The 48,053-nt window shown below is 36.9% G+C and carries 46 protein-coding genes; 13 read left to right on the top strand and 33 right to left on the bottom strand.

The features are described from left to right. Positions 1-268 (top strand): hypothetical protein (locus AC1Q6O_RS18560; protein ID WP_492401944.1); only part of this gene is annotated, 268 nt, incomplete at its 5' end. A gap of 148 nt (positions 269-416) precedes the next feature. Here AC1Q6O_RS18560 and AC1Q6O_RS18555 read toward each other — a convergent pair. After that, positions 417-1,043: a hypothetical protein gene (locus AC1Q6O_RS18555; RefSeq protein WP_239355227.1), complete on the bottom strand. Its 627-nt coding sequence runs from the start codon at positions 1,041-1,043 to the stop codon at positions 417-419. Positions 1,044-1,275: 232 nt separating this feature from the next. Between AC1Q6O_RS18555 and AC1Q6O_RS18550 the strand changes: the two genes are divergently transcribed. After that, a complete protein-coding gene (locus tag AC1Q6O_RS18550) occupies positions 1,276-2,145 on the top strand; it encodes a LysM peptidoglycan-binding and 3D domain-containing protein (protein ID WP_346037479.1) in 870 nt (289 codons plus the stop codon). 359 nt (positions 2,146-2,504) lie between these two features. After that, positions 2,505-2,963 carry a staygreen family protein gene (locus tag AC1Q6O_RS18545; protein WP_090002669.1) on the top strand — a complete coding sequence of 153 codons (459 nt, stop codon included), beginning with the start codon at positions 2,505-2,507 and terminating at the stop codon, positions 2,961-2,963. Between the two features lie 193 nt (positions 2,964-3,156). On the opposite strand, the gene rlmH is transcribed toward AC1Q6O_RS18545, so the two are convergent. The 9 genes from rlmH to AC1Q6O_RS18500 all read right to left on the bottom strand — a co-directional run bounded on the left by rlmH (position 3,157) and on the right by AC1Q6O_RS18500 (position 12,778). Next, on the bottom strand, positions 3,157-3,636 hold the full coding sequence (gene rlmH / locus AC1Q6O_RS18540; protein ID WP_008177921.1) for a 23S rRNA (pseudouridine(1915)-N(3))-methyltransferase RlmH: 480 nt from the start codon (positions 3,634-3,636) through the stop codon (positions 3,157-3,159). Positions 3,637-3,726: 90 nt separating this feature from the next. Continuing rightward, a complete protein-coding gene (locus AC1Q6O_RS18535; protein WP_008177923.1) occupies positions 3,727-3,891 on the bottom strand; it encodes a CxxH/CxxC protein in 165 nt (54 codons plus the stop codon). A gap of 240 nt (positions 3,892-4,131) precedes the next feature. Then, positions 4,132-5,430 carry a S1C family serine protease gene (locus AC1Q6O_RS18530; RefSeq protein WP_008177925.1) on the bottom strand — a complete coding sequence of 433 codons (1,299 nt, stop codon included), beginning with the start codon at positions 5,428-5,430 and terminating at the stop codon, positions 4,132-4,134. Positions 5,431-5,595: 165 nt separating this feature from the next. Continuing rightward, positions 5,596-6,384, bottom strand: a complete 789-nt coding sequence (locus AC1Q6O_RS18525) for an MBL fold metallo-hydrolase (protein WP_008177927.1) — start codon at positions 6,382-6,384, stop codon at positions 5,596-5,598. Further along, positions 6,384-7,208 (bottom strand): two-component system regulatory protein YycI, encoded by an 825-nt coding sequence (locus AC1Q6O_RS18520; protein WP_008177929.1) that lies wholly within the window; start codon positions 7,206-7,208, stop codon positions 6,384-6,386. Before AC1Q6O_RS18520 ends, AC1Q6O_RS18525 begins: the two co-directional genes overlap by 1 nt. Next, positions 7,195-8,520, bottom strand: coding sequence for a YycH family regulatory protein (locus AC1Q6O_RS18515; protein WP_008177930.1), 1,326 nt, complete (start codon positions 8,518-8,520; stop codon positions 7,195-7,197). The genes AC1Q6O_RS18520 and AC1Q6O_RS18515 overlap by 14 nt, the downstream gene beginning before the upstream one ends. Next, complete coding sequence (gene walK, locus AC1Q6O_RS18510) at positions 8,517-10,382, bottom strand: cell wall metabolism sensor histidine kinase WalK (RefSeq protein ID WP_008177932.1); 1,866 nt, start codon at positions 10,380-10,382, stop codon at positions 8,517-8,519. Before walK ends, AC1Q6O_RS18515 begins: the two co-directional genes overlap by 4 nt. Before the next feature lie 5 nt (positions 10,383-10,387). Further along, positions 10,388-11,101: a response regulator YycF gene (gene yycF, locus AC1Q6O_RS18505; RefSeq protein ID WP_008177934.1), complete on the bottom strand. Its 714-nt coding sequence runs from the start codon at positions 11,099-11,101 to the stop codon at positions 10,388-10,390. Between the two features lie 213 nt (positions 11,102-11,314). Beyond that, a complete protein-coding gene (locus AC1Q6O_RS18500) occupies positions 11,315-12,778 on the bottom strand; it encodes a M23 family metallopeptidase (protein WP_090002671.1) in 1,464 nt (487 codons plus the stop codon). A 398-nt stretch (positions 12,779-13,176) separates the two neighbouring features. Between AC1Q6O_RS18500 and AC1Q6O_RS18495 the strand changes: the two genes are divergently transcribed. Beyond that, positions 13,177-14,040 (top strand): YitT family protein, encoded by an 864-nt coding sequence (locus AC1Q6O_RS18495; RefSeq protein ID WP_164908776.1) that lies wholly within the window; start codon positions 13,177-13,179, stop codon positions 14,038-14,040. A 49-nt stretch (positions 14,041-14,089) separates the two neighbouring features. Here AC1Q6O_RS18495 and AC1Q6O_RS18490 read toward each other — a convergent pair whose 3' ends face one another. From AC1Q6O_RS18490 to rpsF, 8 genes are all read right to left on the bottom strand, one after another. Continuing rightward, positions 14,090-15,379 carry an adenylosuccinate synthase gene (locus AC1Q6O_RS18490; protein WP_008177939.1) on the bottom strand — a complete coding sequence of 430 codons (1,290 nt, stop codon included), beginning with the start codon at positions 15,377-15,379 and terminating at the stop codon, positions 14,090-14,092. A 233-nt stretch (positions 15,380-15,612) separates the two neighbouring features. Continuing rightward, positions 15,613-16,974: a replicative DNA helicase gene (dnaB, locus tag AC1Q6O_RS18485; RefSeq protein ID WP_008177941.1), complete on the bottom strand. Its 1,362-nt coding sequence runs from the start codon at positions 16,972-16,974 to the stop codon at positions 15,613-15,615. Positions 16,975-16,987: 13 nt separating this feature from the next. Continuing rightward, positions 16,988-17,434, bottom strand: coding sequence for a 50S ribosomal protein L9 (gene rplI, locus AC1Q6O_RS18480; protein ID WP_008177943.1), 447 nt, complete (start codon positions 17,432-17,434; stop codon positions 16,988-16,990). Beyond that, a complete protein-coding gene (locus AC1Q6O_RS18475) occupies positions 17,434-19,404 on the bottom strand; it encodes a DHH family phosphoesterase (protein WP_008177945.1) in 1,971 nt (656 codons plus the stop codon). The genes rplI and AC1Q6O_RS18475 overlap by 1 nt, the downstream gene beginning before the upstream one ends. A 13-nt stretch (positions 19,405-19,417) precedes the next feature. Further along, entirely contained in the window at positions 19,418-20,359 is a 942-nt protein-coding gene (locus AC1Q6O_RS18470; protein ID WP_089986460.1) for a YybS family protein, read from the bottom strand. 222 nt (positions 20,360-20,581) lie between these two features. Continuing rightward, positions 20,582-20,818: a 30S ribosomal protein S18 gene (rpsR, locus tag AC1Q6O_RS18465; protein WP_004233359.1), complete on the bottom strand. Its 237-nt coding sequence runs from the start codon at positions 20,816-20,818 to the stop codon at positions 20,582-20,584. Positions 20,819-20,856: 38 nt separating this feature from the next. Then, complete coding sequence (gene ssb / locus AC1Q6O_RS18460; RefSeq protein WP_008177953.1) at positions 20,857-21,426, bottom strand: single-stranded DNA-binding protein; 570 nt, start codon at positions 21,424-21,426, stop codon at positions 20,857-20,859. 47 nt (positions 21,427-21,473) lie between these two features. Continuing rightward, positions 21,474-21,761 (bottom strand): 30S ribosomal protein S6, encoded by a 288-nt coding sequence (rpsF, locus tag AC1Q6O_RS18455; protein ID WP_008177955.1) that lies wholly within the window; start codon positions 21,759-21,761, stop codon positions 21,474-21,476. A 178-nt stretch (positions 21,762-21,939) separates the two neighbouring features. On the opposite strand from rpsF, the gene AC1Q6O_RS18450 reads away from it, so the two are divergent. After that, a complete protein-coding gene (locus tag AC1Q6O_RS18450) occupies positions 21,940-22,524 on the top strand; it encodes a DUF3267 domain-containing protein (RefSeq protein ID WP_008177957.1) in 585 nt (194 codons plus the stop codon). A gap of 41 nt (positions 22,525-22,565) precedes the next feature. On the opposite strand, the gene AC1Q6O_RS18445 is transcribed toward AC1Q6O_RS18450, so the two are convergent. From AC1Q6O_RS18445 to AC1Q6O_RS18430, 4 genes are all read right to left on the bottom strand, one after another. Further along, entirely contained in the window at positions 22,566-23,606 is a 1,041-nt protein-coding gene (locus AC1Q6O_RS18445) for an acyl-CoA dehydrogenase family protein (protein ID WP_090002673.1), read from the bottom strand. Between the two features lie 82 nt (positions 23,607-23,688). Continuing rightward, a complete protein-coding gene (gene ychF / locus AC1Q6O_RS18440) occupies positions 23,689-24,789 on the bottom strand; it encodes a redox-regulated ATPase YchF (RefSeq protein WP_008177960.1) in 1,101 nt (366 codons plus the stop codon). Between the two features lie 97 nt (positions 24,790-24,886). Beyond that, the gene (locus AC1Q6O_RS18435) at positions 24,887-25,087 is read right to left on the bottom strand and encodes a DUF951 domain-containing protein (protein ID WP_008177961.1); all 201 of its coding nucleotides are present in this window, start codon (positions 25,085-25,087) and stop codon (positions 24,887-24,889) included. Between the two features lies 1 nt (position 25,088). After that, positions 25,089-25,961 (bottom strand): mechanosensitive ion channel family protein, encoded by an 873-nt coding sequence (locus AC1Q6O_RS18430; RefSeq protein WP_090002674.1) that lies wholly within the window; start codon positions 25,959-25,961, stop codon positions 25,089-25,091. A gap of 91 nt (positions 25,962-26,052) precedes the next feature. Here AC1Q6O_RS18430 and yyaC point away from each other — a divergent pair, with 91 nt between their 5' ends. Next, positions 26,053-26,685, top strand: coding sequence for a spore protease YyaC (gene yyaC / locus AC1Q6O_RS18425; RefSeq protein WP_089986462.1), 633 nt, complete (start codon positions 26,053-26,055; stop codon positions 26,683-26,685). Here yyaC and AC1Q6O_RS18420 read toward each other — a convergent pair. From AC1Q6O_RS18420 to rpmH, 11 genes are all read right to left on the bottom strand, one after another. After that, entirely contained in the window at positions 26,602-27,318 is a 717-nt protein-coding gene (locus AC1Q6O_RS18420; RefSeq protein ID WP_090002675.1) for a DUF554 domain-containing protein, read from the bottom strand. The two genes, yyaC and AC1Q6O_RS18420, sit on opposite strands and share 84 nt — an antisense overlap. A gap of 77 nt (positions 27,319-27,395) precedes the next feature. After that, positions 27,396-28,244, bottom strand: a complete 849-nt coding sequence (locus AC1Q6O_RS18415; protein WP_008177969.1) for a ParB/RepB/Spo0J family partition protein — start codon at positions 28,242-28,244, stop codon at positions 27,396-27,398. Further along, positions 28,237-28,998, bottom strand: a complete 762-nt coding sequence (locus AC1Q6O_RS18410; RefSeq protein ID WP_008177971.1) for a ParA family protein — start codon at positions 28,996-28,998, stop codon at positions 28,237-28,239. The genes AC1Q6O_RS18415 and AC1Q6O_RS18410 overlap by 8 nt, the downstream gene beginning before the upstream one ends. 225 nt (positions 28,999-29,223) lie before the next feature. Continuing rightward, positions 29,224-30,123, bottom strand: coding sequence for a nucleoid occlusion protein (gene noc / locus AC1Q6O_RS18405; protein ID WP_008177973.1), 900 nt, complete (start codon positions 30,121-30,123; stop codon positions 29,224-29,226). Positions 30,124-30,303: 180 nt separating this feature from the next. Then, entirely contained in the window at positions 30,304-31,020 is a 717-nt protein-coding gene (gene rsmG, locus AC1Q6O_RS18400; RefSeq protein ID WP_492401938.1) for a 16S rRNA (guanine(527)-N(7))-methyltransferase RsmG, read from the bottom strand. Between the two features lie 115 nt (positions 31,021-31,135). Then, positions 31,136-33,028 carry a tRNA uridine-5-carboxymethylaminomethyl(34) synthesis enzyme MnmG gene (gene mnmG / locus AC1Q6O_RS18395; protein WP_008177977.1) on the bottom strand — a complete coding sequence of 631 codons (1,893 nt, stop codon included), beginning with the start codon at positions 33,026-33,028 and terminating at the stop codon, positions 31,136-31,138. Between the two features lie 27 nt (positions 33,029-33,055). Then, the gene (gene mnmE / locus AC1Q6O_RS18390; RefSeq protein ID WP_008177979.1) at positions 33,056-34,441 is read right to left on the bottom strand and encodes a tRNA uridine-5-carboxymethylaminomethyl(34) synthesis GTPase MnmE; all 1,386 of its coding nucleotides are present in this window, start codon (positions 34,439-34,441) and stop codon (positions 33,056-33,058) included. A gap of 251 nt (positions 34,442-34,692) precedes the next feature. After that, positions 34,693-35,496 (bottom strand): RNA-binding cell elongation regulator Jag/EloR, encoded by an 804-nt coding sequence (gene jag, locus AC1Q6O_RS18385; RefSeq protein ID WP_008177981.1) that lies wholly within the window; start codon positions 35,494-35,496, stop codon positions 34,693-34,695. Further along, positions 35,493-36,263 carry a membrane protein insertase YidC gene (yidC, locus tag AC1Q6O_RS18380; RefSeq protein ID WP_008177983.1) on the bottom strand — a complete coding sequence of 257 codons (771 nt, stop codon included), beginning with the start codon at positions 36,261-36,263 and terminating at the stop codon, positions 35,493-35,495. The genes jag and yidC overlap by 4 nt, the downstream gene beginning before the upstream one ends. Positions 36,264-36,617: 354 nt before the next feature. Next, a complete protein-coding gene (gene rnpA, locus AC1Q6O_RS18375) occupies positions 36,618-36,962 on the bottom strand; it encodes a ribonuclease P protein component (RefSeq protein WP_043990425.1) in 345 nt (114 codons plus the stop codon). A 100-nt stretch (positions 36,963-37,062) separates the two neighbouring features. Beyond that, positions 37,063-37,197: a 50S ribosomal protein L34 gene (rpmH, locus tag AC1Q6O_RS18370; protein ID WP_004233310.1), complete on the bottom strand. Its 135-nt coding sequence runs from the start codon at positions 37,195-37,197 to the stop codon at positions 37,063-37,065. 607 nt (positions 37,198-37,804) lie between these two features. Between rpmH and dnaA the strand changes: the two genes are divergently transcribed. The 7 genes from dnaA to AC1Q6O_RS18335 all read left to right on the top strand — a co-directional run bounded on the left by dnaA (position 37,805) and on the right by AC1Q6O_RS18335 (position 47,658). Continuing rightward, a complete protein-coding gene (gene dnaA / locus AC1Q6O_RS18365) occupies positions 37,805-39,154 on the top strand; it encodes a chromosomal replication initiator protein DnaA (RefSeq protein WP_008177987.1) in 1,350 nt (449 codons plus the stop codon). Between the two features lie 170 nt (positions 39,155-39,324). Then, on the top strand, positions 39,325-40,461 hold the full coding sequence (dnaN, locus tag AC1Q6O_RS18360) for a DNA polymerase III subunit beta (protein ID WP_089986464.1): 1,137 nt from the start codon (positions 39,325-39,327) through the stop codon (positions 40,459-40,461). A 111-nt stretch (positions 40,462-40,572) separates the two neighbouring features. Next, on the top strand, positions 40,573-40,797 hold the full coding sequence (yaaA, locus tag AC1Q6O_RS18355; protein WP_008177990.1) for a S4 domain-containing protein YaaA: 225 nt from the start codon (positions 40,573-40,575) through the stop codon (positions 40,795-40,797). A gap of 3 nt (positions 40,798-40,800) precedes the next feature. Further along, complete coding sequence (recF, locus tag AC1Q6O_RS18350; protein ID WP_008177992.1) at positions 40,801-41,916, top strand: DNA replication/repair protein RecF; 1,116 nt, start codon at positions 40,801-40,803, stop codon at positions 41,914-41,916. Positions 41,917-42,008: 92 nt separating this feature from the next. Continuing rightward, positions 42,009-43,943 carry a DNA topoisomerase (ATP-hydrolyzing) subunit B gene (gene gyrB, locus AC1Q6O_RS18345; RefSeq protein WP_089986465.1) on the top strand — a complete coding sequence of 645 codons (1,935 nt, stop codon included), beginning with the start codon at positions 42,009-42,011 and terminating at the stop codon, positions 43,941-43,943. A gap of 25 nt (positions 43,944-43,968) precedes the next feature. Further along, positions 43,969-46,434, top strand: a complete 2,466-nt coding sequence (gyrA, locus tag AC1Q6O_RS18340; RefSeq protein ID WP_008177996.1) for a DNA gyrase subunit A — start codon at positions 43,969-43,971, stop codon at positions 46,432-46,434. A 141-nt stretch (positions 46,435-46,575) separates the two neighbouring features. Beyond that, positions 46,576-47,658, top strand: coding sequence for an HD-GYP domain-containing protein (locus AC1Q6O_RS18335; RefSeq protein WP_008177998.1), 1,083 nt, complete (start codon positions 46,576-46,578; stop codon positions 47,656-47,658). Positions 47,659-48,053: the final 395 nt, after the last annotated feature.

The raw sequence follows: 48,053 nt of genomic DNA, 5'->3' as shown, positions 1-48,053 counted from the left end.
GATAACGGCAATGGCAATGGCAATGGCAATGGCAATGGCAATGGCAATGGCAATGGCAATGGCAATGGCAATGGTAATGGTAATGGTAACGGCAATGGTAATGGTAATAAAAATAATACTGAAGTTATCATGCTTAAGGCATAATTTACCTCAATTCAAGCAAAAAGAGAAATTGCTCTGTGCAATTTCTCTTTTTGGCTGTTGTTATAAGGTCATTGATATTCTCGCCATTTTTGATAAAAAATCTGTACCTCTTTATCTATCATAAATAACATCATTTACATATGATGAGGATCTTCGTAACGCTGCCAAGTGTGGCTTTTATTTATGAACATTACTCAATAATACCTAATAACATCACTGATGCTAAAATTTATATTAAAGGTACGGCACATAAAGAAAAATTTTTACTTTTATTAAGCCTCTAATGATTTATAAATCTTTTTGACTCTTTTTAATTGTGGTGCTGTTAGGTATCTTTCTCTTTTTCGTAACACTTTCAATAATTCATTTTTATTTTCATCTGTTACGGCTAACAGCGTACTTTTCGAGTGCTGAGGAATTTCCTTTGGTCTGCAATTCTCAAGGTGATGAAGTAATATTGGAAAAATCACATCATTGTTTTCTTTACTGACAGCTGCTAGCTTCGCAAGAGTGAGGACACCTTTATCAATTGTAATAACTGAACCCACTTTCATCGCACTTTTTAATATAGCTAGATGAGCCATAATGGTTTCTGATGCTACCTCGGCAATCGTTGCCAATGCCATCATCCCGCCCCAGACCAAACGATTATTAGGGCTTTTTAGCAACTCTATAAAAGTCAGGACATACTTACTGATTAGTTCTGGTTTAACTTGCCCAATTTCGTACGCTACTTTCATACAATCGTATTGAATTTTTTTATCTTGGCACGTTAAATTTTCAATTATTTCTTCTATACCCGCATCATTTTCTTCATGAATCAATTTATGTGCCAGCTCTATATTTGGCTCTTCATCGTTTCGACCTAGTTGAGAAGCTAACAGATCCACAACTGACATGATTATCCCCCACTTACGAAATTTATTTAATGTAGAAACATTATCACATTTAGCTCTTAACAAATCAGCTATCTTCATTACGGAAATCGTCTCATTTAATAGTAGAAATATTATTGCAATATAAATGCCATGGACGAAATCAAATTAACATCTCCTTGTTCTTTTTCTCAAAAAAATCTATGTTACGATGATTCTACATTAACAACTAAGAACGCACACGGAGGATTAATACATGCTTAAAAAAATAATTTCAATTGTACCAGTTGCAATGCTTTCGGCAACTTTAGGTGCTAATGCTCAAGCTGCAACAATTAACGTACAAAAAGGTGATACTCTTTGGGATTTATCTCGTACACACCATACTTCTGTAGAAAATATTAAAACATTGAATCATATGACTACTAACCTTATTCACCCTGGTGATGTCCTTACCATTGCACAACAATATACCGTTAAGCAAGGAGATACACTATGGGACATAGCCCTAGATCATCAAGTCTCTGTTTCACAAATTAAAGAATGGAACCAATTACAGACGGACCTTATTCATCCCGGTTTACATCTATCCATTATCGATGGTACGAAAACGAGTAAGGCTGTAACTGACAAACCAATAAAGCCTGCAGCTCATGCAGCAAAGGAAACAACAACTTCAATAACAAATAATACAACTGCAGTAGAAAGTAAACCTGAAGAAACTGTTTCATCAACAAGTAATACAGCTCCAAAGGATAGTGCACCTGAAGCGACCGCTCCATCAACAAGTACTACCGCTTCAAAGGAGAATGCACCTGAAGCCAATAAAACTGCCTCAAAGGAAATTATAGTGGAAGCTTCAGCCTATACGGCTTCATGTGAGGGATGTTCCGGTATTACCGCTACTGGAATGAACCTTAAAGCCAACCCAAATGCGAAGGTCATCTCAGTTGACCCAGCTGTAATTCCATTGGGTAGTAAAGTTTATGTGGAAGGCTATGGTGAAGCAATTGCAGGGGATACTGGTGGTGCCATTAAAGGAAAACGAATTGATGTTTTTTTCCCTTCTCAACAAGATGCCATTAATTTTGGAGTAAAACAATTAAAGGTCACAATATTAGACTAACTTAACCATCCTAATAAACGACGGTGTAATTAATATGGCTACCGAGTCACAAGTCACAGTGAATGTTAAATTGTCAGAAGATGAGAAAGATGGGTATAAGTTATCCATTAACTTACAGATTAATCGTAAAAATATGGAATTAACTAATTGAAACATTAAACCACTAGAGAAATGGACCCTGAAGTATTGTTCTACAGGGTCTATATTTCGTTCATTTTATACATTACATCAAATAAAAAATGTTTAATACATTTCCCTTAAAACATAAGCCTCTCTATAAAAACTTAATACATATGACTTTTAACTATTTAATAGGTTTATATCTGCATATTGTTAAAAAAACGAATGGAGTTGATAGCTTGGGAAAGTTCTACCCAGAAAAACTATTCGTTCAATTCAGGAATGGTATGACTACAATGAAACCTGTCATTCCAAGACGTTACACACTTACTCACTCAGATGATACTGGCGATCTATTTTTAACGATAGGAAATGAGTTCGCTTGGGATAAAGTGAATACTAAGATGAGAGATGAGGTCTTAGGTGAATGGATTACTAATGGGGAATGCTTTTATTTCTATTTATATTTATATATAGAACAAGGAGAATACAATCAAAATGCATCTGCAAAACGCAATGAAATATTTAGGCGTGAGTTACCACTTGCACTAACAGCCATTCGATATGGCGATAGATCATTATTTGATCAATACCCTAAACTTGATCGGGCTAATATTATCGTTAACTTTCTATCTACTTATCCTCAATTTGCTAGGCAAGAGAATTGGGGTTCATTCAGTAGTTATAGCAATCATTGAAGAAAATTTGCTATATTGATTTCAACATGTCAGGTGGAAAAGTATCTAAACCTCGTATTATGAAACTGATAAGGAGATCCACTTCCACCAACACAAGAAAAAGGACATAAATGCAAAAAACAATGATAAATAAAATTAAACCACCTAAAATGCTGACATCCCAACTCTCTAGGTGGTCTTTTCGAAACCGCACTTACTTATGATACGGTTCACCCTTCATAATTCTAAAGCTTCGATAAACCTGCTCTACGAGTACGAGCTTCATGAGCTGGTGCGGTAAGGTCATTTTGCCGAAGGATTGTTGCTCGTCGGCTCTTTTTAGGACGTCTTCGTGTAGGCCTAGGGAGCCGCCGATGACGAAGGCAATTTTGCTTTTGCCGTAGGTCATGAGAGATTCAAGATCAGCAGCCATTTGTTCAGAGGTTTTCATTTTTCCATTGATAGCGAGGGCAATTACATACGTGTCTGCACTAATTTTGGCTAGTATCCGTTCTCCCTCTTTTTTCTTCACAATATCCATTTCAGCATCACTAAGTTGTTCGGGTGCTTTTTCGTCAGGTACCTCAATCAAATCCATTTTTGCATAGCCGCCTAGTCGTTTTACGTACTCATCAATCCCCATTTTTAAGTACTTTTCTTTTAACTTGCCGACTGATACAATCGTTATATTCACACGTTATCCACCTTTACAATTCATTTACAAACAAGTTATCCACAAAAGTTATCAACATATCCACATGTCATTGCTATATATTGTGTAAAGTTATTTACTTGATACAATATATTCTGCTGGCTGTTCACAGTAGCTACACTTTGTGGATAACTTTTTTTCCTCTTCGATTTTATCCATAATTGGGAACACTTTTTGCTCAGCTACAAACATGTCTAAAGCGTGTTCTATATGGCTTTCACAGCTGTATTTTTCCATTTTTTGATGTCTCCTTATTTTCCGAAATTTCCACAAACTTATTCACATTTCGGTGTATGTTATCCACAACCTATTGTATCAAAGGAATAGCATGTATGGAAGAAGTACCTTTCCTCACTGTTTATTGTATAAAGTCAGTATTCATAATTTTCTAGTTATCCACAATATTTTATTAAAGGACTCTCCATCTCCACAAAAAAGCAGCGGAGATTTTACAATCCCCACTGCTATTCACTCTTTTTACAATGAATTACCGTTTGTTAATGTAAGTGTAAGTTCTACCAATTTACCTTGGCGATAAACTTTTAATGTTAATTGATCACCGATTTTTTTCTCATTATATAGATGTTTACGTAAATCAATGGCTGTTTCTATTTTTTGACCATCCATTTCCACAATAACATCATATTGTTGGACTCCTGCTTTTGATGCTGGTGAGTTATTCATTACATCTGTAATCACAACTCCTGTTGTCACCTCAGCTGGTAATTTTAATGTTTGTTGTTGGTAGAAGGCTGGAACATCTGTTAAGTCAGCTAATGAAATTCCCATTGTTGGACGTTTCATTTCACCATTTTTCTCTAGCTCCTCAATAATTGGAATGGCTGAATTAATTGGAATAGAGAATCCTAAACCTTCCACTGAGGATTCTGCAATTTTCATGGAGTTAATCCCTATTAACTCTCCAGCTAAATTGACAAGTGCCCCTCCGCTATTCCCTGGATTAATGGCTGCATCCGTTTGTAATACTTCTTGCTGCCAGTCTTCTGTTCCATCACCGTTTAAGTCTACGGGTACAGAACGATCCTTACCTGAAACAACCCCTGTTGTCACAGAGCCATAGAAATCTAAGCCAAGTGGATTACCTATTGCTATAACTGTTTCACCTTGTTTTAACACATCGGAGTTACCAAATGTCGCTACTGTTTTGACATTTTTTGAGCTAATTGAAATAACGGCAAGATCTGTCCAAACATCATGGCCCACTAGTTCGGCTTGCTCTTTTGTTCCATCAGGCATTGTGACCTCTAATTGTTTAGCCCCTTCAATAACGTGATTATTTGTTACGATAAAGGCTTTGTCACCTTCAATTTTATATACAACACCTGAACCGCTTCCCGCTTCTTTTGTTGTTGTTGATTGCTGACTCCAAAATCCTCCGCTTGTTACTTCCTGAATGTTAGTAATACCTACAACGGCTGGAGAAGCTTTATCAACTGCTTTTGTAACATCCGTCGTTACCTCCGTGGCAACTTGATCAATGGTCGTATCATTTTTCCCTGTATTACTTGATGTTGTACCAGGCATTTGATTAACCAGACCAGGCAACATCAGCCAAACAAGTAAGGCACCAATAATGACGCCGACCAAGCCACTAAAGAAATAGCCACCTTTTCCTCCGCCTCCACCTTTCTTTTTATGACGCTTGGCCTGCATTTCTTGCTCCTCGCGCTCTAGTCTTTCTTGAAGAGGTGATTTCGGTATTTCATCATTTTTTAGGAAATCACTGTTTTTATCATCATCTTGAAAGTAACTCATGTTCCTCATCCTTTCCTTTACTGCTTTTGTTAATTGTTACCCTAATCTTACGATTCAAACATTAAAATCAGATGAAAAACAAATAAAATGGACATAAAAATAGCTGCCCAACGCATTTATTAAAATGCGTCGAACAGCTTTAAGTTTTACCTAAATAACGAGTGGTTAAACCGTTACTAATTTTGTTGGCTCCTCTGCATCGGTATCAAAAAGATGAACATGCTCACCAACCATAATGCCACAGGACTGTAAGGTTTGTGACACGCTCATGCGCGCCAGCTCTTTCATATTATTATCCTTACTTAAATGCGAAAGATAGATATTGGTCGTCTTATCAAATACAACCTCACTCATTGCAATCGCTGCATCCTCATTGGACACATGTCCTACATCGCTTAAAATACGGCGTTTAATGGACCAGGGATAACGTCCCATTTGAAGCATATTAACATCATGATTACTTTCAAAAACGAAGGAATCTGCTCCACGTATAATACCCTTCATACGATCACTGACATACCCTGTATCTGTAATAATAACAAGCTTGCGACTACCCTCATGGAATGTATAGAACATTGGATCTGCTGCATCATGTGAAACAGCAAAAGATTCAACGGCTAAAGAACCAAAATGCTTCACTGTATCCATGTCAAATTCAAAACGTTGCTCCACAGGAATATCACCAACTAGCCCGTCCATTGCCTGCCATGTTTTGGCGTTTGCATAAATCGGTACATTATATTTTCGTGCCAGTACACCTATCCCTTTAATATGATCACTATGCTCGTGTGTGACGAAAATTCCACTAAGCTTCTTCATATTACGATCGATTTTTGTAAATAGCTGCTCCATCTTTTTCCCACTAAGACCAGCATCAACGATAAAGGCATAATCGTCATTCTCTACATAAATCGAATTCCCTGTACTGCCACTTGCTAAAACACTAAATCGCATTATTCAACTCCCCAGTCTTCTTCTTCGCCCTCTTGCTTGTCCTCCTGGATTTCAATGACTTTGCCTTCTACTGCATTGACAAAATACTCTTCTGTTTCTCCATCCGATAATTTCACTCGTACTTCCCATGTTGGCACTAATACCTGAGTACGAGTCAATTTAACAAGTGTTGAGTAACCTAACTTCATTTGCGTAATACGTGAGTCTGGCTTGAGCGGTCCTTTTGCATATAAAGTTTGAATAATTTGAAGGGGAGGAATGACAGTTTCCTGTTGTTCCATTTCTTCAATATTATCAATCATTGTTTGCTCATACATAGTTACTTCATTATTGGTATTCCATTTAATTTTTAATGAACCATTGTAATAGAACATCCGGTTATTAGTCTTCTGGAAAAAAATTGCGATTCGTTCTTCGCGATCTACTTTCCATAAGGCATACGATGCTCCTTCATTTACGTTTGCAACAGCAAAATCCGTAAAGCTTGCATCATCACTCACATTCCGTAATTTAACAGGCTTTAAGAAAATAGCACGAACTTTAGTATTCGTATTATCCCTAAATGTAATTTGTTGGTTACTATTACTAAATTCATCTGTGGTGAATTTATGCACTTGAGCTGTCATATACGAAGCAAACTCAATATTATTTGGTAAGGAGCCATACGTTATATTATCATCTTTTAAACGAGCTTCAATTGTTTTTTCACCCGGAACCTCAATATCTTTCGCCTCATTATAGCGATTTACATAAAGGGAATATAAGAAGATGTTTAGAATTAAAAAAACGAATATAAAAATAGATTTCGTTCTATTCCAATCCATTTTTAACACCTCCTAAAACTTCAGGAGTTAGTTTAATCCAAGATCCATTACGGATGACAAACCAACAAGGTTCAAATGTAAATATATTTAGTTCTTGATTTTGTGTTAAATAATAACCTAAAACAATTTCATCGATATCTGCTAGGGCAATATTATTCCCAACTTTTAATCTCTCAGCAATATCTGCTCCCGATGATAATTCTTTGATTTCCTTTTCTGCTTCAATATCCATATCTAATGAGAAGTATGGACGCTTATAATGGAAAATCCGGCTATCTCCCCAAATTGTCGTCATTCGGGTAATGACATGATTGCTATAGACAGGTAAACCTTGCAAATATAATTGATAATCCATTTGATTTTTATTTGTATTCGTTGAAGCATAACGGAAATCGGCAGTATATCCACCATGCTCGTTGATAAATTCAAAGCTATCTTTTAGCAATTTTGAAGGCTCAATTCTAATACTGCTTTCTGCAGCTGGATAAACATAGTTTAATGATTTTAGATTTGTATCTAATGTCATTAATGACATACCATCTGTATATTTTTCAGAAGATGCACTTTCAACATTGCGTCGCACTATATTTGGATCTGTAAATAACACATTTTTAAATAATTCTGGTGTGATTTCTTCAATATAGTACGTAAATTTTACAGATTCCATTTTATTGTTATCTACATAAAGCGATGTCTGATTTTCTCGCTCAATTTCTTTAAACGTGCCATATTTTTTTGCAGGCTCTATGACTTCCTGTATAAATTGGTTCATGTTTGGCACGCTTACATGTGAGCGGAATAATGATTGATTATTACTACTAATGTAATAAACCATTAACTCTTTGGTGCTTGAATTACTCCAGTCAATAATCATACGATTGAAGGTTGTTTCTGGTAACTCTTTATCAGCAAATTGAAAAATGGTGTTAAAGGATGAAAATGGAACCTCACCAGTGAAAAAAATCGTCATTCGATGGTCTGCGCCAATAATTTGATTTACATAGTTTGGCGAAAGATTGTTGTTAACAGGCTCTAAATCTAGAACGTTCCAGCCTTTAAATGTTTTCATCAAACTCTTCATGGCATTATTAGATACTGTGCCTGTAAAACCCTCATCAAAACGGAAAATAGCCTTGTATGGACGAATAATATCCTCCATTTCCTTTTGCGGCTTAATTAAAATTTCCTTCCGCTCCGTATTTTCAATATATTTATAATCTGGTGTGTAAGTCCAAATCAAAAAAGTTAGAATCACACTTAGCATGACAAGTAGAAATAAAACAACAGATTTAACTGGCTCTATATATTTCATTCCCACTCACCTGCCTCACCAAATTCATCTGCATCATATGGTAATGTGAAGAAAATTGTCGTGCCTTGCCCTTCCTCACTCTCTGCCCAAATCTTTCCGCCATGCGCTTCAATCATTTCCCGCGCAATAGCAAGCCCCAAGCCTGTTCCTCCCATGGAACGAGCACGGGCCCGATCGACACGATAGAAGCGATCAAAAATGCGGCCTACATTTTCTTTAGGAATCCCCATGCCATCATCTGAAATCATGACTTTTAGCATGTCACCTTGCCCTGTGAAGCCAAAGCGAATATTTCCGCCATCTGGAGAATATTTGATGGCATTCGAAATGATATTATCAATGACCTGTGTCACCTTATCCGTATCAATTTCTACATAAAAGGAGGTTTCAGGGAATAATCGTGCAAACTGTACTTTATCAGACTTAGACATTTCAAATCGATCGATAATTCGGTTAAAGAATGAATTAAATAAGACAATATCTTTGTTTAACTCATAGTCTGAACTATCCATTCGTGATAATTGCAATAAATCATTGACTAGTCGAATCATACGTTCTGTTTCAGTTTGCGTTACGTTTAAAAATGTAGGAGCAATATTTTCATCCTTCCATGCCCCATCCGCTAGTGCCTCTAAATAACTACGCATAGTTGTTAATGGCGTTCTTAATTCATGGGATACATTCGATACAAACTCGCGACGATCCATTTCTATCTTTTCCTGCTCTGTTATATCGTGTAATACAGTAATAAGACCATTAATAAAGCCTGTCTCTTTTTGAATAACCGAGAAATTGGCACGTAATATATAAGGTGCATCTGATGTACTGAAATTTAAATTAATAGCATCACTCATATGAATTAAATCTTCAAAGCTATATTCCTGATCAATCCCCAATACCGAGGCAATGGGACGACCTAGTGTAATATCCCTTGAAATATGCAGTAACTCCAACGCAGGGTCATTAATTAATATAATACGTCCCTTACGATCTGTCGCAATAACGCCATCTGTCATATTACTAAGGACTGAATCTAGCTTTCGCCGCTCCGCATCAGTAGTGGATTGTGCCTCTTGCAAACGATTGGTTAAATGATTAAAGGTAACGGCAAGCTGACCTATTTCATCTGTACCGTATACCCTTACTTTGCGAGAATAGTTGCCCTTTGCCATCGCTTGAGCTTGCTTTCGCATATCAGCAATTGGTTGTGTAATTGTTCGAGCAACGAGAATACCTAAAAAGATAGTAAAGACTAACGACATAGCTGTGCCGCCAAGGAAAATACGGTTAATTTCGTTCATTTGTTCAAAAACGGACTCAATATTCGCTTCAATATATAGAACGCCTATAATTTCATCATCCGGCCCTGCACCAGCTCGAATCGGGTTCGCTAATACCCATACTCGATTCCTCGTTTTGTTATCGAGTTTTATAATATCAAAGAGCGTTTCAGCAGATATCGCACGACGCACAAGGTCTGTGTTAGAGCGTTGTCCTATTAAATTTTGATTCTCGAGCTCAGATGTCGCAAGTATTCTTTGTCTATCATCAATGACACGAATTTCTAAAATATCACCATTGGAAACGTCTCTTAAACCAGTTGAAAACTCCGTAACGATTGACTTCAAGCTTTCCTCTAGTTTAGGCATGCTTTCGTCACGTTCCTTTAAAATTTCCTCACGAAGACTATATTGCATCAGGTCAACTCGCTGAAAAATAGAATCTTGGAAGTTGCTCTTCAAATTTTGTTCTAACTGGCGGGCAAAATAAATACCGATAATTTGTAAAGCAAGCAATATTAATAAAATATAAATCAGCACTAGTTTGACATGAATGGATTTAAAGAAGCTCACTTTCTGCATTCCTATTACTCCTGTTCAGGATTTCGTAAATAATAACCTACACCACGTCTTGTGACAATCCAAGCAGGGTGACTAGGATTATCCTCGATTTTTTCACGTAAACGACGAATTGTTACGTCAACAGTACGAACATCTCCAAAGTAGTCATAGCCCCATACCGTTTGTAAAAGATGTTCACGTGTCATTACTTGTCCAATATGTTTACCTAAATAATGTAGTAGCTCAAATTCTCGATGAGTAAGCTCAATAGCCTCATCACGCTTCATTACTAAATAAGCATCTGGCTGGATAACAAGGGAACCTACAACAATTTCGTTTGATTCCTCTTCTGCTTCTTCTGCTGCAGGTGCAGCAACCTGTAAACGTCGCATATTTGCCTTTACACGAGCAATAAGCTCTCGTGTACTGAATGGCTTAGTGACATAATCATCTGCGCCCATTTCTAAGCCTAATACTTTATCAATCTCAGAGCCTTTAGCCGTCAGCATTATAATAGGGAAATCATATTTTTTCCGTATCTCTCTACATACTTCCATACCATCGCGCTTTGGTAGCATGATATCTAGTAGCATTAAATCTGGTTGCTCTTCCTCAACCTTCTTTAGTGCCTCATCACCATCATACGCACATATCACTTTATATCCTTCTTTTATTAAATTAAATTGCAGAATATCTGCGATTGGTTTTTCATCATCAACAACTAAAATTGTTTTGTTCATTCATTCTCTCCCTTTCGTTTTTTATCTATTCTTAAACATGTTGTATTTGTAAGTTCACTACTCTTAACTCTATCATGCTTTCAGTTTCCTTGCATTAATCGTTCATCAATCACTTTAAATACTTTGACAAAATGGGCTATATTTCAACAAGTATTTCTCGGGAAATAATAGAAAAGACAGCCCACTATTTGGACTGTCTACTATTCAAAATGATTATCGGCCTACATATGATAACGGATTAACTAATGAACCGTTCTTTTCAACTTCAAAGTGTAAATGTGTGCCTGTCGAATTTCCAGTAGAACCCATAATACCGATAACAGAGCCCTTTTCCACTACTTGTCCTACTTCAACATTAATAGAAGATAGATGTCCATAAAGCGTTGTATAACCATTATTGTGATTAATTACAATGCGATTACCATAAGTACCAGACGTACCAGCTGCACTAACTACACCATTATCGGCCGCCAAAATATTATAATTACTTGGACGAGCAATGTCGATTCCACGGTGGAAGGCGCCCCAACGTTCGCCCATACCGCTTGAGATATAGCCTCCTACAGCTGGCCATGAAAATTCACCTGTGCCACGTGAAGAGATTACCTTTGTCCCAACTACTTCAATTTGTTCCACTGGTTCTTGGGTAACTTTTTCTTCTAATGCAACTTTTGCTGTTTGTTTACCATTTACAGACGTTAGGGCGTATGTTGTTTCTTTTTTACCATTAGCGCCTTCTTGCTTGATGACCTTTTCACCTTTATACATAGTAGGATCTTCTTCCACTACTTTTTTGAATGGAATCACATCTGCTACTTTCTTTTTCTTTTTAACCTCAAGATTTACAAATGGCTTTGCAACCGTTACATTCAATTCCTGTCCAACTTGTAAAACAGTATCAACTGTTACATCAGGGTTTAAATCTAGCAGCTCACTCGTTGTTAAATTATGTTTTTTTGCGACAGAACCTAATACATCACCTGATTGAATTTTATAGCTATCTTGTTCAAGGTAGCCTGTCATTAAATAGTTTACGGCTTGCTCAGGTGTTAAGATTTGAGTTGGTGTAACTTTTTGAGATATTCCTGAAACATCCTGTTTAAATGAAATATCTAAAAGTCGTGATTCGCCTGCTTGTAATTCTGGTAAATTAATTGTAGATTGTTGGTTTTTCGCTAATTTATCTAATTCTGGCTGAGAAATATATTGTAGCTTCAACAGTTGAACCGTTTTTTCATAGGCTTCCGTATTTTTTAATGATACGACTGGCTTATGATTTACTAGTAATGTAAAAGCATCCGATTTCGCTACTAAAGATTGCTTAAGTTTGGATAATGTTTCTGCATCTTTTGTTTCATTCGTAAAAACTTGTTCTGGGATTATTTTAACAGATGAGCTAGCATCCATAGATAACTCTTTGAATTGCTGACTTGCTTCTTTTTCTTTTGATGTAATAACTTCTTGAATAGCTTTCTCGTCAGATACTGCACCAATATAATCATTTCCCACATAGACATGGTATATTTTATTTAAATTTTCTTTCGTATGTTCTTTAGCAAAACCCATATTTATCGTTAGGCTCGTCATTAAAACTGCCATGATCGAAACCTTTTTAAAAGAAGAAAAATTGTAGGTGAATCTATTGTTTTCTTCTTTTTTATTCCAAAACGAATTCATCAATAAAGCCCCTTCCAACTTTCCCTTGTAATAGGATGATTTACCCACAAGGAATTTTTGCACCCTTATAATGTATCATAAAGAAAATAGCGTTTGAATGATTTCACTCTTTTGTAATGTAAATGTATTATTTATCTACTAATTGTTACATAGAATATATTTTATATAGTTGATAAATACTGTATTTTTATTCATAAAATGGGTATGGAACAACGTTATTTACCGTATTAAAAACCATATACTTAGCCATTGGTATAGTATTCTATTATTTTTTTCAAGTGAATTTAGGCATAATACTTTTTACTTTTTTAATATTCCGATAAAATATAAAGGAAGGCACATTATGGATTGGAGCGATTAAATTGAGTGATTCACAGACCTCTGATATGGCAGCAAAAATGTTGCGGCATCAGAAAAGTAACATGCGTAAAACATTTCTAAGGATTATTATGGTGCCGTTAGGTGCAATCATTATGGCTTTGGGCTTAGAGTTATTTTTAGTACCCAACCACATTATGGATGGAGGCATCGTAGGTGTTTCCATTATTACATCTCATTTATTAAATTTACCCCTTGGTATCTTCATCTTCATTTTAAACTTACCTTTTATTTTTTTAGGCTACAAACAAATTGGTAAAACCTTCGCGCTGTCCACAGGGCTAGGTATTACTGTACTCTCTACTGCAACTCTTGCTTTACATAACCTACATCCATTTACGGAAGATACATTATTGGCCACAGTTTTTGGTGGGATGATTTTAGGAGTTGGTGTCGGTATTGTCATTCGTTATGGCGGTTCTTTAGACGGAACTGAAATATTGGCAATTTTATTTAATAGTAAAACTCCTTTTTCAGTTGGAGAAATCATTATGTTCTTCAACATTATTATTTTTGCAGTAGCAGGATTTGTATTTAACTGGGAACAAGCTATGTACTCCATCATTGCATATTATATTGCTTATAAAATGATTGATATTGTAATTCAAGGGTTGGAAGAATCAAAATCAGTTTATATCATAAGTGATGCTATTGATGAAATTGGACAAACCATTATGGATCGACTTGGTCGTGGTGTCACTTTCCTTCATGGTGAAGGGGCTTATACAGGAAATGATAAAAAGGTCATCTTTACTGTTATTACTCGCTTGGAAGAATCGAAGCTGAAAACCATTGTTGCGGATATCGATGACAATGCATTTTTAGCCATTGGTAATATAGCCGAGGTAAAAGGTGGTCGTTTCAAGAAGAAGGATATTCACTAAGAAAAGGGCGTACCATCTATGGCACGCCCTTTTTATTGTATTTATTTTATTAGGCTTCCCAAACATCTACTAATACGTTTGTTTGCTCACGAGCAGGACCAACTGAGAAAGTAGCAATTTGAATACCTGTTAATTCACTAACACGCTCTACATAGCGTCGTGCATTTTCAGGTAGCTCTTCTAAAGTACGGCATGCTGTAACGTCCTCAGACCAGCCTGGAAGCTCTTCATAGATTGGTTCACATTGTTCAATAATATGAAGATTTGCTGGGTATTCTGTAATTGTTTCACCTTTATAGTTATAGGCTGTACAGATTTTTACTGTCTCTAAACCAGATAAAACATCAATTGAGTTAAGTGCTAGATGCGTAATACCACTTACGCGACGTGAGTGACGAACAACTACCGTATCGAACCAACCTACACGACGTGGACGGCCTGTTGTTGTACCATATTCACGACCAACTTCACGAATTTGCTGACCTACTTCATCAAATAATTCTGTAGGGAATGGACCATCACCTACACGAGATGTATAAGCTTTAGATACTCCAATAACGCTTGTTACAAGTGAAGGACCAACACCAGCACCAATTGCTACACCGCCTGCAACAGGATTTGAAGATGTAACATATGGATACGTACCTTGATCGACATCAAGCAAAATACCTTGAGCGCCTTCAAATAATACTTTACCGCCTTCATCAAGTACATCATTCAAAATTTTAGATGTATCTGTCACATATTTTGCGATTTCTTGGCCATAACCATAGTATTCCTCAAAAATCTCTTCGAAAGTAACACCTTCGACTTCATAGAATTTCTCGAATAATTTATTTTTAATGGCTAAATTATGACGTAGTTTTTCTTCAAAAATATCCTTATCAAGTAAATCAGCCATACGGATACCAATACGAGCTACTTTATCTTGATAGCATGGTCCAATCCCTTTACAAGTTGTCCCAATTTTATTATCTCCGCGGCTTTCTTCATCCGCAATATCTTGCTTTATATGATACGGCAGAATAACATGTGCACGATTAGAAATACGTAAATTATCTGTATTAATGCCACGCTCTTGTAAGCCTTTTAGTTCTGTTACTATTGATTTTGGATTGACAACTAATCCATTGCCAATAACTGAAGTTTTTTCTTTATAGAAGATACCTGATGGAATTAAATGTAGTTTATATGTTTCACCATCTATTTTAATGGTATGTCCTGCATTATCTCCACCTGCAAAACGAGCGATTGCATCGGCTTTTTGCGAAAGGAAATCCGTAATTTTACCTTTTCCTTCGTCTCCCCACTGTGTTCCTACAACTACTACTGATGTCATAATCAGCACCTCCGTTAGATACCTGTGTATCTCAATTTTTTAGCCTCAATCATTGTAACAATGATAGAAACACCTCGTCAATAAAAAAAGTGTAAAAAACACGAACATAAAATCAAAAAATCTGATTCAACGTTCGTGTTTAATAACAGAATGGTATGAATATTATCGAACATTCAGATTAATTCAGTCTAAGGTTAATTTGTAGAGGCAATTTATCTGAATGACGCACATGATTAATCACGTGACGGTGGCGGTGGCATTTGTGACCAATCCACATTAATGAATTTATTGAACTCTTTTTTAAAGGCAAGTGTAACTGTCCCCGTCGGACCATTACGTTGCTTTGCAATAATAATTTCGATCATATTTTTACTTTCAGACTCTTTATCGTAATAGTCATCACGGTATAAAAAGGCTACAATATCAGCATCTTGCTCAATACTTCCCGATTCACGTAAGTCACTCATCATCGGACGTTTATCTTGTCTTTGCTCCACTCCACGAGATAGCTGCGATAAGGCAATAACAGGCACCTTTAATTCACGTGCTAGTCCTTTTAGCGATCGTGAAATCTCCGATACCTCTTGTTGACGGTTCTCGCCTGGCTTCCCACTACCTTGAATAAGCTGTAAATAATCAATCAGGATCATTCCAAGCCCATTTTCTTGAGCTAAACGTCGACATTTTGCACGAATCTCATTAATACGTACACCCGGTGTATCATCAATAAAGATCCCTGAATTCGATAAACTCCCCATTGCCATAGTTAGTTTACCCCAATCTTCCGTAGTTAAAGCACCTGTACGTAAAACTTGTGCATCAATATTTCCTTCTGCACATAGCATACGCATGACAAGTTGCTCTGCACCCATCTCTAAAGAGAAGATTGCAACATTCTCTCGTGCCTGTACGGCAACACTTTGCGCAACATTCAAGGCAAAGGCAGTTTTCCCTACGGATGGACGGGCAGCTACAATAATTAAATCATTGCGTTGGAAGCCAGCAGTAATGTTATCCAAATCACGGAAGCCTGTCGGTATCCCCGTTACATCTCCCTTTTGTGATTGAAGCTGCTCAATGTTATCGAAGGTTTCCACTAGCACGTCTTTCACATGCTTAAAGTCCCCCGCATTCTTCCTATTGGCAACCTCCATCATTTTTTTCTCTGCTTCGCCTAGTAATGCCTCTACTTCGTCTTCTCGTGTGTAGCCATCCTCAACAATTTTAGTAGCAACACGAATTAAGCGACGTAATAGTGCCTTTTCCTCAACGATCTTAGCATAGTGAGCGACGTTGGCAGCTGTAGGGACAGCATTGGCGAGCTCTAGTAAATAGGATAGCCCGCCAACGTCTTCAATCTCTTTTTTAGCTGATAATTCTTCTGTAACTGTAACAACATCTATCGCTTTTCCTTGATCGCTTAACCGCAGCATTGTTTCAAAAATCTTCTTGTGGGCGTTTAAATAAAAATCATCTGCCAATAAAATTTCCGATGCTGTGATTAAAGATTGTGGCTCAAGGAAAATTGCACCGATAACCGATTGCTCCGCCTCCCGGTTATGCGGTGGAACGCGGTCCATCATCGGTTCGTTCATGGATCGTCGCTCCTTATTCTTCCGTTACATGTACTTTTAATGTAGCTGTTACTTCATGATGTAGTTTTACAGGAACATTTGTAAAGCCTAGTGCACGAATTCCATCATTTAAAGTCATTTTACGTTTATCAATTTTAATGCCATGCACTTTTTGTAGGGCATCAGCAATTTGCTTGGTAGACACTGAACCAAATAGACGACCGCCTTCACCAGACTTTGCTTTTAGCTCAACTGTTAATGTTTCTACTTTTTCCTTTAACGCTTGTGCTTCTGCTAGTTCAGCTGCAGCATTTTTTGCTTCTAATTTTTTCTGACCATCTAATTGACTTAGTGCTTGAGCGTTTGCTTCTGCTGCATAGCCATTTTTAATTAAGAAATTTTGTGCGTAACCATCTGCTACGTTTTTAATTTCACCTTTTTTTCCTTTTCCTTTAACGTCTTTTAAAAATACTACTTTCATTAGTCAGAACTCCCTTCAAAGACCTCTTCTATGGCCTCTTCTAATTGTGTTTTCACGTTATCAATGGTTTTGGCTTCTACTTGGCAGGCGGCGTTCGTTAAATGACCACCACCGCCAAGTCTTTCCATAATAAGCTGGACATTGACTTCGCCTAGTGATCGGGCACTAATTCCTATTTTTCCATCTGCCCGATGTGCAATAACAAAGGATGCACCAACATCCTTCATAGTTAGTAAAATATCTGCTGTTTGTGCAATTAAGACAGAGTCATACACTTTCGATTCCTCACCTACAGCTACAGCAATTCCTGGCTTTACGAATTTAACCGTTTGCACTATTTTTGATCGTTCAATATAGGTGTCTACATCTTCTTTTAAAAGACGTTGCACTAATACTGTATCGGCACCATTCGTCCGTAGATACGAGGCAGCTTCAAACGTACGTGCTCCCGTTCGAAGTGTAAAGCTCTTCGTATCGACAATAATACCCGCTAGTAGTGCAGTAGCCTCTAGCATATTAATCTTTGCTCGCTTCGGCTGATATTCTAATAACTCAGTTACCAGCTCAGCAGTTGATGAGGCATACGGTTCCATATAAACAAGTGTTGGATTTTCAATAAAATCCTCACTTCGTCGATGATGGTCGATTACAACAACCTTTTCAGCTAGCTTTAATAGGTGTGCATCAATAACTAAATTGGGTTTATGTGTATCCACAATAACAAGCAAGGATTTTTCAGTCATTTTCCCTGCTGCTTCCTCTGGTGTTAGGAAGTTTTCATAGAAATCTGATTTACTCTCTATTTCATTCATTAAACGTGTAACGCTACCATTTAACTCATCAAAATTTATGATGACATAGCCCTTCACATCATTCATTTGTGCCATTTTCCGAACACCGACAGATGCACCAATCGAGTCCATATCAGGGCTTTTATGTCCCATAACAAATACTTGATCACTATCTTGAATTAAATCACGTAATGCATGTGAGATGACACGAGCTCTAACACGTGTGCGTTTTTCAACTGGATTAGTTTTCCCGCCATAGAATTTTAGCTTTCCTGTAGGTTGCTTAATGGCAACTTGGTCACCACCACGTCCTAATACGAGATCCAGACTTGATTGTGCCAATTCACCAAGCTCCACTAGGGAGGATGAACCCGCTCCTACACCAATACTTAATGTTAAAGATAAATTCTTTTGCGCTGTTTTTTCTCGGATAACATCTAAAATAGCAAATTTTTTCTTTTCAAGCTCTGTTAAAATTGATTCATTTAATACTGCTAAAAAACGATCTGATGATATTCTTTTTACAAATACACCATGCTCAGCAGCCCATTCATTGACGATTGAAGTAACCATTGTATTTGTTAAACTACGTGGTTGGTCATCCATGGCCTGTGTGATTTCATCGTAATTATCAACAAATAAAATAGCGATAACTGTACGATCTGCAAAGTATTGCTTCTCAATAGCAATCTGCTCAGTAATATCAAAGAAGTATAGTAATCGTTCCTCTTTTTTATAATAAACACGATATTTACGATCACGTAATGTAATTGTAGCCTCATTTGTTTCTTCAGTCTTCATTAGTACGTAGATGTCATCAGAAATATTAACAATTCCTTCTCCGACTAATGATTCCATATTTAAGATTCCTTGCATATATGGATTCGACCATTCTATTTCATATTGCTCGTTCACCAACAGTATCCCAATTGGCATTTCAAGCAATGCTTCTTCCCCTACTTTTTTCATACGGAATGAAATGGATTCTATATGCTTTTCAGTTTCTTCAAAAGCAATCTTTTCCACCTTCCATGTGTAGACCATCAGTAAAGCAAAACCTATTCCATAACCGATACCTATCCCGATATTCCAAATACATAGAAGTACGAACGTCACAATTCCAAAAATGGAAAGAACAAAAAGCGGATAGCGAATTGGTCGTTTTCTAAAAGTCCCCATTACAATCAGCCCCTTATTCTTTAGTCTTCCCCTTTACAAGTGAACGTACGTCAAAACCCAAATCAACGATACCTAGTAAGATCATGAAGGATGATAATGGAATAGCTAACACGGTAGCAACCCATTTAACCCCATTTGGCATCCCTTTTCTAGAAATGAAATAATGGATAAATGATATCCCTTGTAGAATGAGTAGCACCCATAAAATATAAGAAACATTCAATACGATTATATCTAGTGTAGAACCAGCCTCTGGACGCATAAATAAATTAATGCATAAAACGATCATGTAGTACCATAAAATAGATCGTGGTAAGCGCATATTTTGGAATGGTGCAAACTTTGGAACATCCACGCCAAGTCGTTTTAAAGCTGGCAAATTTAGCGCTATGATAATAAATGCAGCAAAAAATGCTGATATTGTTATTGTGGCAGGCATTGTCAGCTCGATCGTGTTAAACATAGCCTCTAGCTGTTCCGGCTTTATCGCCACTTGCCCTGTAACGTTTTTCGCAAATTCATTTGATTGCTCATAATTTTTGCGAGCCAACTCTAAGCTCATGCTGATGAAGTCAATTCCTGCAAATCTTACATAGGCGACATAAACAAGCGCCATCGAGATTAGATTGGCAATCCCCGTTGACATAAATAAATAAAGCTTACTCTTCTTCTGATAAATAGCGTTACCCATTACGACACCCAGTAACCCCAAAACAAAGGCAAATGGTAGCATCGATAGTCCACTCGCTATACTAGTTAAAATACAGCCTACTATTGCTACGAGTATTGATGAGGAACGTTTGTAATTTGCACTATACCAAGCAATCGGTAGTGGAGCGAATATTAAAGCTACTATAAAAACAAATGGTACATATGCGGAAATCAGCATTAATACTGTAAAAATTGCAACCACCATTGAGCCTTGGACAAGCGCTTTTGTTTGATTATTCGGCATTGAAAACCTTCCTTTTTTTCAGTCAAACTTACTACCCTTTATTGTACCATTTTTTCATAGTATTGAACAAAAATCGCTTAGATCACTATATGCTTTATTATGAATTTTATCTAAAAAACGTCTACTTCAATTTTCGATAAAAAAAACCAGCATACCCGATACGAATATCGTAATATGCTGGTATTCAAAATTGATGTAAGGTCAATTCCTTAACGATCAATCTTATTTGTCTTCTGCTACGAATGGAAGTAATCCCATGATACGAGATACTTTAATAGCTGAAGTTAATTTACGTTGGTACTTTGCACTTGTGCCAGTTACGCGACGTGGTAAAATTTTACCGCGCTCAGAGATGAATTTTTTTAATAAATCTACATCTTTGTAGTCGATGTGCGTAATATTGTTTGAAGTGAAGTAGCAAACTTTACGGCGTTTGCGGCCTCCGCGACGTGGTGCCATAGTGTGTCTCCTCCTTATCTTTTTTTATTGTAGAAGCATTAGAATGGAAGATCATCCTCAGATACTTCTATCGGTCCTTTGCTATTAGCAAATGGATCCTCATCTACACGTGTATAGTTTGGCTGATTCATAGGTGGTTGATTTTGCTGATAAGCATCGCCGCCATAGGAACCCTGTCCTGGCATAGCGCCACCAAACTGCTGTTGTGGTTGACCGCCGCCATATGACGGTTGGTTATTACCGTAAGTTTGTCCACCACCGTATTGAGGAGCAGGAGCACCGCTACCATTACGTGGTTCTAAAAACTGTACGCTATCCGCCACAACGTCTGTTGTATATACTCGCTTACCGTCTTGTCCTTCATAACTGCCTGTTTGGATACGACCTTCTACCCCAATTAAACTTCCTTTTCGCATGAAGTTCGCTAGGTTTTCAGCCTGTTTTCGCCATGCAACACAGTTAATGAAATCAGCTTCACGTTCACCTTGTTGATTTGAGAATGCACGATTCACAGCAACTGTAAATCTTGTAGACGCAATTCCATTTGGTGTATAACGTAGCTCAGGATCTTTTGTTAGTCTTCCAACTAATACGACACGGTTTATCATCAGAATGCAACCTCCTTTTCAGCGTTTTGTTAAAAAATTATTCAATATTAAGCTTCTTGGCGAACTGCAATGTGACGAATAATGTCTTCGCTGATGTTAGCTAGACGTGTATACTCGTTGATTGCATCTGAAGTAGCGTTTACTTTTACGATTTGGTAGTAACCTTCGCGGAAGTCTTGAATTTCATAAGCTAAGCGGCGTTTGCCCCACTCTTTTGATTCGATGACTTCTGCACCGTTAGAAGTTAAAGCTTCGTTGAAACGTTCAACTAGAGCTTTCTTCGCTTCGTCTTCAATGTTCGGACGTACGATGTACATTAATTCGTATTTTCTCATCTGTTTACACCTCCTTATGGACTAGGCTCTCCTATATTAAGGGAGCAAGGAGCAAGTAATAAATTATTACTCACATCAATGAATTGTAACATATAGGTACTTTTCTTTCAAGTCGCAAACTTACAATTCATTTTATATAATGAACGTAACCTGTTTAATTCTTGAAAGGAGAACTTTTGTGCTACCGAATAAAGAACCTATTGTTATTGAATTAAATATAAAAAAATTAATGATCGACAATATTGTGATCACAGTTGGTCTTGTCATATTATTTATAGCCATTCAATATATTTGCTTTAAAGATTTTCACTTTTCTTTTTGGGCTATCATTGGTGGTACAGTACTGTTTGTAATTCTGTATGTAATTTTTATTATTTTGCATGAAGCTTTTCATTTACTTGGCTTTATGCTCTTTGGCAAAGTACCTTTGAAGTCTTTACAATATGGCATAAACTTAGAGCTAGGTGTTGCCTATGCAACTACTACAAAGCCTCTATATAATCACGCCATGAAACGGGCATTATTGCTGCCATTTTGGACGACTGGCGTTCTTCCTACTATTGCAGGGTTTTATTTTAATAATACCATTTTAATACTGGTAGGAGCCTTTTTAATAGCAGGTGCAGTAGGTGACTTTGCTATGTATAAGGAATTACGAAAATATCCTAATAACGCCTTAGTGCAAGATGACCCTAAATTACCGAAGCTTTATGTTTATATAGAAAATGACCGTTCACCAAGGCAAGATACATACGAAAATTAGACTCTGTCGTTCGTAAAAATGACAGAGCCTAGTCATAACTCTTAAGGAGTTAAAAAGCCATGCTGTGCAGCTGTATATAAATTTCTCCAAATGCGGTTTATTGGGGCAGTCTCTGTAATAGCATCCATGCCAAGATTACGTATTAATTTATTGGCAATCTCTATACAAGCAGCAGCAATCTCTTTACTCATTTGTGTAAATTGTGTTAGTTCTTCCTCTGTCAATGATTCATCTCGCTGATGCTTTTGCCAATATACCGACAAGGTTGTATAGAACTGCTTTTCAAATTGATTAAAATGCTTTTGTTGCTGCATGAGTAAAAATTGTAATGCTCCCATACGCTCAGCTCGATGGGCATCATGATTGCGTTGCTTGATTAAAATAAATGTTTCTTCTAAAAAATTTTCAGTTATCCCTAGACAAACGCTTAAAAAGGAAGCCTCTGCAAAGGTTGTAAATGGAAAGGTATGTACAGCATTCCCATAGCTATTTCTGATCTTACCTATTTGGAAAGTAGCCTCCTGAGGTACCCATACGTTGTTTACGCGAATAGTATGGCTTGCCGTCGCCTTCAAGCCCATTGCGCGCCAATCATTTAAAACTTCAACATCTTGACGGTCTAAGCAACAACTAATGATTTTTTCTGTTTTCACGCCATCTTGCTCTATCAAACAATTCATTGTAAAGGTTGTAGCATAGTCCGATCCACTACAATATTTCCATTGCCCTGTTACTACATAACCATCTTCTACTTTTACAGCTACACCCGTTGGATAACCACTACCTGCGATAACTGCATTTTTAGGGGTAAAGATTTTTTCGCACATTTCTTGGCTAAATGCTGGAATAAATGCATTACCTCCAGTCCCGATTGTCACAAGCCAACCAACATTCCCATCGAGGGCAGCTATTTGTTGAAACACTTTTATTCCCTCTACTAAATCTAGATTCTGACCTCCTAGTTCATTTGCAGTGAACAATTTGAACAATTTCTGTTCATACATAAACTCTAGGACATCCTGGGGTAATCTTTCTAGCTGCTCAAACTCTAGACCACGTTCTTTTAGTTCCATTACGTTCATTTGATGTCACTCCCATACACTAAAAATTCAGATAAAATAATAATTGAAAAAAGGCAATCACTAAGATTGCCCTCTGTTTGTCTTATACATTAAAGCGGAATAACATAATATCGCCATCTTGAACTTCATACTCTTTACCTTCAAGACGTACCTTACCAGCTTCCTTAGCCGCTGCTTGAGAACCTGCCTCTAAAAGATCATCATAAGCAACTGTTTCAGCACGAATGAAGCCTCGTTCAAAGTCTGTATGGATGATTCCTGCACATTGCGGTGCCTTCATCCCTTTACGGAACGTCCATGCACGAACTTCTTGTACACCAGCAGTGAAATACGTAGCTAAGCCTAATAAGTCATAAGAAGTACGGATGAGCTGATCTAAACCAGACTCTTTAATTCCTAATTCTTCTAAGAACATAGCCTTTTCCTCATCGTCTAGCTCTGAGATTTCTTCCTCGATTTTTGCACAAATTGTAATGACTTGAGCACCTTCAGCTGATGCATATTCACGGACCTTTTTGACATATTCATTATTGTCAGCATCCGCCACTTCATCTTCTGAAACGTTGGCAACATACAGCATTGGTTTAATTGTTAGCAAATGAAGACCTTTAATTACCTTTAGTTCATCATCTGAAAGCTCTGCAGCACGCGCTGGTTTACCGTTCTCTAACTGCTCTTTAATTTTTAAAAGTACTGGCTCTTCAATCATAGCCTCTTTGTCTTTTTGCTTGGCCATTTTGCTAACACGTTGGATACGTTTATCTACTGATTCTAAATCGGCTAGTGCTAGCTCTAGGTTAATAACCTCGATATCATCAATTGGATCCACCGCACCCGATACGTGTGTAATATTTTCGTCTACAAAACAACGTACAACTTGGCAAATGGCATCTACTTCACGGATATGCGCTAAAAATTTATTTCCTAGACCTTCACCTTTGGAAGCACCTTTTACAATCCCAGCGATATCTGTAAATTCAAATGCAGTTGGGACTGTTTTTTTAGGTACAACTAATTCTGTTAATTTATCTAAACGTGCGTCTGGTACTTCAACGATACCGACATTCGGATCAATCGTCGCGAATGGATAGTTTGCAGCCAATGCGCCCGCTTTTGTAATTGCGTTAAATAATGTTGATTTTCCAACGTTAGGTAAACCAACGATTCCAGCTGTTAATGCCATGAATGGACACAACCTTTCTATAATCAGTTCAAATTTTCTCTCATATAACCTTTTCTATTATATTGATTCACTTACAAAAAGTCTAATATGCCTGAAGTTAAGCCTCACTAGCAGAAAGTAAAACCTTTTTCATTTTTTTCTCAAATTCTCGACGTGGAATCATTACGCTATGTTGGCAACCTTCACATTTAATTCGAACATCGGCACCCATACGAATAATCTTCCATTTATTCGTACCACAAGGATGTTGCTTTTTCATTTCAACAATATCATTTAAACCATATTTCTTCTCTTCCACCCTACTCACTTCTCCCCTCACCTTTGTCATAGAACATCATTTTTGGATGAGCCATTGGTATACGATGTTCCTCAAAAAGCTTTGTCACATCTCGGCGAATACTACGAGCCACTCCATATTGTTGCTGCGGTAATGTTTCAGCAGTAATGCGGATCGTTACCTCTGTACCTTTGACATTTTGTACACCTAAAAACACTGGTGCCGCTATTAATTCTTTATGTTTTTCTGGTAAAGATTCTAAATACTGATTAATAACCGTTTCTGCTTTTTCAAAGTCCGCATCCGTGGTCATTTGTAAATCTATAAAAATTTTGGAGTTGTTTACAGAGTAATTGACGACCTCACCAATTGCACCATTAGGAATGATAAATTGCTCTCCAGTCCCCCCATTAATTTTCGTAGTACGTAAACCAATTTCTACAACTGTACCTTCTGCTCCATTAATTTTTATATAATCCCCTACACCAAACTGATCTTCAAAAATAATAAAGAAGCCCGTGATAACATCCTTCACTAAACTTTGGGCACCAAAACCGACAGCTAATCCTACAATCCCTGCCCCTGCTAAAAGACCCGCTACCTTTATATTTAAAGAAGATAGAATGCCAATAATTGCAGAGAAATAAACAACATAGGAAATCACACTTTGTAATAATCTCGAAATCGTACGTTGACGTCGCTCTGAATGATTTAATGGGGATCGCATACGGATTAAAAATAATTTTTTAATCAATTTTTTACCCATTCTTACAGCTATCCAGGATACTAGTAAAATTAGCATAATCTCAATAGAAGAATCTATGACACCTTCCCAAAGTTTGTCAGATGTGAGCTTTTCCCAGTATCTCTCCATTAATTTCTTATTCCATTCCATCGTTTCCACCTCTTGAATAACTTGCTAAAAATTTGCGTATACTGCATAAAAATTGAGCACTTCTAAAAATAAAAAGAAAGTGAGTTTTTTTATGAATACTATACCAAATTTGTTACTACCTTATTCCCTTCATCACGAAAGTAAAAATGCTGTTTGGCAATTAAGTACATTATTTTTAGAATATATACCGTTTCATCATGAACGACTAATTTTTTGCTGCATTGGCAGCGACCGTTGTACAGGTGATACGCTTGGACCGTTAACGGGTAGCTTTTTAAATAAGTCAGTTAGCTTCCCCTATGAAATTGTCGGTTCTTTAGAAGATCCGCTACATGCTCTAAATCTAGATTCTACTATTCAACAGCTACACAATCATACTACAAAACCATTCATTATTGCGATTGATGCCTGTCTTGGTAGTGAACAAAATGTCGGTCATATTTCCGTTCAAAGCGGTCCTATTTTTCCTGGGAAGGCTGTAAAAAAAGAATTACCCCCAATCGGTGACATTTCCATTAAAGGAATCGTCAATATTGGAGGTTTTATGGAAATGCTTGTTTTACAAAATACAAGGCTTCATATTTCTTATGCTATGGCTGAAAAGCTTTCAAGAGCATTATTACTGGCTGCCCACCGTTATTCATTGAAAAATGTAGAAGAAAGCAACCATAATACCAACAATGACGATACCTGGAAGCAAGTTAGCAGCCTTGATCTTAGTTAAACCAGCTATATTTAACCCTATTGCCATAATCATAACGCCGCCAACGGCTGTCATTTCGGTAATATACATTTGTAGCGCAGCATCAGGTATAAAAGAACTAATGACCCCTGCAAAAACTGCAATTAATCCTTGATAAATAAAAACAGGTATCGCCGAAAGCAATACACCTATACCTAATGTGGATGCTAGAATAATGGATGTAAAACCATCAATTATTCCTTTAGTAATCAATACATTATGATCATTACGAAGACCGCTATCAAGTGCACCAATAACAGCCATGGAGCCAACAACAAAGATTAATGAAGCTGTGACAAACCCTTCTGCAATGCTAATTTGATTTTGATCATTTCGTTTTGTACGAAATAATGACTCTACCCATTTGCCAAGGCGATTCATTTGCTTATCTAAATCTAACCACTCACCTACTACAGTACCCACCACTAAACTTACGATTAAGATAATAAAATTATCACTTTCAAATCCCATTTTTATCCCTAATAGTGCGACTGCTAAACCAATTATGGATAGGACAGTAGACTTCATAGATTCAGGAATATTTTTGAAAATCCGCCCCACTAATGCACCTGCTATAATTAGCACAGCATTAATCAATGCCCCTAGTATTACCACCCTTTTGCCTTCCTTCTCTCTAAAAAATAGAGAGCGCCTGTTTGCTTGGCGCTCTGATTAAATTATATAAATATCATTTATTCTTCTTGTACATTTAGGATTTCTAAGATGCGCTCTAAATCATCTTCAGAGTAAAATTCTATTTCAATTTTCCCTTTATTATTATTCTTTCTAATTTGAACATTTGTTCCAAAATAATCTCTTAATTGAGATTCTTTCGCCGCCACAAATATATCTTTTTTCTTGGGCGGAATTGTTTCACGTGAAACTTCCTCATTTAAGGATTGTACTAACATTTCAACTTGGCGAACATTTAAACCTTGCTTCATTACCTTCATAGCTACTTCAGAGATTCGTCTTTTATTTTTTAAGCCGAGTAATGCCCTGCCTTGTCCCATAGATAGTGTCCCATCATTCATAAAATTTCGGACATCTTCTGGTAAAGCAAGGAGACGAACATGGTTAGCTATATGTGGTCTACTTTTTCCTAAACGCTTTGATAGCTCTTCCTGTGTTAAATGTAAGTTTTCCATTAAGCTTTGGTAGGCCTCTGCTTCTTCAATGACTGTTAGATCCTCACGCTGAAGGTTCTCTAGAATAGCTAGTTCCATCATTTGTGCGTCTGATAATTCTTTAATGATTACAGGAATAACATCTAAACCTGCTAGTAAACACGCTCGATAACGACGTTCCCCTGCAACGATTTCAAATTTACGCCCCTTTTTCCGTACAGCAATTGGTTGCAAAATGCCATGCTCATTAATCGAATCTGCTAATTCTTGTAAAGCTTCTTCATCAAAAATTTTACGAGGCTGAAATGGGTTCGCAACAATTAAATCTAATTGAATTTCTTCCACTAGCCCACTTTGTTCTAATGACTCTCCTGGAAATAGTGCACCAATGCCCTTTCCTAAACCTTTAGCCATTTTTAATCACTTCCCTCGCCATCTCCAAATAAACTTCTGCACCTCTAGATCTTGCGTCATAAGTGATGATTGGTTGCCCATGACTAGGTGCTTCACTTAAACGCACGTTACGAGGAATTATTGTTTTATATACTTTATCTTGGAAATATTTTTTCACTTCATCTATAACTTGTAAGCCAAGGTTTGTTCTTGCATCTAGCATTGTTAGTAAAACACCATCAATATATAACTGTTGGTTCAAATGCTTTTGTACAAGACGAACAGTAGATAGCAATTGGCTTAGACCTTCCAATGCGTAATATTCGCATTGTACTGGAATAATCAATGCATCTGAAGCTGTTAAAGCATTAATTGTTAAAAGTCCTAAAGATGGTGGACAGTCAATAATTATATAATCGAAATCTTCTTTTACATTTTGTAATGCATGTTTCAAACGTACTTCCCTTGAAATAGTCGACACCAATTCAATTTCAGCGCCTGCAAGCGAAATTGTGGCTGGTACAATTGATAAATTATCTACATTTGTTTTTTGAATGACATTTTCAACATCTTCATCATCAATGAGCACATCATAAATACAACTTTGAATGTCTCCTTTATTAATACCAAGGCCACTTGTTGTATTCCCTTGCGGATCAGTATCAATAAGTAGCACTTTCTTACCTAAATAGGCTAGGCAAGCGCTCAAATTGACTGAAGTTGTTGTTTTTCCTACGCCACCCTTTTGATTGGCGATTGCTATAATTCTACCCATTTAAAAGCACCTGCTTTCATTTATCAACGTTTACTTTGACAAATCATTTGTAAAATCAATGTATTTAACCCGCTATCTAACTTTCATTCTATCAAAAAAACAGTTAGAAGTTGTATAAAATATTAAGAATATATACAAAAAAGGAGACACCTCATTCAACTTTCTGAGATATCTCCTTTTTACAGTGAGAGAAAAGTTACTAATAAATTATTCCGAGATAATTTATTACACCTTTTTCTTTTTAGGTATCTTCACCGTAATTTGATAATATTCTTCTGTATCTTCTTCTTCCGTATTTACCGTAATACCACTTTTCGTTACCATCGTTAATGATTGCTTAATAGTATTTAAGGCTATACGGACATCTTTACTAATGGCTTTGCGCTTCGGCCTTGCTTTCTTTGGTACCGACTCCTCCTGCTCGTCTGTTACCGGATGCAAGATGACCTGAATCTGTTCCTCTAACTGGCGAACATTCCAATCATTATCAACTGTTTGTTGTAAAATTTCTAGTTGTAATGGTTGATCTTTAATAGCAATTAATGCACGTGCATGTCGCTCAGAGATCTTGCGCTGTAATATGGCTTGTTGCACTTCATCTGGAAGCCTTAATAAACGTAATTTATTGGCTACAGTGGATTGTCCTTTTCCAAGTCTTTGGGCAAGAGCTTCTTGTGTGAGCTCATGTAGCTCCAACAATTTTTGATAGGCTACCGCTTCTTCAATTGCAGTTAATTCCTCACGCTGTAAGTTCTCTATTAACGCAATAGAAGCTGTCTCCTTATCGGTTAAATTACGTACAATAGCAGGAACCTCTGTCCATTGTAGCTTTTTCATAGCTCGATAACGACGCTCACCGGCAATGATTTCATATTGATTTTCTGATGTTTTACGTACAACAATTGGCTGAATCACACCATGCGTATGAATGGTTCTTGATAATTCTTCAATTTTTTCATCATCAAAAATAGTACGTGGCTGAAAACGGTTAGGTACAATTTCATCAATAGGCAATTTTATGACTTCTTCTGCTGTTTGAACCGCCTCTGCTTGTTCTACTTCATTTTTCACAATAGGCTCTGTTTTACTTCCGCCTCCAAAAAAACGTGAAAAAGGACTTTTCATCCAAGTGGCACCACCTTTAAGTAACTATCTTGCTCTGTCTCATTCTATTATTATTTATTATATTTCCTCAAATGTATATAGTTCATAGATGACTTTTGCGTGAACCATCCATAACTAGTATGTATGCTCAAAATAGAAAAAATATATTCTACTTTGAGAAAGTTTCACATGAAACACTAATTATTGAATTGGTGTTTTATTTGGTACACCTGGCTTACGCGGGTATTTTTTCGGTGTTCCTTTTATTTTATCAAATATATATAAAGTGCGGTCACTTTCTTCCACAGGTAGCTTGAAAGAATATTCTTCTTTCAGTTTAACACCTAATGTTGTTAATGCTTTTTTAGCATCTTTTAATTCTTCTGCACCTGCAGCTGCTTTTAAGGCAACAAAATAGCCATCTTGTTTTGCTAATGGCACACATAGCTCCGATAAAACAGATAAACGAGCTACTGCACGTGCTGTCACCACATCATATTGTTCACGATATTTTAAATTTTGACCAAACTCTTCTGCACGGGCATGCACAAAATTCATATTTTCTAATTGTAACTCATCACTTAAATGGTTTAAAAATGTAATTCTTTTATTTAAGGAGTCGACAATTGTGACATGTAAATGTGGGAAACAGATTTTTATTGGGATACTGGGGAAACCAGCACCTGCTCCTACATCACAAACAGTTATTACTTTTGAAAAATCAAAATAAAATGAGGCACTGATTGAGTCAAAGAAATGTTTTAAATAAACACCTTCAAAATCTGTAATAGCAGTCAGGTTCATCTTTTCATTCCACTCGACTAGTAATTCAAAGTATTTTTTAAATTGAGCAATTTGCTTTTCGGAAAGCTCGATGCCCTTTTTTTTAAGTGCCTCAATAAATTGTTGTTCGTTCATGTAAAGTCTCCTTTATTAATCTAGCCATACTAGTATATCTTAACAAAAGTATTGCTTTAAAAATAGGAAGCGGGCACAATGGTATGCCCGCCCCTTATTCACTTTACTGTTCTTATTAACCGCTTATTTTCGCGATTTTACCTTGTTCAATGTAAACTAGCAGAATAGAAATATCTGCTGGGTTCACACCAGAAATACGAGAGGCTTGTGCAATGGAAAGCGGTGTAACTTGTTTTAATTTTTGACGCGCTTCTGTCGCTAAACCAGAAATCGCATCATAATCAATGTTTTCAGGGATTTTTTTATTTTCCATTTTATGCAGCTTCTCTACTTGTAGCAATGCCTTTTCGATATAGCCTTCATATTTAAGCTGAATTTCAATTTGCTCTTTTATTTCTTCTGTAAATTCAATATCTGCCGGGATTAATGAGGAAATCATCTCATAATGCATTTCTGGGCGTTTTAGTAAATCAGCGCCCCGAATTCCATCTTTTAATTCACTACCTCCAGCAGAACGAATAACAACTTGTGTAGCTTCATTCGGTTTAATAATTATTTCACGAAGACGTGCAATTTCATTGTCAATCAATGCTTTTTTCTCAACGAATTTTTCATATCGTTCTTGTGGAACCATGCCGATTTTATAGGCTAACTCTAATAATCGTAAATCAGCGTTATCATGACGTAACAATAAGCGATACTCTGCACGAGATGTTAGTAAACGATAAGGCTCGTTTGTTCCTTTTGTCACAAGATCATCGATGAGTACCCCAATATAGGCATCCGAACGACTAAGGATTAATTCCTCTTTACCAAGTACATTAGCTGCAGCATTCATTCCTGCCATTAATCCTTGGGCAGCCGCTTCCTCATAGCCCGATGTACCATTAATTTGGCCAGCTGTATATAAGCCTTTAATGCGCTTTGTTTCTAGTGTTGGCCACAATTGTGTAGGTACAATTGAATCATATTCAATGGCATAGCCAGCACGCATCATTTCTGCGTTCTCTAAGCCTGGGATTGATTTTAGTAAACGTGTTTGAACATGCTCTGGTAGGCTTGTTGATAAACCTTGAACATAAACCTCACGTGTATTACGTCCTTCTGGCTCTAAGAAAATTTGATGTCTCGGCTTATCGTTGAAGCGTACTACTTTATCTTCAATTGAAGGGCAGTAGCGTGGACCTGTCCCTTTAATCATCCCAGAATACATCGGTGAAAGATGTAAATTCGCCTCAATTATTTCATGTGTTTCAGGGCTTGTATACGTTAACCAGCAAGGTAGTTGGTCCATAATGAATTCCGTTGTTTCAAAACTAAATGCACGAGGAACTTCATCTCCTGGTTGAATTTCAGTTTTATCATAATCAATTGTACGATTATTAACACGTGGTGGTGTACCTGTTTTAAATCTAACAAGGTCAAAACCAAGCTCTTTTAAATTATCAGCTAAGCGAATTGACGGTTGTTGGTTATTAGGACCACTTGAATATTTTATATCCCCAATAATAATTTCACCGCGTAGGAAGGTACCTGTTGTGACAACTACTGTTTTGGCACGATAAATAGCACCGATTTGTGTAATAACCCCTGTTACTTCCCCATCCTCAATGATAAGTTCTTCTACCATTCCTTGATGGATTGTTAAGTTTTCGGTTTCCTCTAATATGCGTTTCATCTCTTGTTGATACAAAACTTTGTCAGCTTGCGCACGTAATGCACGTACAGCTGGGCCTTTTCCTGTATTTAACATTCGCATTTGAATATGTGTTTTATCTATAACTTTCCCCATGACGCCACCTAAAGCGTCTATTTCACGTACGACGATTCCTTTGGCAGGACCACCAATGGATGGATTACATGGCATAAATGCAATCATATCTAAGTTGATCGTTAACATCAGTGTGTTAGCACCCATTTTAGCCGCAGCATGTGCAGCTTCTGAACCTGCATGACCTGCGCCAATGACGATCACATCAAACGTGCCTGCCTCATATTTTGTTGGCATGCTCGTATCTTCCTTTCTTTCTTAAAGTTATTTTCCTAAACAAAACTGAGAAAATAGCTGGTTGATTAGGCTTTCTTGCACAGTGTCACCTATAATCTCACCAAGTAATTCCCAAGTTCTTGTGACATCAATTTGTACCATATCAACTGGAACTCCAGCTTGAGCAGCCGCTATTGCATCCTCAACTGTTGCCTGTGCTTGATGCAATAGTGCAATATGTCTTGCATTTGAAACATATGTTAAATCGCCCGCTTCAAGTTGCCCTTCAAAGAACAATGCAGCTATCGCTTCTTCTAGCTCTGTAACACCCTCCTCCTGTAAGAGAGAAGTTGTTACAATGCGATGTTTACCTGCTAGCTCTTTGACACGCGCTAAATTAATTTTTTGCGGTAGATCTGTTTTATTGATAATAACGATGTAGTCCATCGCCTCAATAGTTTCGAATAAACGCTCGTCCTCAGCAGTTAACTCATCTGCATAGTTTAATACAAATAATATTAAGTCTGCACCTCGAAGCGCTTCTCTCGAACGTTCTACGCCAATTCGTTCAACAATGTCTTCTGTCTCACGAATACCCGCTGTATCCACTAAACGAAGTGGAACACCGCGTACATTGACGTACTCTTCTATAATATCACGAGTAGTACCAGCAATATCTGTCACTATGGCCTTATTTTCCTGTACCAAGCTATTTAAAAGAGAAGATTTCCCTACATTTGGACGCCCCAAAATAACAGTCGATAAACCCTCTCGTAATATTTTCCCTTGAGAAGATGTTTGAAGAAGTTTAATAATTTCATCTCGTACCCATGTACATTTTTCTACTAAAACAGGTACAGTCATCTCTTCTACATCATCATACTCTGGATAATCTATATTAACCTCTACTTGCGCTAATGTCTCTAGTAAAGCTTGGCGCAAGTCACCAATAAGTCTTGATAATTTTCCATCCATCTGACCTAAGGCAACATTCATTGCTCGGTCTGTTTTGGCTCTTATCAAATCCATTACTGCTTCAGCCTGAGATAAATCAATACGCCCATTTAAAAACGCACGTTTAGTAAATTCACCTGGCTCTGCTAGTCTTGCTCCATTCGTTAATGCTAGTTGTAAAACACGATTAACTGAAACTAATCCACCGTGACAATTTATTTCAACTACGTCCTCGCGTGTGAAAGTTTTTGGACCACGCATTAATGATAGCATTACTTCCTCTACTACCTCTTTTGTTTTAGGATCCACTAAATGACCATAATGAATAGTGTGCGAATCCTTTGTCGTTAAACTTTTTCCACCTGGTGATTTAAATATTTTATCTGCAATCGCCACTGCTTCGTCCCCACTTAAACGAACGATGGCTATGGCACCTTCACCCATAGGTGTGGATATCGCAGCAATTGTATCAAACTCCATTTAATGACCTCCTTAACGTTATCCACATGTGGATAATCGAAACCGACCAATACTTACTAACACCTTAGACTAACATATTTTCAACAAAATCTAAAGTAAGGATCATTTCCAAATGTGGATAACAACCATTTTTTTATAGGACTGAATTTCGACAAAAATACTTATTCTTTGTCTCATAAAAAAAGGTCACTTTATCGCGAGGGATAAAATGACCTTTAAAACTATAGTGTCTGTATGTTTTTGAAAATAATCTAATTGTTTTTGACAGGCTCAATGACTAAATAACGATTAGGTTCTGAGCCTTCTGAATACGTCTCAAGATCAAGACGATTAGCTAATTGATTATGAATTATTTTTCTTTCGTATGACGGCATTGGTTCAAATGCCACACGTTGATTTGAACGTAATGCTTTATCCGCCATTCGATCAGCAAGTAACTCTAAAGCTACTTGTCGACGTTCGCGATAGTTTTCCACATCTAATTTCACCATTAAGAACTGCTTAGCGCTTTTATTGAGCACTAGCTGCGTTAATTGCTGTAAGGAATTTAATGTTTGACCACGTTTCCCGATAAGTAGAGCAGCTTTCTCACTTTTCAGCTGAAAATAAACGTATTTCCCTTCACGTGTCGTAGTTATTTCAAGATCATCAATATCCAATTGCTCAGCAATCGTTACTAAATAAGCTTTTGCCTCCTCAATTGGGTTTGCTGAATCTTCTTCCTCATTTTGTTCGTTTACAACTTTTTGAACAGCTTCGATTTCATTTGGTTGATCAGAAACTTGTGAACTGATTGTTTCAACATCATCTACTGCTAATTGTTTGTCTAATTGAGTCGTTATTTGCGATTCGGCTTCTTCACTTTCAATTACCGGAATCTGAACTTCCTTTACAGTTACACGAACTTCTGCGGAACGTGCACCAAAACCTAAAAATCCTTTTTTACCTTCTTGTAAAACTTCAACATCTACTTGTTCACGGGTTTTGCCAAGTTTCTGTAACGCCAATGAGATCGCTTCTTTTGTTGTTGCGCCTATTTGCGTAAGTTGTTTCACTTTTTAGCCCCTCCATTTTGAGCAGGTTGTGTTTTATCTTTATTCCAAGGCTTATAAATATACAGGTTTTGGAAAATCGAAATAATGTTCCCGATTACCCAATATAGTGATAATGCAGCTGGTAAGGCCATACCAAAAGCAATGATCATGAATGGCATAATATACATCATAATTTTCATTTGAGGATTATCCATTGCTGGTCCTGTACGTAATACGATAAATTGCATTAAACCTGCTGTAATTGCTAATGCAGGTGCAGGATCCGCTAGAGGGAAGATAAAGAAATTCCCTAAATCAAATGTAGATGTAGCATTCATACGGCTAATTGCATGATAGAAACCAATTAAAATTGGCATTTGAATGATTACTGGTAAACACCCTGCAAGTGGGTTTACACCTGATTCACTCATCAGCTTCATCATTTCTTGCTGATATTGTTGTTGTGTCTGAGCATCCTTAGAAGCATACTTCTTTTGCAGTTCCTTCAATTTTGGCTGAATTTCTTGCATCTTTTTAGAACTCTTTGTTTGTTTAATCATTAGTGGCAAAATTGCTAAACGAATAATAATCGTTACGGCAATGATCCCCCATGCGTACGTGCCAAGTAGCTCAGCAAAGTATTTTATCGCTGATACCAACGGCCAAACAATGAATTCATTCCAGAAGCCAGTGCTGTCTTTGGAAATTGGTTCATTGAATTCTGTACAACCAGATAGTAGTAGAGCTACTGATACTAGTGACAAAATTACCCAATGTTGTTTTTTCAACCTTCTTCCCCCTACAATTACTATTCACTTTTTCTAAATCTATATGCATCTTCTTTATTCACTGACTGACAGTTTCCTGCCCTAAAATCTGTGACATCTGACAGCAGCTTTATCTCAGCTTAAACAAAGATAAAGTTATCAGCTATTTTATCATGCCTATAACGTTTCACTCTACTAAATATTCTCACAATATACACTTATTCCTGAGTTTTGTGGCGAATTTAACATATTTTTAAGTGAAATCTAACGTTAAAAATACCCCTATACGTATACTTCCCTAGGTTATGGTATGCAATCTCACTCTCATTCTTAAAGCTAATAATACAGGCGCATTTTACCACTCGGTTGCATACATTACACTTTCTTCAATACCTTTGCGATTTTTAGTACATGTTGCAAACTTTGTTTCACTTCATGAAAATCCATAGTGGCCGCCGGTTGTCTGGCGATAATAACATAATCCATATTCGTCTTTAGATCATCCTTTAAGTCAAGAATACTATGTCGAATATAGCGTTTTATTTGGTTGCGTTTTACCGCATTCCCAAGCTTTTTACTAACCGATAAACCTACACGAAATTCTGTTTGTTCCTCTTTTGATAAAAAGTAAACAACAAACTGACGATTAGCGAAAGATTTACCTTTTTTAAACACCTTTTGAAAATCATCATTCTTCTTCACTCTTTGGCGTTTTTTCATTTCTTTCACCTGCTAATAGATAATATCTTTTGATCCTCATTTCTAGGTTTACCAAAAATAAAGAAAAAAAAGACCACTGATGTGGCTCAGTGGACTTATTTTATGCTGATAAAACTTTTCTTCCTTTACGACGACGAGCAGCAAGAACTTTGCGACCGTTTTTTGTGCTCATACGTGCGCGGAAACCGTGAACTTTACTGTGTTTACGTTTCTTTGGTTGATAAGTACGTTTCATTTATATAGACACCTCCTGATATATGAGTTGAATTTTTCAACATACAGACTCGAATATTATATAAAGTAACTAGTTATTTTGTCAATGTATTTCACAAATTTCTTTTAGGTAGTCATTCTATGTATCTAAATGAATCTACTTCATCTTCCCCCAATGACCATTCCAATACTCCGAAAAAAACAATATTACTAACTTTTTTTAAAAATATTTATCCACAGAATACTTGTTTTTTTTGCACAGAGTTGTGTATAGTGTTTTTTGCATATTTTTTTATCCACAACATTTATCTACAGCTTTTTCACATACGCAGTGCTTGTGGACAACTCTAAAGTGCATAACTACAAGCTATGTGGATAAGTTTCATAAACTATTGAAATAGCTTTGTTTTTCTGATACGATTACTGTGCTTCACTTTGTTGAAAACTGAAATGAACATTTTAATTATCCACAACTGTTAATATGCTGTGGATAATTTTTATCACAGCCTTTGGTTAACTTTTATCCACAACTTGTGATTATGTGGACGAGTTGTAAAATGAACGTATTTGCCATTTCTATAAATGCAATTTTTTTTTATGTATTGAACACTGTAAAGGAGATTAGTAGCTTGGAACATTTAGAAGAATTATGGAATAATGTCCTGGCTCAAGTTGAACAAAAAATTTCTAAACCAAGCTTCGAAACGTGGCTAAAGTCTACCAAATTACTGTCCTACAATGGCAGTGGTTCAACTGTGACAATTGCTGCGCCAAATTCGTTTGCTCGAGATTGGCTTGAGAATCATTATATTCATTTGATTACAGGTATATTAACGGAGCTTACAGGCGAAGACTTGCTTATTAAATTTGTTGTTCAAAAAAACCAGGATTCGGACGATTTTGATTTGCCGGCGCCGATTATCCAAGCAAAGAATAACGATCACCATGATATTTCACCGGGGATGCTAAACCCGAAGTATACTTTTGATACGTTTGTTATTGGCTCTGGTAACCGCTTTGCACATGCTGCCTCTCTAGCAGTTGCTGAAGCACCTGCAAAGGCTTATAACCCTTTCTTCATTTATGGGGGAGTTGGGCTTGGTAAGACGCACTTAATGCATGCCATTGGTCATTATGTTTTAGAGCATAATCCGAATGCAAAAGTAGTCTATTTATCATCTGAGAAATTTACAAATGAATTTATTAACTCTATTCGTGATAACAAAGCACTTGATTTTCGCAATAAGTACCGCAATGTGGATGTACTGCTAATTGATGATATTCAATTCCTTGCTGGAAAAGAATCAACTCAAGAAGAATTTTTCCACACGTTTAATACTTTACATGAAGAATCCAAGCAAATTGTTATATCAAGTGACCGACCTCCAAAGGAAATTCCAACATTAGAGGATCGGCTACGTTCACGTTTTGAATGGGGATTAATAACGGATATTGCACCTCCTGATTTGGAAACACGTATTGCTATTCTGCGTAAAAAAGCAAAAGCAGATGGTTTAGAGGTACCCAATGAGGTGATGCTCTATATTGCGAACCAGATTGACTCCAATATTAGGGAGCTTGAAGGTGCGCTTATTCGCGTCGTTGCCTATTCATCACTCGTAAACAAAGATATTAATGCCACACTTGCTGCAGAGGCACTAAAGGATATCATTCCTAATTCAAAGCCACGAACTGTGACAATATTAGACATTCAAAATGCTGTTGGTGAGCATTTTAGTATACGTTTAGAAGATTTTGTGGCGAAAAAGCGTACAAAGCTAATTGCTTTTCCTCGCCAAATTGCCATGTATTTATCACGCGAATTAACAGATTTTTCGCTGCCGAAAATTGGCGAAGAATTTGGGGGACGTGATCATACAACTGTGATTCATGCTCACGAAAAAATATCTTCTTTGTTGAAAAATGACGTCCAGCTTCAACAAGATGTTAAACAAATTCGTAGCATGCTAGGGAAGTAATTACTGTGGACAATCCTACTATTTAAACACAAACTTATACACAGTCTATCTACATGTGGATAGACTGATTTTATTCATAAAAAGGCACTTATCCACAAATCCACAGAGCCTATTACTATATCTTTTTTATTTTATATAAATAAATAATATAAATATGTGAGGGAAAACGAATGAAATTTGATATTTTACGTGACCGTTTATTAGAGGGTTTAAATGATGTCATGAAAGCAGTAAGTTCTAAAACAACTATCCCGATTTTAACAGGGATTAAAATTGATGTAACAGAAGAAGGTATTCGCTTAACAGGTAGTGATGCAGATATTACAATCCAAACATTTATCCCTGTTGAGGAAGATGGACAACAGATTATTCACATTGCAGAAACAGGATCAATAGTTGTACAAGCTCGTATGTTTAATGAAATTGTACGTAAATTACCAACAAATGATGTTGAAATCCATGTAACACCTGGTTTCCAAACTCATATTCGCTCTGGTAAATCTGAGTTCCATTTAATTGGCTCTGATGCAGCTGAATACCCATTATTACCAGAATTAACGGAAGATCAAAAATTTACTATTCCTGCTGATCTTCTAAAAACAATTATTCGTGAAACAGTGTTTGCAGTTGCCACTTCAGAAAGTAGACCGGTGTTGACAGGTGTAAACTGGCAGATTAAAAACGAAACATTAATCTGTGTTGCAACAGATAGTCACCGTTTAGCTAGACGTAAGGTACAACTGGAAAATTTACCAGAAGTTGAGCATAGTGTTGTTATCCCAGGAAAAAGTTTAAATGAGTTAAATAAAGTACTAGAGGATTCTACAAATCTTGTCCAAATTGTTATTACAAGTCAGCAAGTATTATTTAAAACAGGAGATGTTTTATTCTTCTCTCGTTTGTTAGAAGGAAATTACCCAGACACTACTCGCTTAATTCCGGAAGAATATCAAACTAATGTAACGATTAACGGCAAATCTTTATTGCAAGCTATTGACCGTGCCTCACTAGTAGCAAGAGGAGACCGTAATAATGTTGTCCGTTTTGAAATATTAGGCCACCAAGCAGTTGAAGTTTCTTCTAATTCACCTGAAATCGGTAAAGTACAAGAGGAAATTCCTGTTGAGTCATTAGAAGGGGAAGGTCTGAAAATTTCTTTTAGTGCCAAATATATGATGGAGGCATTGAAGGCAATCGACGGCCAAGATGTAGTTATTCAATTTACAGGCGCAATGAGACCGTTTATTTTACGCTCGGTTCATGACGATGCAATTTTACAATTAATTTTACCTGTACGTACTTACTAAAAATTTAAGATCTGTTAGGATAGTCGCAATTTGCGGCTATCTTTTTTACTTATGGGGAAATTTTAGGTATGATAGAGAGATAGTCAGTCTGTATTTGGAGGGGAACACACTATGCAGGACATTAAAATCGATGAGGAGTTCATCACGTTAGGGCAGCTATTAAAAATATCTGATGCCATTAGTTCAGGTGGAATGGCGAAGTGGTTTTTACAGGAAAATGCTGTATATGTCAATGGAGAAGTAGACGATCGTCGAGGTCGAAAATTACGTAACGGAGATGTTATAAATATACCAGGATGTGGTCGTTTTCAGATCGTAGGACCAACTGGGCAATAAACTATGCATATTGAACAAATAAAACTTACAAATTACCGTAATTATGATGCCTTAGCTTTAAACTTCTCTCCAAAAATTAATGTTTTCATTGGTGAAAATGCTCAAGGAAAAACAAATGTTATGGAGTCTATTTACGTATTAGCAATGGCTAAATCCCATCGAACAACGAACGATAAAGAATTGATACGTTGGGATTCAGACTATGGTAAAATAGAAGGGGCCGTTCAAAAAAGACATGGTATTTTACCGATTGAGCTTACGATTACAAAGAAGGGTAAAAAGGGCAAGATAAATCATATAGAGCAAAGTCGCCTTAGTCATTATATTGGCCAAATGAACGTCGTAATGTTTGCACCAGAGGATTTAAACGTTGTAAAGGGTAGTCCGCAAATACGCCGACGTTTTATTGATATGGAGATTGGGCAAATTTCGCCTGTCTATTTACATGATTTATTAACCTTTCAAAAAGTTTTAAAACAACGTAACCATTTCTTAAAGATGAACCAGGGCAAGTCCATGTCAAATGATGTGATGTATGAGGTTTATAATGAACAATATATTCATGCAGCTACCCAAATTATTCGTAAAAGATTTCAATTTATGGATTTATTGCAGGAGTGGGCTGAACCTATACATGCAGGTATATCACAAGGGAAGGAAACGCTCGTTATAAAATATCGTACGGTAGCTGGAATAGAAAAAGAACATTCTTCTAGCGAAATTGAAAATACTTTACATCAAAAATTGATGGAAGCAAGAGAACGCGAATTTGACAGAGGTGTGACGTTAGTAGGTCCACATCGTGATGATTTGCAGTTTTTAGTAAATGGCTATGATGTGCAAACATATGGCTCGCAAGGACAGCAGCGTACAACCGCATTGTCTTTAAAACTTGCTGAAATTGAATTAATTAAACAAGAAACAAATGAAACACCCATACTACTTTTAGATGATGTCTTGTCGGAACTTGATGATTATCGTCAATCGCATTTATTAAATACCATTCAAGGTGAAGTGCAAACCTTTGTCACAACTACAAGTGTTGAAGGAATTCATCATGAAACAATGGAGCAGGCTCAACTGTTCCACGTGAAACAAGGTGCGATAGAAAAAAGTTAGCCAGGGTAGTTTTTTAGATTACAAAAGAATGGTAATAGTCAGCTCGGTTGACTGTTCATTCATTTACACACAATGATGTTATGAAGGAGTAGATGAAAGCCGTGGCTATAGAGAACGAAGGTTTACAAAACCAAGCTTATGAGGCCGATCAGATACAGGTATTAGAAGGTTTAGAGGCAGTACGTAAAAGACCAGGGATGTATATCGGTTCAACAAGCTCAAAAGGGTTACACCACTTAGTATGGGAAATCGTTGATAATAGTATCGATGAAGCTCTAGCAGGATTTTGTACTGATATACAAGTAACAATTGAAAAAGAAAACTGGATTCGCGTAGAAGATAACGGTCGTGGTATTCCGGTCAGCATTCAAGAAAAGATGGGTAAGCCTGCTGTTGAAGTTATCATGACAGTTTTACATGCTGGTGGTAAATTTGGCGGTGGAGGCTACAAAGTTTCAGGTGGTCTACATGGAGTAGGGGCATCCGTTGTTAATGCTCTTTCTGCTGAAACAATTGTGCAAGTTCACCGCGAAGGTCATATTCATGAAATCAAATTCCAACGTGGAAAAACGATACAAGAGCTAAAAATTATTGGTGATACAGACCGTAATGGAACAACAACACGTTTTAAAGCGGACCCAGAAATTTTTAAAGAAACTACTGTTTATGAGTATGATATTTTAGCTCATCGTATTCGTGAATTGGCTTATTTAAATCGTGGAATCAAGATTACCATTGCCGATGAACGTGAAGGTGAGGAGCGTTCAACTACATATCACTATGAAGGTGGTATTCGTTCATATGTTGAGCACCTAAATCAATCTAAAGAGCCGATTCATGATCCGATTGATGTACTTGGAGAAAAAGATGGTATCTCGGTTGAGATTGCTATGCAATATAATGCCGGATTCTCTTCTAATATATTTTCATTTGCTAATAACATTAATACGTATGAAGGTGGTACACATGAGTCTGGTTTTAAAACAGCTCTTACACGCGTCATTAATGATTACGCACGAAAAGGTGGATTATTGAAAGAAGCTGATGCCAATTTGACAGGTGAGGATGTGCGCGAAGGCTTAACAGCTATTGTTTCTATTAAACATCCAGATCCTCAATTTGAGGGGCAAACAAAAACAAAGTTAGGGAACTCGGAAGTAAGTCAAATTACTAACGCTTTATTCTCGGATGGCTTTGAACGTTTTATGTTGGAAAATCCAACTGTTGCTCGCAAAGTTGTGGAAAAAGGTTTAATGGCAGCTCGTGCTCGTGTCGCAGCCAAAAAGGCCCGTGAATTTACTCGTCGTAAAAATGCACTTGAAGTGTCAAGTTTGCCTGGTAAATTGGCTGACTGTTCTTCAACGAATCCAGCTGATTGTGAAATCTATATTGTTGAGGGTGATTCTGCGGGAGGATCAGCTAAATCAGGACGTGATCGTCACTTCCAAGCAATATTGCCTTTACGTGGGAAAATTCTCAATGTTGAAAAGGCACGCTTAGATAAGATTTTATCGAACGCAGAAATCCGTGCCATGATTACAGCATTCGGTACTGGTATTGGAGAAGAGTTCAATTTAGAAAAGGCCCGTTATCATAAAATTATTATTATGACAGATGCCGATGTTGATGGTGCACATATTCGTACATTGCTTTTAACATTCTTCTTCCGTTTCCTTCGTCCACTTATAGAGGCAGGCTATATTTACATTGCGCAGCCACCACTTTATCAAGTGAAACAAGGTAAGCATGTTGAATATTGCTATGATGATGAAACATTAAAAGAAATTTTAGAACGACTACCAAAAATGCCAAAACCGAATGTACAACGTTATAAAGGTCTTGGTGAAATGAATGCTGAACAACTTTGGGATACTACAATGGATCCAGAGCACCGTACATTATTACAAGTAGAATTAGATGATGCAATTAAGGCTAACCAAGCATTTGAGCGTTTAATGGGCGATGAAGTTGAACCTCGTCGTCAATTTATTGAGGAAAATGCCGTTTACGCTAATTTAGATATCTAATTTTTCTTGAGAGGAGGTCTACACTTTGTCAGAACAAGAACGCTCCGGTGTTAAAGGAATTAATATTACAGAAGAAATTGAAACATCCTTTCTTGATTATGCAATGAGTGTAATTGTTTCACGTGCATTACCTGATGTACGTGATGGATTAAAACCAGTACATCGTCGTATTTTATATGGGATGCAGGAGTTAGGAAATACAGCAGATAAACCTTACAAAAAATCAGCACGTATTGTTGGTGATGTTATGGGTAAGTACCATCCACATGGTGACTCTTCCATTTATGATGCTATGGTACGTATGGCACAAGATTTTAGCTATCGTTATATGCTTGTTGACGGTCATGGGAACTTTGGTTCTGTTGATGGTGATGGAGCGGCAGCTATGCGTTATACAGAATCACGTATGTCTAAAATTGCGATGGAAATGCTACGTGATATCAATAAAGACACAATTGATTATACAGATAACTATGATGGCTCCGAAAAAGAACCGATTGTTTTACCAAGTCGTTATCCAAACTTATTAGTAAACGGTGCTGCAGGGATTGCCGTTGGTATGGCCACAAATATTCCTCCTCACCATTTGGGAGAAACGATTGATGCGGTTATAGCACTTTCTGAAAACCCAGCGATTACTACAGAGGAATTGATGGAAATCATCCCTGGCCCAGATTTCCCTACTGGCGGATTAATTTTAGGCCGTAGTGGGATTCGTAGAGCCTATGAATCTGGCCGTGGTTCTATTATTATTCGTGCGAAGGTGGAAATTGAGCAAAAGGCGAATGGTAAGGAAACTATCCTTGTTCATGAATTACCATACCAAGTAAATAAGGCTAAGCTGATTGAAAAAATAGCAGAGCTTGTGCGTGATAAAAAAATCGATGGTATTACGAATTTACGTGATGAGTCAGACCGTCGTGGTATGCGGGTAGTTATCGAGGTACGAAAAGATGCAAATGCAAATGTAGTGTTAAATAATCTATACAAACAAACAGCTATGCAATCAAGCTTTGGTATCAATATGCTGTCATTAGTAAATGGTCAGCCAAAGGTATTGGGCTTAAAAGAAATGCTATACCATTATTTAGAGCACCAAAAAGTTATTATTCGTCGTCGTACTGAATTCGATCTTCGAAAAGCAGAAGACCGTGCACATATTTTAGAAGGCTTACGAATTGCATTAGATCATATTGATGAAATAATTGCGATTATTCGTGGTTCACGTAGTGGTGAAGAAGCGAAGCCTCAATTAATGGAGCGTTTTAATTTATCAGAACGACAAGCTCAAGCAATTTTAGATATGCGTTTAGTTCGTTTAAGTGGCTTAGAGCGTGAAAAAATAGAAGCTGAATATCAAGAGCTTCAGGTTCTAATAGCTGAATTAAAGGCAATTTTAGCGGACGAAGCTAAAATTGTTGATATCATTCGTACTGAAATTTTAGAGCTGAAAGACCGCTATAGTGATATACGCCGTACTGAAATTACTTCTGGCGGTATTGAAATGATTGAAGATGAGGATCTAATTCCTGTTGAAAATTCAGTCGTTACTTTAACGCATAACGGCTATATTAAACGTTTAGCTGCGAATACATATCGTAGTCAGAAACGCGGTGGTCGTGGAGTTCAGGGAATGGGTACAAATGAAGATGACTTTGTAGAGCATCTTATGAATACCTCTACGCATGATACAATTCTATTCTTTACTTCCAAAGGTAAAGTATTTAGAGCGAAAGGTTACGAAATTCCAGAGTATGGTCGTACAGCTAAAGGGCTACCGATTGTTAACTTGCTCAATATCGATAAAGGTGAGAAAGTAACAGCGATGATTCGTGTTGGATCATTTGATGAAGATGCGTACTTTATCTTTACAACTAAAACGGGTATTACGAAACGTACACCTGTATCACAATTTGCCAACATTCGTACGAATGGTTTAATAGCTATCAGTTTACGAGAAGATGATGATCTTATTTCTGTTCGTTTAACAGATGGGGATAAGCAAATTATCATCGGTACACGTGATGGTATGCTTGTTCGTTTCCAGGAAGATGATATTCGTTCTATGGGACGTACAGCTGGTGGTGTACGAGGTATTAAACTTCGTGATGGTGACGAAGTAGTAGGTATGGAGATTGTTGAACCAGGACAAGAAATTTTAGTAGTTACTGAAAAAGGTTATGGTAAACGTACTTCTGAAGATGATTATCGTTTACAAAGCCGTGGTGGCGTTGGATTAAAAACAATGCAAATTACTGATAAAAATGGTCCGATGGTGGCTGTGAAAACAGTTGATGGTTCAGAGGATCTTATGCTTATAACTATTAACGGTATGCTTATTCGTATGGATGTTAATGATATTTCATTAATTGGGCGCAGCACACAGGGTGTTCGTTTAATTCGCTTAGGTGATGAAGAATTGGTTGCAACTGTGGCTAAGGTTGAAAAAGCAGAAGAATTGCCTGAAGACGAAGAGGAAATAGAGGAATAATTTAAACCGATGACGACAGCGTTCATGTCGATCATCGGTTTTTTATTATAAATAATGAAAAATAAGTAATTATTTTGAATTACATGATAAAATAAAAGTACCCTTATTTGAAGCAAGTTAAAGTGGAGAGGTGTTCATTTCATGGAAACAATACATGTTCCAATTTCAGAGTTAGGCGTTGGTAGAGTAATTTCTGAAGATATTTTTGCTAATACACAGTATCCTATCATCTTTAAAGATACAATGATTTCCCATGTACATTTACAAGTTTTCCAGGCATTTAATATTTTTAACGTCCCTGTTTATAAAAATCAAAACGATATTCGGTCGGAAAAGAAAGAAATTGATGTAGAAGTAGTAGTAGAGGACATTCCGACTTTTAGGAAGTCTTATAATCATTCTATTGAACAATTTAAAAAGGAATTTAAAAATTGGGAAGCGGGTGCTAAAGTAGATATCGCCAAAGCAAGAACCATTATATTGCCTTTGGTAGAAATGGTCTTGGAAGATCGAACAATTATTTTTGATTTAAATGAGTTTTCTAACCCTAAAGACTATTTATATCACCATAGTGTAGCAACAGCTTTGATTTCCTCTGTAGTTGCTCAAAAGTTAGGCTATGATAGAGGGACAACAATTCAAATTGCCATAGGTGGCCTATTAGCTGATTGTGGAATGGCTAAAGTACACCCCCGTATTCGAGATAAAAAGACACCTCTTACTGAGCAGGAGTTTGATGAAATTTATAAACATCCAATTTATAGCTATAACATGGTGAAGGATTTAACCATTTTAAAAGAAACTATGAAAGAGGCAATATTTCAACACCATGAACGTTTAAATGGAAGCGGGTATCCGAAAGGCGAAAAGATCGCTAATATTTCTATCTTTGCGCAAATCATTGCCGTGGCAGATGTATTCCATGCCATGACTTGTGAACGTGTATATAGGTCAAAGCAATCGTCGTTTAAAGTAATAGAAATGATTAATGAATCTGAGTTCGGTAAGTTTGATATTAAAGTGGTACGTGCATTAATCGATATTGTTGCGGATCTCCCTATAGGTACGATTGTTGAACTTTCTAACCTAGAGCGTGGAGAAGTCATGTTTGTAAATAAGTTTGCACCCACACGTCCTCTCATTAAATTAGTTCATACAGGCGAAATTTTTGATTTAGGAAAAAACCGCAGTTTTTATATTTCTCGAATCATTACTAATTTGTAGAAAGGCAAGCCATAATTATGGCTGCCTTTTTTCATTTATAGTAAGGATCATAATGTGGAGAGGTATACGGTTATATAAAGTATAGTACCTTCAATTTCCAACTTTCTCTTCTACTAGGCAATATACTATTTTTGCTTAGTATCAAGTGTTTGAATTGATAAATTTAATCTATTGAAATATTTTTAGATAATATGTTGACATAGTTGTCGAATCTTGATATTATTAGTGAGTCGCCAAGAGGTGACGCTGAAATAAACAACATGAACCTTGAAAACTGAACAAGCAAAACGTAATCAATAAAGTTTTTAGTAGCTAGCCTAGCTAGTGAACAAAACAAAATTTTGGACATCAAAATTGATGCCAGCAAAACAATTTGAGCTAATCAAATTTCTTTT

Source organism: Lysinibacillus sp. GW823-FHT06C08 (assembly GCF_058795135.1).
Note: the sequence above shows the minus strand (reverse complement) of the source record. Positions and strands in the feature narration are given on the sequence as shown.

Excerpts from the sequence above, each read along its gene's own strand:
- yyaC (WP_089986462.1), top strand. The coding sequence starts at position 26,053 with ATGAATACTATACCAAATTTGTTACTACCTTATTCCCTTCATCACGAA.
- AC1Q6O_RS18525 (WP_008177927.1), bottom strand. The coding sequence starts at position 6,384 with ATGCGATTTAGTGTTTTAGCAAGTGGCAGTACAGGGAATTCGATTTAT.
- mnmE (WP_008177979.1), bottom strand. The coding sequence starts at position 34,441 with ATGGAGTTTGATACAATTGCTGCGATATCCACACCTATGGGTGAAGGT.
- AC1Q6O_RS18410 (WP_008177971.1), bottom strand. The coding sequence starts at position 28,998 with ATGGGTAGAATTATAGCAATCGCCAATCAAAAGGGTGGCGTAGGAAAA.
- AC1Q6O_RS18530 (WP_008177925.1), bottom strand. The coding sequence starts at position 5,430 with ATGAGTTACTTTCAAGATGATGATAAAAACAGTGATTTCCTAAAAAAT.
- AC1Q6O_RS18475 (WP_008177945.1), bottom strand. The coding sequence starts at position 19,404 with ATGGGGACTTTTAGAAAACGACCAATTCGCTATCCGCTTTTTGTTCTT.
- AC1Q6O_RS18470 (WP_089986460.1), bottom strand. The coding sequence starts at position 20,359 with ATGCCGAATAATCAAACAAAAGCGCTTGTCCAAGGCTCAATGGTGGTT.
- AC1Q6O_RS18335 (WP_008177998.1), top strand. The coding sequence starts at position 46,576 with ATGGAAACAATACATGTTCCAATTTCAGAGTTAGGCGTTGGTAGAGTA.
- AC1Q6O_RS18515 (WP_008177930.1), bottom strand. The coding sequence starts at position 8,520 with ATGAAATATATAGAGCCAGTTAAATCTGTTGTTTTATTTCTACTTGTC.
- walK (WP_008177932.1), bottom strand. The coding sequence starts at position 10,382 with ATGCAGAAAGTGAGCTTCTTTAAATCCATTCATGTCAAACTAGTGCTG.
- AC1Q6O_RS18550 (WP_346037479.1), top strand. The coding sequence starts at position 1,276 with ATGCTTAAAAAAATAATTTCAATTGTACCAGTTGCAATGCTTTCGGCA.
- dnaB (WP_008177941.1), bottom strand. The coding sequence starts at position 16,974 with ATGAACGAACCGATGATGGACCGCGTTCCACCGCATAACCGGGAGGCG.
- rpsF (WP_008177955.1), bottom strand. The coding sequence starts at position 21,761 with ATGAGAAAATACGAATTAATGTACATCGTACGTCCGAACATTGAAGAC.
- mnmG (WP_008177977.1), bottom strand. The coding sequence starts at position 33,028 with ATGCCAACAAAATATGAGGCAGGCACGTTTGATGTGATCGTCATTGGC.
- rpmH (WP_004233310.1), bottom strand. The coding sequence starts at position 37,197 with ATGAAACGTACTTATCAACCAAAGAAACGTAAACACAGTAAAGTTCAC.
- AC1Q6O_RS18415 (WP_008177969.1), bottom strand. The coding sequence starts at position 28,244 with ATGGCTAAAGGTTTAGGAAAGGGCATTGGTGCACTATTTCCAGGAGAG.
- AC1Q6O_RS18495 (WP_164908776.1), top strand. The coding sequence starts at position 13,177 with ATGTTGCGGCATCAGAAAAGTAACATGCGTAAAACATTTCTAAGGATT.
- AC1Q6O_RS18535 (WP_008177923.1), bottom strand. The coding sequence starts at position 3,891 with ATGGAAAAATACAGCTGTGAAAGCCATATAGAACACGCTTTAGACATG.
- AC1Q6O_RS18555 (WP_239355227.1), bottom strand. The coding sequence starts at position 1,043 with ATGTCAGTTGTGGATCTGTTAGCTTCTCAACTAGGTCGAAACGATGAA.
- AC1Q6O_RS18520 (WP_008177929.1), bottom strand. The coding sequence starts at position 7,208 with ATGGATTGGAATAGAACGAAATCTATTTTTATATTCGTTTTTTTAATT.
- ssb (WP_008177953.1), bottom strand. The coding sequence starts at position 21,426 with ATGATAAACCGTGTCGTATTAGTTGGAAGACTAACAAAAGATCCTGAG.
- AC1Q6O_RS18445 (WP_090002673.1), bottom strand. The coding sequence starts at position 23,606 with ATGAACGTAATGGAACTAAAAGAACGTGGTCTAGAGTTTGAGCAGCTA.
- rplI (WP_008177943.1), bottom strand. The coding sequence starts at position 17,434 with ATGAAAGTAGTATTTTTAAAAGACGTTAAAGGAAAAGGAAAAAAAGGT.
- noc (WP_008177973.1), bottom strand. The coding sequence starts at position 30,123 with ATGAAAAGTCCTTTTTCACGTTTTTTTGGAGGCGGAAGTAAAACAGAG.
- rsmG (WP_492401938.1), bottom strand. The coding sequence starts at position 31,020 with ATGAACGAACAACAATTTATTGAGGCACTTAAAAAAAAGGGCATCGAG.
- recF (WP_008177992.1), top strand. The coding sequence starts at position 40,801 with ATGCATATTGAACAAATAAAACTTACAAATTACCGTAATTATGATGCC.
- rpsR (WP_004233359.1), bottom strand. The coding sequence starts at position 20,818 with ATGGCACCACGTCGCGGAGGCCGCAAACGCCGTAAAGTTTGCTACTTC.
- gyrB (WP_089986465.1), top strand. The coding sequence starts at position 42,009 with ATGAAAGCCGTGGCTATAGAGAACGAAGGTTTACAAAACCAAGCTTAT.
- rnpA (WP_043990425.1), bottom strand. The coding sequence starts at position 36,962 with ATGAAAAAACGCCAAAGAGTGAAGAAGAATGATGATTTTCAAAAGGTG.
- yycF (WP_008177934.1), bottom strand. The coding sequence starts at position 11,101 with ATGAACAAAACAATTTTAGTTGTTGATGATGAAAAACCAATCGCAGAT.
- AC1Q6O_RS18430 (WP_090002674.1), bottom strand. The coding sequence starts at position 25,961 with ATGGAATGGAATAAGAAATTAATGGAGAGATACTGGGAAAAGCTCACA.
- ychF (WP_008177960.1), bottom strand. The coding sequence starts at position 24,789 with ATGGCATTAACAGCTGGAATCGTTGGTTTACCTAACGTTGGAAAATCA.
- AC1Q6O_RS18490 (WP_008177939.1), bottom strand. The coding sequence starts at position 15,379 with ATGACATCAGTAGTAGTTGTAGGAACACAGTGGGGAGACGAAGGAAAA.
- dnaN (WP_089986464.1), top strand. The coding sequence starts at position 39,325 with ATGAAATTTGATATTTTACGTGACCGTTTATTAGAGGGTTTAAATGAT.
- AC1Q6O_RS18500 (WP_090002671.1), bottom strand. The coding sequence starts at position 12,778 with ATGAATTCGTTTTGGAATAAAAAAGAAGAAAACAATAGATTCACCTAC.
- yaaA (WP_008177990.1), top strand. The coding sequence starts at position 40,573 with ATGCAGGACATTAAAATCGATGAGGAGTTCATCACGTTAGGGCAGCTA.